This window comes from Arenibacter sp. 6A1 (assembly GCF_012272855.1).
GTDB lineage: Bacteria > Bacteroidota > Bacteroidia > Flavobacteriales > Flavobacteriaceae > Arenibacter.
In genome coordinates, this window is sequence record NZ_JAAXCQ010000008.1 from 1 (window position 1) to 57,671 (window position 57,671).

Below are 57,671 nucleotides of genomic sequence, written 5' to 3' on the forward strand. Positions count from 1 at the left end.
CGCCAGATCAGAAATACGCTGTCTTTACAATATGTCTATGAACTTTTTATTCTTTTCTTCTTCGCCCTGTCTCCCAAAGCGGCTGCAAATGTACAGCTTCTTTTTTACCTGGCAAGCTTTTTTGAAAAAATTAAATTCTTTCTTTTTGCTTAGCTGATAATGGAAACAAAACTCAATGAACATCGCGCTCTTAACGCCTTTTCCGTTTGCGCGGCACTGCCTCGCTAGCGGACGGCAAAGGTACGCCACTTTCTAAAACTGACAAGGTTTTTTACAAGGTTTTTACACCCTTACCCCCATTTTAATTTTAACCGCTTTAATATAAGTATTTTATAAAGTAATAAAAATCGAAACTCGCTCCGAAAAGTCTCACGACTTCTCGACATACATCATTTTGAACCTTGAACTAATGCACCGCAAAGTCGGAGACTTTGCGAAACATGCCATTTGCGGAACAGGCTATTCATTAGACTATGGTAAACGATAATAATGTTAAAGCTACATTACTCATTGCTACTTTAAACAATTGTTACATTGAACAACTGTTACATTTTCACATTACAAAAAGCGTTAGGGATTGCAGCGGCATCCTTTTTTAGCGGCAGCGCCGGCTAAAAAAGATACAGCGGAAAGCCCGACCCGCTAGGGGAACGCCCAAATTCCTATACCTATATATAAGGAGTGCACCTCAACGATACCTAGGGGCTGCCCGCAACAATTTTTGCCGTGCAGACCTATAATCGGTGTTCTTAACCACAGCTCCGCGCACAGCATAAAATGACGGGAAATAAGAAGGCCCCATAACGAGTATGAGGCCCAAAGGTTTTATCTGCATGGCTTCCTATTCCCTTGTATAGGAACTATGCCGTGGATGATTGTCGGTTTATTTCCATCCGCCGCCCAATGCTGCGTACAAATCTATCACAGATTGCAACTGTCTATTTTTGGCGTTCACCAGATCTAGATTGGTATTGAGCACATTTTCCTGAGCCCGCAATACTTCTAGATAATTAGCGAGACCATTGTTCAATAACTCTTGGGAATACTCGGCCGCCAAGGCGTAGGCATCGTATTCTTTCTGCTTGATCGCAATTTTTTCGCTGGCAGTATTAAAGGTAAACATTGCATCTGACACTTCTTTACTGGCCGTAAGCACTGCCTGCTTAAAGTTTAACCTTGCCTGTTCTTGCTGCACCTTGGCCACCTCGTACTGGGTACGGATCTTCCGGCCGTTTAAAATAGGTTGGGCCAAGCCGCCTACCAGGTTTGCAAAAAGGGAATTGGCACTAAAAAGCTGATCGAATTCTAGGCTTTGGAAACCACCGCCTGCCGAGAGGGTCAAGGCCGGATAGAAATTACTCCTTGCCACATTGGTAAGCTCAAAAGTCTGACGCAATTGCAGTTCTGCCGCGATAACATCGGGACGGTTCGCCAATAACTGCGCCGGTACCCCTGCCACCAGCTCGGTCGTAATCTGTTGCTCTTCTAAAGTACCACGTTCTTTATTATTAGGCGACTCCCCCAATAATATGGACAAGGAATTTTCTAGCAAAAAAGCCTGATTCTTTAAATCGACCAAAATAGCTTCGGCCGTATAAAGTTGCGCCTCTGTTTGCTTTACCCCTACCTGGGTAACCGTACCCGCCTCCATAAGAGCCTTGGTCGTTTCCAAGCTATTTCTTCTAGTGGCTACGGTTTCCTGTGTAACCGCAATCTGCTCATCTACCGTTAGCAATTGGTAATACACCGATGCTATATTGGCAATAAGCCTTGTTTTTACCACTTGGTGGGCGGCAACCGTTTGCAGATAAGAAGCCTGAAAAGCCCTTTTGTTACTGCGGATCTTTCCCCAAACATCGACCTCCCAAGCTAGGTTGCCCGTAAGTTCGTACTGGTCTTGAGAACTGCCCATAAATGCGCCCATTGGACTGTTCTTTGCCAATTCCTGATGGGTATACCTCGCATTGGCAGACAGGGTAGGGAAATACCCTGCCTTCGCCTGTTTAGCATAGGCCTCTGCAGCAACGATCTGTTGCAGGGCTACGCGAATATCGATATTATTCTCTAGGCCCCTCTCTATATATTGGGTCAGTACGGGATCTGTAAACAGCTCTCGCCAAGAAACCTCGGCCATGGACAAACTATCTTGCGACAGCTGATCGGTTCTATAGGTAGCCGTTCCCTCGGGAAGGACAGCTTCGTCCGACTGGACGTATTCCTTTGCCGAGAAGCACGATACCAAAAGTATGGGCATACTGGCAATAATGATATATTTTGTTATTCGTATCGATTTCATACGGAGATATTTATTGTTTTTTAATGGTCATACTTGGACTACGCTCAGTACAGGTATGTAATTCTATTAGGCTTCTTCAGTAATTTCTAATTCTTGATTCTTTGATTTTCTACTCACCTTTTCCTGCAGCCACTGGAATAGTATAAACAAGATAGGAATTACAAAAACCCCTAAAATAGTACCTATCAGTAGTCCACCTACAGCACCTGTACCAATTGCTCGGTTCCCTTCGGCACCTACTCCGGTTGCAAACACCAATGGCAACAAACCAAATATAAAGGCAAAGGAAGTCATCAAAATTGGTCGTAACCTGGCCTTTGCTCCTTCTACTGCGGAATCAAAAATACTATCTCCGTTTTTCCTTCGCTGAATAGCAAACTCTACGATCAGAATAGCATTCTTTGCCAAGAGTCCGATCAGCATGATCAGCGCTATCTGGAAATAAATGTTATTTTCCAATCCGGCCAATTTGGTGGTAATAAAGGCTCCAAAAATACCCAATGGCAATGAAAACAATACCGTTAATGGCAGCAAGTAACTTTCGTACTGGGCACTTAACAAGAAGTACACAAATACAATTACCAAGATTAGGATAAGGGTTGTTTGGTCGCCAGCCTTAATCTCTTCTCTGGTAAGTCCCGAATACGCGGTACTAAAATTCGCGGGGAGCTCTTGAGAAACTTCTTCTACGGCAGCAATAGCATCCCCGGTACTGAAACCAGGATTTACGGCCGCTGAAACCTTCGTAGAATTAAATAGGTTGAAACGGGTTACCGATTGCGGTCCAAATACCCTTTCTACACTTACAAACTGCGTAATAGGGGCCATTTCTCCACTTTTGGTCTTCACAAATAAACTGTTCAAATCTTTAGACTCGGACCTGCTTTCCGGTAAAGATTGTATGTACACACGGTATTGTTTCCCGAATCTTGAAAAATCTGCCGCATAAATACCACCGATATACCCTTGTAACGTATTAAATATACTGTTGATATTAACACCATAATCCTTTGCCAACGGTACGTTGATATCTAGCTTATACTGCGGATACTTGGTACTAAAGGAAGACTGTGCATATTTAAATTCTGGGCGCTGCATCAGGTTCCCAATAAACTCTTGGTTGACACGATCCAAATCGCTAAAGTTACCACCAGTTTTATCTAAGAGGTTCACTTCTATCCCGGCAGAGTTTCCAAATCCTGGAATACTCGGAGGCGAGAAAAATATAATATTAGCATCGGGAATGGTAGCAGCAATACCGAATAGTTTCGCGGTAATGGCCTGCACCGATAGGTCGTCGGTTTTACGATCGTTCCAATTGTCCAATTTAATAAACCCTAGACCGTAGTTGTTCCCTGCACCGTTAATTAAACTTATTCCGTTAATAAGCGTTACCCCATTAACCCCGGGCAAGTCTTTAACTTTGCTATAAATTTCACGGTTTACCTCGGCAGTCCTATCCACAGATGCCCCTGGAGGCAATTCCACGTTGATAAATACCAACCCTCTATCCTCATCAGGTACAAAGCCAGATGGGGTGGTGTTCGCTACCCACACAATACCTACTACAGAACCTATAAGAATTAGTCCGGTTACCCATTTGTTCTTGTACAAGAAGCCCAATGACTGCCCATAGCGTCTTATCGTTGCATCGAAACCAGCGTTAAAGGCTGTATAGAATCGCTGTAGATAGGTTTTTTTCTTTTCTTCCTCACTATGTGGCTTTAGCAAAAGTGCACATAATGCCGGACTCAAGGTAAGCGCGTTCACGGCCGATATAAGGATGGCCACGATAAGGGTGACCCCAAATTGCTCATAAAAAACTCCGGTCGGACCGGTAATAAAAGTAACCGGTACAAATACGGCAGCCATTACCAATGTAATAGAAACAATGGCTCCGGAAATTTCGCTCATGGCACCAATGGTAGCCTTTTCTATATCCTTAGCACCTTCGTCTATCTTGGCGTGTACCGCCTCAACGACCACAATGGCATCATCTACCACAATACCAATGGCCAATAACAAGGCAAAAAGCGTCAATAGGTTTATAGAATATCCAAAAAGGTTTAGGAAAAAGAAGGTTCCTATAATAGATACCGGAACCGCTATGGCCGGAATTAAGGTAGACCTAAAATCTTGCAAGAAAACGAACACTACTATAAAGACCAATATAAAGGCCTCTATTAAGGTATGGGTAACTTTTTCTACAGAGGCGTTAAGGAATTCGTTGGTATCATAAGGAATTACTACGTCTACACCTTCTGGAAAATCCTTTTTTAGAACTTCTAATTCAGCCTTTACATTTTCAATAATCTGTTGCGCATCAGATCCAGGGGTCTGGTAAATAGCCAGCGCCACACTAGGGTGCCCATCGGTATTAGCACTAGTAGCGTAGGACTGTGCATCCAATTCAATTTTTGCAACATCTTTTAGGCGTAAGTACTCCCCATCACCCAAGGCTTTTACGACAATATTGCCATATTGCTCTTCGGTACGGTAACGACCGTCGTAGGTAATTACATAGGAGAAAGCCTCCCCATCGTTTTCACCGAATGTACCGGCGGCAGCTTCCTGACTCTGTTCGTTTATGGCAGCGGTAACATCGGAAGGCGATAAACCATAGGCAGCCATTTTATTGGGCTGCAACCAAACACGCATGGCGTAGTCCTTGCTTCCAAATACATTCACATCACCTACCCCTTCTACACGCTGAAAAGCAGGCACGACATTTATTTTTAGATAATTCTGCAAGAAAATATCGTTATAATTTTCCGAAGTACTGAAAAAACTAAGGAACATTAAGGCACTGGTCTGTTGCTTTTGGGTAAGTACCCCCGTTTGTCTTACTGCCTGTGGCAATAATGGATTGGCACGGGCAACACGGTTTTGTACGTTTACCGCAGCAATATCTGGATCTACATCCTGATTAAAATATACGGTGATGGCAGCAGTTCCGTTATTGGTAGCTGTAGAGGTAAGATAGGTCATTCCCTCTACCCCATTAATTTGTTCTTCGATTGGAATAATAACACTTTCCAAAATGGTCGCCGCGGAGGCGCCAGGATAACTGGCCGTTACCTGAATGGTAGGTGGGGCAATATCCGGATATTGGGTTACTGAAAGGGAACTCAATCCCAATACTCCCAAAATCACAATTATAATTGAGATCACCGTAGATAATACGGGACGCGTGATAAAAGTTTTAAGCATCGTTTCTTACTATTAGTTTATTATTGAAACTCAGTTTTTATAAGCTGCGTTGTTCCGGCAAAGTCTATCTTTTGAGGGGTGATAGCACTTCCATTTCTAAGTTTCCCTACGCCTTTAGAAACAATAGTAGCTCCTTTTGGCACCCCTGATTCTAGCACATACAGATTGTCTACACTTGCTTTTATAGTAATAGGCTGTGCCGATACGGTGTTGTCTTCCGAAACAGTATATAAGAATGTCTTATCCTGTTGTTCAAAAGTAGCCTCCTGAGGAACCACAATGGCATTTTCGAATACCGAGGGAACTTTTATAGTACCGCTATTCCCATTGTTCAACAATCCATTAGAATTTTCAAAAAGCGCCCTGAAGGTAATCGTTCCCGTATTGGGGTTTATTTGGGAATTAATAGTTTCTATGATTCCTTTTTGGTCGTATTCCTTCCCATTGGCCAAAACCAAGCTTACTGCCGGAAAATTGGCAATTTTTTCTTCTTTGGTAGTGCCCTTTGCGTTTTGTATAAAGTTCAGATATTCCTTTTCATTCATAGAAAAAAAGGCATATACCTTACTGGTATTGGAAACTACGGTAAGTGGATTTTGGTTTGTAGGGCTCACCAATGCTCCGGTACGCATGCGTATTGTACCCACATAACCATCTACCGGACTCACAATAGTACCATACCCTATATTGGCGGCAATACTGTTATAACTGCTCTTCGCCTGTTGTAGTTTTGCCTTGGCCGTTTCTAATTGCACCTGACTGATAATGTTTTTTGCAACCAATGGCTTTAGCTTGTCTACTTCTACCTGGGCAGCATTGACATTCGCTTTTGCGGCCGCTGCCTCTTGGCTCATAGATTGGGTCTCTAATTTAAAAAGAGGCTGTCCTTTGCGAACCTTTTCTCCCTCGTCTACCAATACTTCGGTGATATAACCGGTAATTTTTGCACGGACCTCACTATTTACAATACCTTCTATATTCGATTGGTAGGAGGTAAACGATGTTACCGTTTGGGTGGGCACAGAAATCACTGGGAATGGTAAGGCTGCCCTAGCTGCCGCCATATTTTGCGTATTCTTATCGTCGCCACAGGAAAGGATAAAGAAAGCCGCGAATAATAAAGATGAATAATTAATAATTCTTTTCATAGGTAGATGTTTATTGTTTTTAGGTCGTATGTAATTCGCATATCATCATCCGCGGTTGCGAACAATTTATGATTATGCTGATTTTAAAATAAAGAGGTGCTTAAGATTGTTCTTGAAATTTTGTGATTTCTTCTATAGTAGTATTAATTTTTTCTCGCTGTTCAGTCAAATATTCTTGAAATAAGATTCCCACCGAATTCTCATTGTTAAACTTTTGGGGATTGTATGCCTTATTATAGGCATTGATCTTTTTAACCATATCCAATTCCCTCACTATAAGTTTCTCATACTGCTCCATGGCATTTCTAACATAATATTTCGATGTTCTAAAACGACGTTTCCGATCCCCCGGCTTGGTATAATACTCCACATAATTAAGTTGCACTAAAATGTTTAAGTTGTTAGACACGGAGCTTTTACTTGCCTGGGTTATCGTTATAATTTCTTCAAACAGCAACCCTTCATAACAGGAAAGAATCAACGCAGCATAGATTCTTGCAGCCAGTGGCGTCAGATCTGCCCGCTCCTCTAGGGTCACCCCCATTTCCTCGATCAGTATTCTTTTTTCCTTGTATTTATCCAGCATTACATTTGATTTTGGATGCAAATATACGATTAGTTCGCAATGATACGAACCAAGAAGGTTTAAATATTTGTTAAATGAAATTACGAGCTTCCAAAAAACCTAAATGCGTACTAATCAAGACCCTTTAGATAACGATGCCCAACGCCCTTACGAGTTGTTCAGATCAATATAATTGGCAGTAGGAACAAGGGTTCCTAAGGAAATAGGATGATTTTTCACTAGGTAACAATGTTAGTTTGGGCGTTCCCCTATCGGGTCGGGCTTTTCGCTGTATCTTTTTTAAAGGACCACAGGACCTTTAAAAAAGGATGCCGCTGCAATCCCTAACGCTGAAATCAGTGGGCAGTTGGCAGTAATCGGTAAACGGTGAACAGTGAAAGCAGTGATTGGTGAATAGCACCTCCCACGCCAAAGTGCGGGACTAACGGGCGATATGACTTATGCTAATTAAAGAACAATTACAGTTTTAAAAATATGATAGTTAATTAAACAGGTCCACGGCACACAACAAAAAAAGCAGTTGCCGTCGGCAACTGCTTTTTAAAATATGTATCACTAGAATCTTTAACCCAAGGTCTGTTCTCCACCGCCATTCACAAACAACACCTGTCCGCTTACCCAATTAGAAATGGGTGCGGCGAAGTACAATACCGCACCTGCGATATCTTCTACTTCTCCTAGGCGCTGCAATGGCGTATGGGCCAGCATCCGTTTTTCAATTTCCGGTGTCAACACGGTTTTTAGGGCCTGGGTACGAACAGCTCCCGGACCAATGGCGTTGATTCTTATTTCCGGACCAAAATCGAAGGCCAAGTTTCTGGTCATGTGGTTTACCGCGGCTTTAGAAGATGCGTAGGCACTAATAGCCGGACTCTTATTGATCGATGCCATGGAAGACATATTAATAATACTGCCATAACCAGCCTCTTTCATATGCGGGGCTACCAACTGACATAGGCGCCACATACTAAAAACATTCATTTCGAATACTTTTTTAAATTGCGACACATCTATCTGATTGGGGTTTTCCCTTCCGGCACCACCTCCGCCAACGTTATTGACCAAAATATGTATTTGACCATAAGCCGCTATGGTTTTATCAACCAAATGTACCAGCGCCTCATCTTTGGTAACGTCGCAATCTATAGCGATTGCTTTTCCACCATCGGCAACAATTTCTTGAGCCGCCTGTTGTGCCGCCTCCAAATTGTAATCGGATACCACCACTTGGGCTCCATAAGCGGCCAGTATTTTACAACTCGCCTTTCCTATACCGTTCGCACCACCGGTAACGATGGCTATTTTCCCTTTTAAGTCAAAAAATTTAGAAGTGTCCATAGATAAGGTTTTAAGGTAGTATTTAAAAAATCTAATCTTGTATCTTATGTAGGTTGTACAAATCCTCTAATGCATTTTTTTGATTGGTCTATACATATGTTAGCCCTAGAACCTGTGGCTATTCCATATAAATCGCCTCAAAAACCGCTAAAGGAGCTCTTCTTCCAACGTTCAACATCAAGGTATCGCCCTGAATAGTATAGTTATCGGCCAATTCAAATATTTGTAAAAATTCTGATTCGTTAAAATCAACATCCGGACATGCCATCATAGTCGTGATAAAATTGGAAAAACGAATACGGTTTCCTTCTTCCAAAGTAAATGTCCCCCCAAAAGAATTACAGCCGGCAAAACCAGCAACGCTATTTTCTGCTCCGTTTAGTCTAAAAAAGACCTCTTTCTCTTGATTTTCGCCCATTACAACCTCTTTCCCTTCCAAGGTCTTTAGTTTCCAATATTTTTCGGTGATGCCGTTGGTTGGAGTTGCTTTTTTAGTAAAAACAGCCAATGGTGCCCTTCTCCCTACATTTAACATGATAGTATCACCATTAAGGGTATAGTTATCTACCATTCCCAAAACATTTAGTACTTCGGCTTCGTTTACTTCAGCATCTGGACACGCCATACGGGTCGTGATCAAATTTTCAAAACGAATTCTGTTACCAGCTTCTAGGGTATAAGACCCATTTACGATATTACAACCAAAAAAACCATTTATGGTATTGTCTTTGCTATTCAGTACAAAGTGAAGTTCTTTTCCATTTTCGGTAGCCCCTACGGTAGCCCCCTCAAGAACCGTCAACACCCATTTGGTATCGGTGATTGCTTCCTTGGCGGTATCGGATACTTCTTCTTTGATTGTCTGTTTAGTAGAATTACAGCTTACGGCAGTAATGGCCAGTAATATAAAAGTAGCTAATTGTGTTTTCATATCTCTTGTTACTTTAGTTTAGAATTTTTCTTCACACAAAATTATTATTTAGTTCGTAATGTTTCGAACCAAAAAATGTAAAGTTTAGTTAAATATTCTAATAAAACACATAAGACACTAAAAATATGTCTGTTACGAATTTTCGTTTTCCTTATACTCGTCTAGTTCTACGAGGGTATTCCTTATAAGTTCTTGGTGGGCTTTTAAATATTTTTGCATAATCTTTCCAAGGGACTTCTCATGGACAAACTTTTCTGGATAATGAACTTCATTAAAGGCAATGATTTTTTCAATAAGACTAATTTCACCCCCTATAGATTCTTCGTGCTGTTTTAAAAAATTTATCTGGAAGTACTTAGACCCCTTAAAATATCTTTTTCTATCGCCAGGCTTGGTGTAGTACTCTATATGTTTTAGCTGTAAAAGCACATTTATATTTATAGAGGTAGAACTCTTACTAGCGCCAATAATCTCTCTTATTGCTTCGAAGGTTAGCCCTTCATAAGACGATAGTATCAATAAGGCATAGATTCTGGCAGCCAAGGGCGATATTCCCATTCGCTCTTCCAAAGCAAGACCTATTTCTTCTATAAGTTGTTTTTTATCGTCTGACACATTATTCATTATGGCACCTAGTTTTTTAAAAAAGTAGTAAAATTTGTTGTACAAACATACACAACTTCCCTGTTTTAAATGGATGTTTCATGTCTGAACTTATCTTAAAAATCTTTTAGAAAACAAATTCAATGCCCATGATGGCACTAAAAGCTAGGTCTCTCTTTTATTAGTCCCGCTCCCACTCGATTATACCCCCTATAATTTTTAAATTGGGAGTATATTGTTTTATTTGGTACATTGTGACTCGATTTACACTAAAAATATAACAAATCATCTATAGTATGCAAGTACGTGAAAAGTTTCTAGTAATCTCGGCACTTACCTTAGTGGTCATTACGGGTATTGCCTTCATTTGGACCCCTATTTTATGGGTCTTATTATTGGTAGGGCCTTTGGTCTTCATGGGGCTTTTTGATATTTTTCAGAAAAAACATACCATAAGACGAAACTTCCCTTTAATTGGTCGTTTTAGGTATGTATTAGAATCTATCCGTCCCGAAATCATGCAATATTTTGTAGAGACCGATACCCAAGGAAGGCCATTGAACCGTATTTTAAGGTCTTTGGTATATCGCCGGGCCAAAGGCACCACGGACACCGAGCCCTTTGGTACCCAAATGGATATCTACCATTCGGGTTACGAATGGATGGAGCACTCTATGTACGCCAAAAACAATCCCAAGGAAATTGGTAAGTTCCCGCGTTTGGTCATTGGCGGCAAAGATTGTAAGCAACCGTATTCTTCGAGTCTCCTGAATATTTCCGCGATGAGTTTCGGCTCCTTGAGCAAGAATGCTATTTTGGCGATGAACAAAGGAGCAAAAATGGGAAATTTTGCCCATAATACCGGGGAGGGCGGCATTAGCGATTACCATTTAGAGCACGGCGGGGATTTGATATGGCAGATAGGAACCGGGTATTTTGGCTGTAGAAACGATGACGGCACCTTTAACCCCACCACTTTTAGGGAAAATGCTATTCGGCCACAGGTAAAAATGATAGAAATAAAATTGTCCCAAGGAGCCAAGCCCGGACATGGGGGAATTTTGCCGGCCTCTAAAAACACCGAGGAAATTGCCAAGATCAGACATATAAAACCACATATCGCAGTGCATTCCCCACCGTCGCACTCCGCATTTTCCAACCCTATACAATTCATGTACTTTATTCACAAGCTACGGGAACTGTCCGATGGGAAACCTATTGGGTTTAAACTGTGTATAGGCCGTAAACAAGAATTCATGGATTTTTGTGAGGCTATGATCCATACGGGAATACGCCCCGATTTTATCACTGTCGACGGCGGTGAGGGCGGTACCGGTGCCGCGCCGGTAGAATTCTCCAATAGTATGGGAATGCCGTTGAGAGAAGGGCTGATTTTTGTCCACGATACCTTGGTAGGATTTGGACTTAGAAATGAAATAAAAGTTATTGTGGCCGGAAAGATCATTACCGGCTTCCATATGGCCAGGGCCATTGCCTTGGGTGCCGACGGTTGTAATAGTGCCAGAGCCATTATGTTATCGGTTGGTTGTATCCAAGCCTTAAAATGTAATACCAATGATTGCCCAGTTGGAGTGGCCACGCAAAAGAAATCACTGGTAAAAGGTCTTGTAGTAGAAGATAAAGCACCTAGAGTGAAAAATTACCACGAAGCTACCATCCACAGTTTCCTGGAGCTGGTCGCTGCTGCCGGACTCAATGGTCCACACGAGCTGACGCGTAACCATATTAGCAAAAGGGTGGGCATGTATAATGTAAAGACCTATGACGAGATTTATCCTTATATAAAAGAAGGCTCCTTGCTACATACGGCCACCATTCCAGAAAGTTATCAGCGATTCTATCAGCTTACCAGAATCATGTAATACACAAGGTAGAAACAATAAACGCTGAACAGTATCTCCCCCGCCAGATCGGGGGATTTACCCCCTAAAATGACTTTTGCCAACTAAATATTGCAACATTATAAAGGCTTCAGAAATTAGCAATGCGCTATTCTAAGGTATATACCAATGAAGGATTGGTCCTACCCGAATAACCTATCAACACTCACTTGGGAAGTGCAATGCTATATTACAAATTGCCACATTTCCATCCTTGAATCATTTTAAATCATGGTTCTCATTTCCCATTAGCCATCCACTAATGGTTACATTGATTCATTGCTACATTAAATCGCGTTAGGGACCGCGGCGGCATCCCCGCAGCGCAGCAAGGGATATAGCCAAGTGCCCGCCCGACGCAGGAGGGAACGCCCAAAAAAAAATATGCGATATCCAGCATTTAAATTTTCGTTTTAAGAAAGTATTGTTAAAAAGGGTAATCCCTTGGTTGAAGCTTTTAAAATGAAATACTTTTGTGCTTCATTTTTAAAGGCCAGCCGCCAAATAGGACTGTTTTGAAAGTAACGATTACCCGTATTCTCCCTTTTTCTTTACTAGCAGTGGTACATGCTTTGTTTATATCGGCCATTTTTATGGACAACATAAGCACCAATACTGTGCTATGTATCCTTTTCCTTGTCCTCTGTTTTACTGTTGTGGCCCACCCTAAACTTCCAATATTTCATAGAACAGCTTTTATAACCGATCTCTCTACGGTCGCATTTGTGGTCTTAGGCGGGGTTCTGACATATTCCATACAGCTTTATTGGTCTCCCGGCCCAGTTTTTGCCGCCGCTATGGTAGGGACTATCGCTTCTTTTCTTCCCTCCCTCAATAAAAAAAGCAGCCTTTTGCAGTTGGCTCCTACGGCCATTTATTGTGGCTGTTTTGTGGGCATGTCTCACAAAAGCATTGCCCCAGACTATATGTTTATTGGGGTAGCGGGAATACTATCGGGGCTTGTTCTAGTAATGACCAAGAATGTTTTTCAGGGGGTTAGCGGTAAGCTGGGCAGCATCGCTTTTGGGGGCGTAACCCTAGCCGCTTTTATAATGTATATACTGGTAGAATGGTTATAGAAAATAGTATCCTTATTCTCTCTGGCACCCTGGGCGCCGTATTGGCTTTTGCCGTCAGCAACAAGTTAAACCAAGGTCCGGTGAGGGCTTCTGCCATCCTTAGCTTAGTGGTAGCCGGATTTTTTTATGTCTTTCCCCAACTACTATCGCCACGCTTAACCCAAAACATTCCCATCCTATTCTTTGGGGGTACTTTTATTGGGATGCCATCCTCCAGAATCGTATCGGGTTACCGATTTATAGGGATTACGGGACTGGTATTTTCGCTTTTCTTCCTTCATACCAGCAATTATTTTGAGGGGTACGGTGGTGCTTTGGGCACGGCAGCCAGCATTTCGTTCCTAGTGACGTTCACTATTTACAAAATTACCCGCAAACGGAAAATTGCCTACGCCAAGGTATACCTACGACGATACTCTCCTACAAGCTACCGAAAAAAATAGTGTTTAGGCAGGCACCGATTTGGTGAGCCTATTAACCACTAGGGCAATGGCACCATCGCCGGTAACATTACAAGCCGTACCAAAACTATCCATAGCAATATACAAGGCAATCATAAGTCCTTGCATTTCTGCATCGAAACCTAACATAGACTGCAATATACCTACAGCGGCCATAATCGCTCCCCCAGGAACCCCTGGTGCTGCAATCATCGCAATGCCAAGCATAAATATAAACCCGGCAAACAAGGTAAAGGTAAACGGAATGCCCTGTAAAATCATTAATGCCATGGCACAGGCCGTAATTTTCATAATACTCCCCGAAAGGTGAATGGTAGCACATAAGGGCACCACAAATCCAGATATTTTATCGGACACCCCGTTCTTTAAGGTTTGTTCTAAGGTAACCGGTATGGTTGCTGCCGAGGACTGAGTTCCCAAAGCCGTAAAATAGGCCGGCATCATGGTGACCAACAAACGTACAGGATTCTTTTTTGTAAGCATTCCGGCGATACTGTATTGCAACAACAACAATAGGATATGCAGGGCAAAAATGACCCCTATAATGGTGACAAAGACCGATAGTACCGAAAATACCGTTCCATTATAGGCCATACTGGCAAAGATTCCCAAAATATAAAGTGGCAAAAGAGGTACGATGACCTTTTCTATTAGCTGCATGATAATGAGCTGAAAATCCTTTACCATATCCCCTAAGGTCGACTTCTCTTGATAAGACAAGCCTAAACCTATCACAAAAGCCAGTACCAAAGCCGTCATCACATCGATGGCAGGTGGAATATTGATACTAAAATAAGGCAGTAGTTCTATACCAGAATCGGCAATACTAGCGGCATTATTGGCATGGGATTCCAGGAGGGTTGGGAAAATTTCGGAGGCGGTAAAGTAGGTCATAAAGCCAGAAAAAAGCGTAGATCCGTAGGCAATAGCAGCCGTTAACAACAACAGCTTTCCGGCACCCTTCCCAAGGTCTGATATCGCGGGCATAATAAGTCCCATTATAATCAAGGGAATAGAGAAGTTTAGAAATTGGCCAAAGAACGCATTAAAGGTTGCAAATACCCTGCTCACCGATTCGGGCAACACGAGTCCAAAAATGATTCCCAATACAATGGCTAAAAAGACTTTAAATAATAGGTTCGAAAAAAGACGTTTCATTTGTAATTTATGCGATATAATATGAAAAAGGATGTTTAAAAAGTGGCTTTATCCGCTTTTCCCAGAGGGGCCGTTTCAAAGTAAAAGGCCTTTTTGCCCCCTACCCGATACCTGCCGAAACACCTAAATGTCCTCTTTTTATAAGCTAAAGCAATGATATACTTTTTAAAATCCCTTCTTACTTAGTAAGTTCGCTAAGATACATCCAATGGGATAGAAATCATTCCAAAAATTTTACTAATCTAAAATTTAACACTTCGGGGCTAGGGTTTGAAAAGGGGACAGATTGCCACACTGTACTTCGTTCCGTTCGCAATACCCATTAGGAAAAAAAAGAGCTACACTTTCGTATAGCCCTTTGTAAAGATTAATGATGTATTTGGAACGGCATATTCTTAAGAAGCTACCCCCACTTATTAATTATTTTCTAATTACTCTGAAACACTTTCACTAAGCACTTCTTCTTTTTCGCGGAACTTAGGATTGATATAGAGTTTTCCTTGCTTCAGTTTTTCCCAGTACACCTTCATGTCGGCACTTATTTCGGGCGACAGAATATACAGTCCTATAATATTGGGAAATGACATCGCTAGGATCATCATATCTGCAAAGCTCAATACTGCCCCAAGGCTCACAGATGCCCCTAGCACCACAAATACCAAATACAATACTTTATAAACCATCTCTAGTTTTTTGCTTCGACCAAATAAATAGGTCCACGAGCGCATCCCGTAATAAGACCAAGACACCATTGTAGAAAATGCGAACAACAATACCGCCACGGCCAACACCATTGGGAACCAAGAAACCACGCTACCAAAAGCATCGGAGGTGAGCTCTACCCCTCCCAGGCCATATACTTCGTGCTTCCCTGTAAAAATCAACACCAAAGCAGTCATAGAACACACCAACATAGTATCTATAAAAGGCTCCACCAAGGAGGTAAATCCATCAGCGATGGGATTGTTGGTCTTTGAGGCACTATGGGCAATGGCTGCGGAACCAACCCCGGCTTCACTAGAAAAGGCAGCCCGTTGCAACCCTATGATCAGTACTCCTATGAATCCACCTTTTAAGGCTTGGGCAGAAAAGGCCCCATCTATAATAGAGCGAACCGCCCATCCAATATTTTCTATATTAGTCCCTATGACCACCAAACAGCCCAACACATATAGGATTGCCATAAACGGAACGACTTTCTCCGTTACCTTGGCAATACTTTTAATTCCACCAATGATGACCATCCCTACTAGGAAGGCAAACCCCACTCCAAACCAAAAACCGTGTTCTTGTAAAAAAGGAAGCTGTTCGGATACTATTTTAAATGCCTGGTTAGATTGCAGCATATTGCCCCCACCAAAAGAAGCACCGATTCCCAAAATAGCAAAAAGGGCTGCAAGAAATTTTCCTAGCTTCTTATAGTTTCGTTTTTCCAATCCATAGCGCAAATAATTCATCGGTCCGCCAAAAATCCGCCCCTCATCATCGATAAAACGATATTTTACGCCCAAGGTACATTCTGCAAATTTTAGGGACATGGCAAAGAAACCGGCGGTAAACATCCAAAATGTTGCCCCTGCACCTCCTAAGGAGATCGCTACGGCCACCCCTGCAATATTTCCTAGGCCTACTGTGGCCGATGTAGCGGTTGCCATCGCTTGAAAATGGGTGATGGTACCGGGAGCGTTGGGGTCGTCATATTTCCCTTTTGCCAGATCTATAGAGTGTAGAAACCCTCTTATATTGATAAATTTTAGTCGGAATGTAAAGAATATACTTCCTAGAATTAACCAAATGACGATAAAGGGAATCGTTGTGGTTTTTATATCTCCATTCGGATAATACAATGGCTGCGGCGTCTCATATTGAATGTCCGCTATCTTAATAGCACTCATGGAAAGTCCATCTCTAGTGTCAGCGATAAGAGTCCCTTCCTTTACTAGCTGCCCTACAACTCCATTTGCGGTTGCATAAACAACTATTTCCTTAGCATCATCACCCCTTAGAAGAGCAACTTCCTGTCCTTTTTCAACAGTCGCCCCTTCGGACACCAACCATTTTTCTAAGGTAAAATTTTCATTGGTAGCTTCCTCCAAAGGAACTACTACGGTACTTTTATCACTATATACCACCGGGTCATAAACTCCTATAGCCGCAAAGGGATCCCAAAATAAAATAGCGCCCAAATAATCTACTGCCGGCTGCACATTGCTATTAAATATCTCCGTGATGGATTTTGCCGGAATAGTAAATGTTTTAGAAAAGGTATTCCCGTCCGCATCGGTAACACTAACAGCATGTTCCATACCTTCTATTAACCCTGCAGCGGTGTTTTCGTCCAATGCTGTTTGGGGATCACTCCATTTGTACTTATAAGGTGCTTTGCCCCCTGTAACTTTTACCTCCGCTATTCCGTTGTTTATTTCCTTGGATGGATTGGAAAGTGCTATATCAACCATCATTTGGCTGACTGAGCTAACACGTTCCTGTGCTATAACAATGGTAGTTAATAAAGAGATTAGTAAAGTGGGGAAAAGTCTTGTTTTTAACATCAAATATCTTTTTCTTTTTCGTTTAAAATTTAAAAATCCCCAATTTAACGATAAGAATAAGGCTTCCCAAGGGATTGGGCATATTTCTCTAGGAGTTACCCAGGAAAAAATGGGTTAAAAGCAGGGTATTTAGTAGTGATTTTCTAGTGTAGGGCCCCTTCACTGCGTTTTGTGTGCTATGACTCTTTCTACTGTCATTCCCAAGAAGGAACGACGCGGCAATCTGCTCCTTTCGTGTCCTAATTCAACAGATTGCCGCGCTTCACTGCGTTGCGCTCGCAATGACCCTTAGGCAAAAAAAAAAGAGCTACACTTTCGTGTAGCTCTTTGTAAAGCTGCTCCCCCTCTTGGGCTCCCTTCGACTACGCTCAGGGTAAACTTCTCGCCCAAGATTTTCAAAATGAAAAAAGCCACTCAAATGAGTGGCTTTTCGTCGCTATGCTCCCCCTCTTGGGCTCGAACCAAGGACCCTCTGATTAACAGTCAGATGCTCTAACCAACTGAGCTAAGGAGGAGTGTTATATTTGCCTTAGCGGCTGCAAATATAATAGGAATTTTAAAACTACCAATCGAATCCAAAATAATTTTACGCCTTATTTTTGTTAAAGTTTTTTAAAGTGAATTTAGTCAAGATAGTAAGGGATCAAGCAAGCTGTATAATTCTTGTTCCAATTAAACAGCTTGCCGCGCTCCACTCTGTTCCGATCGCAATGACGGTCCATTCTCGAACAGATTGCCGCGCACCACTGCGTTCTGCTTGCAATGACTATTGGGCAAAAAAAAAGAGCTACACTTTCGTGTAGCTCTTTGTAAAGCTGCTCCCCCTCTTGGGCTCGAACCAAGGACCCTCTGATTAACAGTCAGATGCTCTAACCAACTGAGCTAAGGAGGAGTGTTATTATATTGCCTTAGCGGGTGCAAAGATAGAAGCTTTTTTAGATTCCCCAAACAAAAACCGAAACTTTTTTAAAAAATATCGGTTTTTGTTTCCAGGCCTAAATAAATCGCTTCACAATATTCCAGATATCGTTCCCAAACACTACTGCCATTAGCCCCATAAGGATCACAAAACCAATAATTTGTCCTGTTTCCAATACTTTTTCACTTGGTTTACGACCCGAAATCATCTCGTATAACAAAAACATCACGTGTCCACCATCCAAGGCCGGAATCGGCAGAATATTTAAAAATGCCAACCATACCGAGAACATCGCCATAAAATTCCAGAAGAACAACCAGTTCCAAGTTTCTGGCATCAGCTCTACAATTCCGATAGGTCCTTTTACCTGCTTATAAGCGCCTGTTTTGGTATTAAAGATTACCTTAAACTGTCGTATCTGATCTGTCAGTACTTGTATGGTTCTGTTATAACCTGCAGGGATGGCCGCAAAAAAGCCGTACTCATCGGTAACCCATAGGTCTTCTGTATCTGATAATACCCCGATAACGCCCTCTTCTGGCACCTGTAATTGCAATTCCTTAATGCCACCATCGCGTTTTACCTGAAGCGCCAAGGATTTATTAGGCGATGCCTTGATGATTTTGGTAAACTGGTCCCAATAGATCACTTCCTCGCCATTGACCGCTAAAATCTCATCTCCCACCAATATTCCGGCCTTTTTGGCTGCCATAGTATCTACTACCGAAGCTATTTTAGCCTTGGACCTGTACCCTAGGAAATTCTTGCCCAAAGTAGAAAAGACCGTTTCTTTCCCCTCATCCGATAATGGAAAGGTTAATTGTTCTCCATCTCTATTTACCGTAATCTTGTCTCCAAGGATGATATCTAACTTGGCATCGGTAAATTTTTTGGTCTTTTTATCATCGACCGCCAAAATCTGATCTCCGGTCTTCAGTCCCAATTGCTCACCAATAGAATCTACTACGATTCCATATTTTAAGTTGTCAGACGGAATATAGCTGTCCCCATTGCTAAACAATAACACCGTATAAATTCCCCATGCCAACAAAAAGTTTACAATAACTCCACCGGTCATTATAATTAAACGTTGCCAAGCTGGCTTAGAACGGAACTCCCATGGTTGGGGCTCTTGTTTCATCTGTTCGGTATCCATGCTCTCGTCTATCATTCCCGAGATCTTGACATAACCGCCCAAAGGCAACCACCCGATACCGTATTCGGTATCGCCTATTTTCTTTTTGAAAAGTGAAAACTTTACATCGAAAAACAAATAGAACTTCTCTACTTTGGTTTTAAAATATTTTGCTGGAAGAAAATGGCCCAATTCGTGAAGAATGACCAAAATGGATATGATGAGTACAAACTGTACTATCTGAATTGCTACTGTCATTAAATCTCTGTTTAATTTTATAAAACAAACAAAAGTACATTTTTAGAAAGTCTTAAAAAAAGAAACTATGAAGGCGTACTAATTTTTAAGAAACAATTAGCAGCAAAACACCCCCCTTTTCCTTGAAATGTCGTACCGTGTAGTCTACCTTTGTAAAAAAAAACATGCTTTCTTATTTCAGTAAATTAAAATCTAGGGGGATAGCCCTTTTTATTGTTTCTTCCATCATCGTTTTTTTGTTCTATCACGCCCTGCAGCCCCAGAAAATACTACCGATCTACCAACCTGCCATGGTAAACTTTGAGTTGGTAGACACTACCATGCAGCACATTAAGAAATACCATACCGTAGCCGATTTTTCCTTTGTGAACCAAAACGGAAAAGAGATTACCCAGGCAGATTATGAGGGCAAGATATATATAGCCGATTTTTTCTTTACCACCTGCCCTACCATTTGCCCTATTATGACCAAAAATATGGCCGACATCCAACAAAAGATCTTAAATGATGAGGAGGTGATGTTGCTTTCACATACGGTTACCCCGGATATCGATTCTGTACCCCAATTAAAAGAATATGCCCTGGAACAAGGCGTCTTGGACCACAAATGGAACTTGGTCACGGGCGATAAGAAAGAACTCTACGAAATGGCAAGAAAATCGTATATGGCGGTTAAAACCGATGGCGATGGCGGTCCCTACGATATGATCCATACCGAGAACTTTATCCTGGTCGACAAGGAAAGAAGAATCAGAGGTTTTTATGACGGGACAAAATCCGAGGATATAGAAAAATTATTGGAAGACTTGGAAATCCTAAAATCGTCTTACCAGAAAAAATAAAATAGCAATACATTCCCCATAAATGGAGAAATTTTAAGAATTCTTTAATTTATTTTCCCCCTTTAATGGCGCTTTTTGTTTATTTTTGCTCTTAATTAAAATCAATCTAAATAAAAATTGATTACAACCGTAGCACATTTAAAACGAGGGCAAAGGGGAATCATCAAAGAATTTGCCGAAGGAATACTTCCCATAAAACTATTGGAAATGGGATGTTTGCCCGGCAATGAAATAGAATTGGTTCAGGTAGCCCCTTTAAAGGACCCCATTTATATTAATGTCAATGGATCGCACATCGCCATTAGGCGTGCCATGGCAGAATTAATAGAGTTAGAAATCATTGAAGATTCTCCCTTACTATGAGTAAACAGATCAAGGTTGCATTAATAGGCAACCCCAACACTGGTAAAACCTCCGTTTTTAATCAACTTACTGGCTTAAAACAAAAGGTGGGCAACTACCCGGGCATCACCGTAGAGAAAAAAGAAGGTGTTTGCAAACTGCCAAGGGGCGTAAAGGCCCATATCCTGGATTTACCCGGGACTTATAGCCTTAATACGACCTCTTTGGACGAAAGTGTGGCGGTAGAATTATTGCTGAACAAGAACGACAAGGACTATCCGGATGTTGCCGTCGTAATTAGCGATGTAGAGAACCTAAAGCGTAACCTGTTACTGTTTACCCAAATAAAGGATCTTAAAATCCCTACCATCCTAGTCATCAATATGGCCGATAGGATGAGCCGTACCGGGATTTCCCTGGATATAGACCTCCTAGAAGAAAAACTAGATACTAAAATTGCCTTGGTCAGTACCAGAAAAGGTACGGGTATAGACCGTATAAAGGAACTAATAGCCGATTATAAAAACCTTTCTGTAGGGCCGGTGATCGATACTACCGTTATTGCTCCCGCCTATTTTGACAAACTAAAGGACACCTTCCCCAAGGAAGATTTATATAAGTTGTGGCTGGTCATCACCCAGGACGTCAACTTTATGCCCATAGAGAAGACCCCTATCAAGATACCGTCCGATTTTGCTACCAAATCCAAGCCAGAATTAAAGCGCTTACAGCAAAAGGAAACCATCCTACGATATCAATTTATAAACGGCATCTTAAAACAGGCCTATAAGGTCGATATTAATGCCGCCAAAGGCCTACGGGCCAGTTTGGACAAGATTTTGACCCATAAGGTTTTTGGGTACTTGATCTTTTTTGTGATTTTGCTCACTATTTTCCAAGCGATCTACGATTGGAGCAGCTACCCAATGGATTTCATAGACGAGCTTTTTGCCTCTTCCAGTGAATGGGTAAAAGATACGTTACCGCCTGGGGTCTTCACCGACCTAGTCGCCGAGGGTATCCTCGCCGGTATTGGGGGAGTCGTTATTTTTATCCCTCAAATTGCCTTTTTATTCCTTTTTATAGCCCTCTTGGAAGAGTCGGGCTATATGAGTAGAGTGGTATTCTTAATGGACCGTTTAATGCGTCCCTTTGGATTGAGCGGTAAGAGTGTGGTACCGTTAATTTCCGGTACCGCCTGTGCTATCCCGGCCATTATGGCCACCAGAACCATTGAAAACTGGAAGGAACGCCTTATCACCATATTGGTCACTCCCTTTACCACCTGTTCTGCCCGTTTGCCGGTGTACCTGATTATTATTGCCCTGGTCATTCCCGAAGGCCGATTCTTGGGACTCAGCTATCAGGCATTGACCCTTATGTTCCTGTACCTTATTGGGTTTGGGGCGGCGATTGTTTCGGCCATGATCCTCAATAAAATCATGAAAATAAAAGGGAAGTCCTTTTTTGTGATGGAAATGCCCAATTACAAACTCCCCCTACTAAAAAATGTGGTCTATACCGTTTGGGAAAAGACTAAAAGTTTTGTCCTAGGGGCTGGTAAAATAATCTTGGCTTTTTCTATTATCCTATGGTTCTTGGGCTCTAACGGCTATGCAGACGACTTTGAAAATGCCGAGACCATTGTAGCGAACAGGATTGAAAAAGAAGGCTTTACCGATTATAACAACAATAATATAACCGAAAACCTTACGGCATATAAAGCAGCCTTACAAGACAGCATACAACAAAAAACTTATACTATTACTGCCCAGGCCCTTCAAGATTCCCTAGCGTTAAAGCAAGAAATCTTGTTCCAAAAGGCCAAAAACCAGGAAATAGCAGGCCATAAATTAGAGAATTCCTATATGGGATATATGGGCAAGGCCATAGAACCTATTGTACGCCCCTTGGGATACGATTGGAAAATTGGTATTGCCGTACTGACTTCCTTTGCCGCAAGAGAGGTGTTTGTAGGTACCCTGGCCACTATTTACAGTGTGGGTAGCGACGAGGAAGAAACCATTAAAAACAGAATGGGCGCCGAAATAGATTCGGTTACCAAAAAGCCATTGTTTAACCTGGCTTCCGGTATTTCCCTATTGCTGTTCTACGCCTTTGCCATGCAGTGTATGAGTACCTTAGCCATTGTAAAACGCGAAACGGGCACCTGGAAATGGCCAGCCGCCCAACTAGTATTTATGAGTCTTTTTGCGTATATTATAGCATTAATAGCGTATCAACTATTAAAGTAATGATGAACATAATTCAACATATTCTAGTCTATATTACCTTGGCCCTGGCTGTAGGATATATCACCAAGAAATTCTTCTTGCCCAAGTCTTTATTTGCCGGCAAAAGAAAGAACAATAAAAAGAATTGTGGCGACGGCGGTTGCGGTTGTTCCTAGTATCAGTAGTAGGAACAAACCCACCCTGCCCATTTTCTTGGCCTATAGACAGCTCTGCCAATTGTGGTGAATAATACCCCTTTTTTTAAGTTGGGCGTTCCCCTAGCGGGTCGCTCTTTCCGCTATATCTTTTTTAAAGGCCCCTTGGCCCTCTAAAAAAGGATGCCGCTGCAATAGCTAACGCGGGATTCTGTGAAAAGAGAGAAGAGAGAAAAGAAAAAAGAGGATCACACCTCAAATACACCGAGTTGCATTTGCCGTGGGTGGCCAGCCAAGCGATGTCTATGCCATTATTCTACAAATAGAAAGATTTTTTAATACTATATCTTACTCTAACTACAGTGTTAAAAAATGTTTGTTACCATATTGGTAACTATTTAGTATCTTTGAGTGAAAGAATTGTGATGCGAGAGTAATCGCTAAACGAATTTTACGAGATTTTTGGGTAAAACATGCTGATTGCGAACAGCAACTAAAATCATGGTTCAGAGAAACCGAAAAATCTAATTGGAATAACATTAATGAATTAAAAAGTGAGTATCCAAGCGCAAGTATTCTAAAAGACAATCGAATAGTTTATAACATAAAAGGCAATAATTATCGTTTGATTGTAAAATTCAACTTTGAATACCAAATATGTTGGATACGTTTTATTGGTACTCACGCGGAATACGATAAAATAGATTCAAACAACATCTAATCATGAACATAAAACCTATTAGAAACGAAGAAGACTATCAGAACGCTCTCGACCGCCTTGAGATAATTTTTGATGCTAAAAAAGGATCTGAACATGGCGATGAATTAGAAATCCTTTCCATTCTGATTGACCGCTACGAAAACGAACAGTTTCCCATGGCCATGCCTGACCCTATTGAGGCCATTAAATTCCGAATGGAACAATTAGGCATGAAACAAAAAGACCTGGTAGCCGTTGTAGGATATAAAAGTAGAGTCAGTGAAATTCTAAGTAAAAAACGCAAACTGACTTTGGATATCATTAGAAAACTGAACACAAGCCTACATATTCCGACTGAAGTTTTAGTTCAAGAGTATTAAAAATAAGTAACAGCTACTCTGTAGTCATTATACATCCTACCTTATTTCTTTCTTGGCAGATTGAGTCATTGCCAAATTGTTTATTGTAGATGCGTTAGGGATCGCAGCGGCATCCCCGCAGCGGAGCAAGGGATATAGCGAAGAGCCCGACCCCTTAGGGAAACGCCCAAAACTTTTACAGTAAACAGCAACGAATTAACAATGTCTAAAAACGGCCAACCTTCCTCAGGAAAGTACGCCTTCCTAGACTATGTTTTGGATAAAGGAATATAGCAACAGCCCCCAACCGATCACTAATAAGAGTCCGCCCAATGGCGTAATAGGGCCTAAAAACCGCATTTTTTTTCCTTTGGCAGCACTTAAACAAAGTCCGTAAATGCTGAAGGAAAACAAGAACACTCCTAGGATAAAACAATAGACCATGCTGCGTTCTAAAGAGGTTTCCAAATTGAAATTAAACCCTAAAACCAATAACACTATGGCGTGGTACATTTGATATTTTACACCGGTTTCAAAACTTTTTAACTGCTCTTCGCTCATGATCTTTTTTAAAGCATGCGCCCCAAAGGCACCAAAAATTACTGCCAATAAACCATAAAGTGCGCCGATAAACTGTGCCAAAAGAACCATATATTTTTTTAGGGATAAATATAAGGAAAGGAAGCAGGCTAATTAAACCAAACTTTTATATTCATATCCCCGTGCACCTCAAAGGCACAATCTTTAAAGCCAGGGGGACCAAAAGTTTTCATTTTAGCCATGGAAAAACCTATGGCTTCCTTGGGAATCCCCAACCAATTGGTGTCTAGGGTATCATTGCTATTTTCGTCGTGGAAAACCGCTACCGCATATTCCCCATTGGGCAAATCGTCTATCACCACTTTGGTTATTTTTTCCTTGGCAACCGTACTGTCTGTCTTAAAAACCTTGTCGAATTTTAAAAATCCGTTCGCCTCATTATATACGGCAACACTGATCTTGCCTTTGTCCGAGGATACCCCCTGCACCTCTACCGAGAGCTTGTATTGAGACATCGCCACCAAGGGCAAGAATAGAAAAAGAAGCAATAATTGTTTCATGGCTTTATAGTAACTATTTGATTTGCAAATATAAAGCCAAAATAAACCCGATTTACTCCTTGGCCAAATTAATTTTTTGCGCTAAAAAATCGTAGGTTGCTTTTGTTTCCGTACTGTCCGAAAAATTAAGGAACAGCTGTAACGAATCTTGGTACACCACCCTTATTTTGGGCTGGGAAAGCTTGTCTACATATACATACACCTTCTTCTCCCCTATGCTGTCCTTAAACACTCCCTTTTCTGTTTCCTTGACCGAAAATCCGTTGATGCGTTCCAAGGAGGGGATCTTTTTAACCATGCTTATACTATCCAATTCTGCAAAGGGAATTTCCAAAAAATAAATCCCGGACAAGATCTGAAAGGAGTCTTTCTCTATCTTGGTCCAGTTTTTAACATGTGCCGTATAGGCTATGGCAACCACCAATAGGGTTACCACAATAAGGATATTGAGCAACCAGGGTCTTGTTTTAGTTGGTTTCATATGTAATATCTATTGTTTTTTTTTAGCGGTCATACTTCGGCTGCGCTCAGTACAGCTATGTACTTCGCATATCGTCATTCGTATTTGCGACCGGTTTTCGGTATTGCTCATTTAACACTACTCTTGGGTAGGCGTCTTATATTTTTCGAACCAGGCTAAAATGTTCGCCACTTTGGTAATCAGATTACTTGGTCTACTGGCGATTCCGTGGCTTGCTTCTGGAATTTCGATCAGTATGGTTTCTATTTTTCGCAGCTTTAAAGCATGGTACAATTGCTTGGCTTCACTAGGAGGAGTCCTTAAGTCGTCCATTCCGACCATCACCATGGTAGGGGTCTCTATATTCCCTACCAAGGACAGTGGCGAAAATTTCCAATAGTCCTCAAAGTTTTCCCAAGGTTGCCCCGGTAATCTAGAATGGGCATAGCCAAAATAATTATCGGCCACCAAGGTTTTGCTAATCCAGTTGATCACGGGCTTTATCACCGCTGCGGCCTCAAACCTGTTATTTTTTCCTATCATCCATGTAGACATAATACCCCCTGCACTACCGCCGGTAACGAACAACTGCTCTTCGTGGGCGATCCCCATGGCTATACAATGGTCTACCCCATCCATCACATCGTTATAATCTTCTCCTGGGTAATTATGGTACAAAAGATTCCCAAATTCCTCTCCATAACTAGTACTTCCTCTAGGGTTTGGATAAAAAACAACATACCCAGCGGCGGCGAAAAGCTGCATCTCTGCCGAAAATCGGTCCCCATAATTCAAAATAGGTCCCCCGTGGTTCTCTACCATAAAAGGATACTTTTTGGTAGGGTCATAATTCGGTGGATACACGACCCAGCCTTGTAATTTTCGCTGATCTACCGAGGAGGTGTACCATACTTCTTTGACCTCTCCCAAGGTTCTAAATCCTAGTAGGGCCCCGTTAAGATCGGTGATCTTTGTAGGCCGTTTGTCCTTTGGAGCTATAACGGCCAATTCTGAGGGATATTGTGGCCTTGTTTGGGTAAAGGCAATGCTTCCCTTATCGGACACGCTAAAAGAGCCGCTGGCATAGGGGCGCCCTAAGGTGGTCCCCCCCATATTATCGGCAAGTTTCTGTACCTTCCCTGTCAAGGAAATATAGCCTATTTTACTGTTTCCATATTCGTCATACGAAAAGTAGAGCCCTTTGCTATCGGCGGCCCAAATAATATTGCTGATATCCCTATCCAGTGCTTCGGAAAGCACTCTTTTGTTGTTTCCATCAACATCCATCAGCTGTAAGCGGGTCAGTTGATAGGCTTGTACCTTATCTTCATAGCCCAAATATGCAATATACTTTCCGTTAGGCGATACCGAAGGATTTTTGTCGGGTCCCGGCCTATCGGTCAGCTGTTTTATGGTCTGGCTAAATACATTCACGGAATAGAGTTCGCTATTTCTAAAATCGTACTCCCAATCTTCATGTCTATTGGCCGTAAAAAAGATCTCCTGTCCGTCTACGGACCAAGACAAGGATCCCCTATGGTGATAATCGCCACTGGTAAGTTGACGTACTGCACCCCCGTCGGCGGGAATCACAAAAACATGGTCGAAACCAGGGTTTATATATCCTCGTCCATCGCCTTCGTGATACACTCTATCGGTAATTCTCGGTGCCGCTGCCCATTTTGCCCCCTTTGGTTTTTTGGGCATTTTTGCCGCTACAGGAGCCTCCTTTTCTACATTCATGGTAAAGGCCAAGGCAGTGCCTTGAGGCGACCATGTTAGGGAAGCCGGACTAAAAGGGAGCTGGGAAATCTTGGCCAGCTTGCCAGAAGTTACCCAATAAATATATATTTCGGCCCCTTCCTTGGTAGCACTGATAAACGCCAACCGGTCGCCCTTAGGGGACCAAACCGCCTGGGATTCGCTCACCTCGCGAGCGGTAATCTTTTGATGTTGGGAGCCGTCGGGTTTTATCATCCATAAATTACCCACTGCCTTATCCTCCATAATATCAAATCCCATCCTGCGATATACGATCCAATCGCCTTGGGGAGATATCTGAGGGTCCGATACGTATTCTAAATCAAATACATCTAAATAAGAAAATACCTTTTCCTGCGTCTGGGCAAGGCTTAACAAGGGAATTAAAAGAAATAACAAAAATCTACATGACATGCCAATAAATTTATAAGGTGATGAAGATCCTAAAAGATCAACCCAAAAATAATGGCTAATTCCTTCTAAAAAAAAACTATTATCCCCTAAACAAAAAGAATCGCTCTTTCATGTCTTCAATGGCGGCACTTTTGTTGGTAATAATATAATTAATAGCCTCGGTAGTAAAGATTCTTCCTTTCTCGGTCAGGGAAATGATATGGTCGTCAATGGTAATCATATTATTCTTCAAGGCCAGGTCTACTACGGATGTGGCCCGAACCTTATGCCAGTTGATATGCTCGTTTAGGTGATTGATGTGTCGTTCCGATTTTTCCTGATGATTTTGCAAGTGAAGCAAAAACGTCAGTAAATGCACTTCTATTTTTTGTCGTTTTTGACGATGCAATACAGAGATCAACCCGCTATTGGGAGCGAAGAGGTAGATTATTAAAAACAGCATTCCCAATACCGTGGTTATAGACCCTGCGATAGAGGCATCTAACCAATGTGCCATCCAATACCCCGCAAGTGCCGCGATGACCCCAAAAATACAGGCCAATACCAGCATTTTTTTAAGGTCCTTTATCAGCAAATACGCCATGGCAGGGGGTGCAATCATTAAGGCTACCACCAGTATGGCCCCTACGGCATCAAAGGCCCCTACCGTGGTCACAGAGGCGATGCTCATAAGACCATAATGCATTAAAACCGGCGAAAACCCAAGGGTAGCCGCCAATTGCTTGTCAAAAGTACTGATCTTAAGCTCCTTGAAAAAGGAAATCAATAGCCCTAAGGTAATGAGCAAAATGGTCCCGATGACCCAAAGCGATTTAGGCCCTACATCGGTTCCGCCAATCAACAACCGGTCAAAAGGAGCAAAGGCCAACTCCCCCAACAAAACGGCGTCGACATCTAAATGTACATCCCCGGCATTCTTAGCGATTAGGATCACCCCAATACTAAAGAGAGCCGGAAAAACTAGCCCAATGGCGGTATCTTCCTTCACCAATCCCGTTTTCTGAATGTATTCTACCATCACCACGGTGATGATACCACTAAGGGCTGCCAATAATATCAACCAAGGGGAGTTTAAATCCTCGGTCAGAAAAAAACCGATTACGATTCCGGGAAGGATAGAATGACTAATGGCATCACTGATCATGGCCATTTTACGGAGTACCAAAAAGGCCCCGGGAATAGCACAGGCAATAGCGACGATACAGGCTATAAGTTGTATTTCTATTTGGGCGCTAGTCATTTAACAAATTGTCTTGTTGGTTATATAAATTGATGGCCTTTTCATACCCTTTTGGTGTTAAGGACCACATAGGCCCATCGACCGTAATGTACTCCCTATCGGCAAGGCTTTTAAGGGAGTTCTTGGTATAGCCTTGAAAATTATTTAAGATCTTAACCGCATGGGGATGGGAAATATCCTGATGGGTTTTGGCGATCTCGTACATAAAATGCAATGTTTTATGCAGTTGAAGGTCATTTCGATTTTTCCATTGCCTGATTTGTTTAAACAACAGGCCTCTACCTGGGGAAAAAATAAAGGAGACCACCACAAAAAAAGCAGCGATCAACACAATCACCGGACCTGTAGACAGGTTGTTGGAAGTGGCACTTATCGCAGTTCCGAAGATCCCGGACAAGGCCCCAAATACCGCTGCCAAGAAAATCATGACGGCTAAATTATTGGTCCATTGCCGTGCAGCGGCCGCCGGCGCCAATAACATGGCACTCATAAGCACTACCCCTACTGTTTGTAATCCTATGACGATGGACAAAACGATTAATGCGGTCATGACCACATCTAAAAAACGGGTATTGAACCCTAGGGATTTTGTGTAATCGGCATCAAAATGCTGCAGTTTAAATTCTTTCCAAAAGACCACCAATACTACGAGGGCAATAAGCATTACCCCGCCCATTAACCATACGTCGCTTTCTACCAAGGTTGCGGCCTGCCCAAAAAGATATTTGTCCAATCCGGCCTGTTGGGCATTGGGCATTTTTTGAACAAAAGTGAGCAACAACATTCCAAACCCAAAAAACAAGGAAAGGATAAGCCCTAAGGCAGTATCGGATTTTAAATGGGTTTTTGTTATGATTCCCTTGATCCAAAAAGTCCCTATCAGTCCGCTTATCAAGGCCCCTACCAATAAGGTGTTGCTATTTTTTGCCCCGGTAATTAGAAAGGCAATGACAATCCCCGGTAAGGCGGCATGGGAAATAGCATCTCCTAGCAGACTTTGTTTTCTAAGCACGGCAAAACTCCCCAACATACCGCAAACAATCCCGAGAATAGCAGTCCCCAGGGTAATGGTACGCAGGGTATAGTCGGTAAATACTAAGGAAAAATATTCTTGTACAGACATACGCTATTATTGTAAAACGCTCACCTTATAGTTAATACCATAGGTCTTGGTAAGGTTGTCGTCGTTAAAGATATCCTTTACAGAGCCCGTGGCTATTTTTTTGACATTCAAGAAAGTCACCCAATCAAAATATTCAGGGACGGTTTGCAGATCGTGGTGCACCACCACGACCGTTTTCCCTTCTTTACGCAATTCCTTCAGAATATTGATGATCGCTTTTTCGGTGGTGGCATCGACCCCTTGGAAGGGTTCGTCCATAATATAGATACTCGCTTGTTGCACTAAGGCCCTTGCTAAAAATATCCGTTGTTGTTGTCCCCCGCTGAGCTGACTGATCTGACGGCTCCTAAATTCGAGCATCCCTACTTTTTCCAAGGCCTCCAAGGCCTCTTTCTTCTGTTTCCGCCCCGGTCTTTTAATCCACCCCAAACTGCCGTAGGTTCCCATCATCACTACATCTAGTGCGGTGGTAGGAAAATCCCAGTCGACACTTCCTTTTTGAGGAACATAGGCCACCTCTTTGTATTGTTTTTTATAAGGCTTTCCAAAAATTTCCACGGAACCGGCAATAGGCTTAATAATATCGAGCATTGCCTTTATCAGCGTAGATTTTCCGGCCCCATTAGGCCCAACAATAGCCATAAGCACTCCTTCTGGAACAGAAAGGTCAATATCCCATAATACAGGCTTAAAGTTGTAGGCTACAGTAAGGTCGTCTACTTTTATAGCTATTTTTTCCTTCATTTTAAATGCTGTATTACACTATTATTTTAAGGCGCTAACGATGGTATTGACGTTGTACTTAAACATCCCTATATACGTACCTTCTATAGTTCCCCTTGTCCCCAAAGCATCGGAATACAAACTGCCCCCAATAGTTACTTGGTGCCCTTTAGAAGCTACCGATGCCTGCAAGGCTTCGATGGTCCTTCTTGGTACCGAGGTCTCTATAAATATAGATTTCACCTTATTTTCAATAATAAACTCGGACAGTTGCTGTACATCTTGTACCCCTGCCTCTGTAGCCGTAGAGATCCCTTGAAGCCCCAATACCTGAAAGCCATAGGCCTCCCCAAAATAATTGAAGGCGTCATGGGCGGTCACCAAAATGCGCTTTTCTGCTGGCAGCGTGCCAATGATATCCTTAATTTCCTTTTCCAGTACCTCGAGCTCTTCTAGGTAACGAGCACTGTTTTCAGCAAACAAGGCTGCATTTTTAGGATCGGCTTCCTGCAATTTCTGAGCCGTATATTGGGTTATTTCTTTCCAGAAATCGATATTAAACCAAATATGCGGATCGTAGTTAGAGGCGAAATATTCCGAGGCCAACAAACCCTTTTTATCCAACACATCAGTTACCGCCACCGTTTTCTTGTGCTGTTTTTCCATTTTTTCGAAAATCTCTACCAATTTCCCCTCTAAATGGAGTCCGCTATAAAAAACCATATCGGCCGTAAACAACTTATTGACGTCGCCTTCGCTTGCCTTGTACAAGTGAGGATCGACCCCACTGCCCATAAGACCTTGAATTTCTATGGCATCGCCACCTATTTGCTGCAACAGATCGGTGAGCATGGAGGTGGTGGTAACCACCTTAAGTTTTCCGTTCGAATCTTTTTTTGGACTGTCCTTACACCCCATCATCATTCCAAACAAGAGTAGTACTCCTATAATTACTTTTCCCTTTCCCATAGCTAATAGCCCTTGTCGATTCGTCATTTCTTTATGCTGTATGTGCTTCCCCATTATTGTTCGTTAATTTTAATATAGAGGTTCGATGCAATCTGATGCGATATCTGCATGTTGTTTTGGTTGATGCTAATGTTTAAAGACCCATCAAACTCTTCTATTTCCAATACTTCTATTTGATGCCCCAAAGCAATATGATTTCGGTCCAAGAATTTTAAAAAACTTGCCGAAGAATCCTTTACGCCAACACAGACCCCTTTGGTGCCTATTTCCACTTCACTCAACAACTTCCTATCGCGTTCCTTAAAATCGCCGTTCTTGTCCGGAATGGGGTCGCCGTGCGGATCAAACTTGGGATAATCTAACAACTTATCTAGCCTATCTATTAGCTTATCGCTCTTTATATGCTCTAATTGCTCGGCTATATCGTGAATTTCATCCCAGGAAAAATCTAATTTCTCCACTAAAAACACCTCCCAAAGCCTGTGTTTTCTAACAATCCCCAAGGCGGTTTGCGTTCCCAAATCTGTTAAGGATACCCCTTGGTACCTCTTGTAGTTTACCAAGTCTTTTTCCGACAACTTCTTAATCATATCCGTTACCGAAGAAGGTTTGGTCTCCATTAGTTCGGCTATCGCATTGGTAGACACAGCTTCCATTCCTTGCCTCCCTAAATGGAATATTGTCTTAATATAATTTTCCTCTGACCGTGTCATTAAATTATTGTTTACACAAAAATACATTTTTAAATCTAAAAACAAATTTTTAGCTTTGCCTAAATTATTATTTACACTAATGAAGAAGATAAGTTTTTTAATCCTAATTCTATTGCCTGTCACCTTATTGGCACAAACAAGCACTATTGAAGGACGGGTAAAAGCCGACGGAGAGCCCTTGGCATGGGCAAGCATACAGTTAGAAGGAACCACTTTAGGGACTACCACGGACGAGGACGGGTATTATACCTTAAAAGCTCCAAAGGGTTCCTACACCCTTTTCTGTAAAAGTATTGGATACACTACGGGAGAAAAGAAAATTCAACTGCAGACTGCCAAATTAAAGGTTGACTTTAATTTAAAAGAAGACGTCATGGGCTTGGAACAGGTCGTCGTTACCGGTACCAGAACGGATAAAAGACGGACAGATTCCCCAGTAATCGTAAACCTCATCAACAGTCAAACCCTAGACAATGTGGTGGCGACCAACCTTTCGGAGGGCCTTCGTTTTCAGCCGGGATTACGTGTAGAGACCGATTGCCAGACCTGTAATTACACCCAATTGCGAATGAACGGCCTGCAGGGTGGTTATTCCCAAATCTTAATCAACGGCCGCCCTATCTTCAGTCCACTTACCGGACTCTACGGTATGGAACAGATACCTTCTAATATGATAGACCGTATAGAAGTGGTCCGTGGCGGGGTATCGGCACTCTATGGCTCTAGTGCCATTGGGGGTACGGTAAACGTTATCACAAAAATCCCAAAAAACAATAATTACAACCTTACCTATACCTACCAGAGCATAGACGGGGCTACCAACGATCATATTATAGATGGAAATGCCACGGTGGTTAACGAAAAACGAAATGCAGGAGCTACCTTCTTTGTCAACAAACGAGACCGAGGTACCTACGATGCCAATGGCGACAATTTTTCGGAATTGCCCCAATTAAAAACCAACTCCTTTGGTACCAACCTTTTTTACCTTCCGGCAGAAAATCAAAAATTAGAAGCCAGTATCAGCAGTATTAACGAATACCGCTATGGTGGTGAAATAGTAGACAAGCCAGCCCATATGGCCCAACAATCCGAAGAAAGAACCCATAATGTACTTATGGGAAGCTTGGATTATCAGATAAATTTTAACGAAGAAAAAAGCTCCTTGATCTTTTATTACGGCGGACAACATACCGATCGCGATCATTATACCGGGATTATTCCGGATGATGAAGAGGAACGCCAAGACTTTTTCGTCTCTCCTCCGTATGGTACCTCTGCGGTTACCACCCATCAGGGAGGCATACAGTACAATCATAAGGTAAACACGTTTTTAGGCGGAAAAACCGTCCTTACGGTGGGTGCCGAATATGTATATGACGATGTGTTGGATATTATAGAGGCTTATAACTATAACATAGACCAGACCACAAAAAACTTCGGTGGCTTTTTTCAAAATGATTGGGATATAACACCAGACTTAAACTTTCTTAGTGGGTTTAGGGTAGACAAACATAATTTGCTAGAGAAGGCTATTGTTAGCCCAAGACTTTCCCTGCTCTACAAATGGAACAAGGAAACCCAGTTTAGACTAGGATGGGGAACCGGATTCCGCGCCCCACAGGCTTTTGATACCGATTTGCACATTGCTTTTTCCGGTGGCGGGATATCTAGGATTTCCCTGGCCGATGACCTATGGGAAGAACGCTCTAACAGCTTTACGGCTTCTATTAATTACGATAAGGCTACGGAACATTTTATTGCAGGTTTTACCTTGGAAGGATTCTATACCAATCTAAAGGATGCTTTTTATTTATTTCCTTTGGGTGAAGACCAGTTTGGCGAGCAATTTGAAAAAAGAAACGGTAGCGGCGCTACTGTGAAGGGTATTACCTTGGAAACAAGGGCCAATTTTGACTATGTGCTACAAATAGATGCCGGAGTAACCGTACAGTCGAGCCTTTTTAAAGATGCTGTTCTTAATATAGACGGCTTGGCCCCAAAAAGGGAGTTTTTAAGGACGCCAGATACCTACGGGTATGCGACCCTCACCTATACGCCTACCAAAAAGATTAACATAAGTACCAATTTGGTATATACTGGCACTATGGATATCGCTCATTTTGGAGGAGAAGGCACTGGCCAATTGGTAGATGAGTATGTTAGCTCGCCCTCCTTTACAGAATTAAGCCTCAGAGCGGGCTACACTTTCGAATTTCCCAATACAAGTACTGCGGTGGAATTATTTACTGGGGTAAAGAACCTTACCAATGCTTATCAGCAAGATTTTGATCTGAACAAAAACAGGGATAGCAATTATATATATGGACCAGGATTACCAAGAACCATATTTGCCGGAATTCGCATAAAATCTTTTTAAACATGTACAAAAAAGCAACATGTCTATTATTTATTATGACCAGCCTACTGTTCTTCAGTACGGCTGGTCTTGCTCAAACGCAAGGACAGATAAATTGGCTAAGCTTTGCACAATTGGAAGATTCCCTTAGGGTGGCACCCAAAAAAGTATTCATCGATTTTTATGCAGACTGGTGCGGCCCTTGCCTAAAAATGCAAGAAGTAGCCTTTAAGGACCCAGAAGTAATTCGAATTATAAACTCCGATTTCTATGCCGTACAAATGAATGTAGAAACAAGGGACACCATTTATTTTGGTCAACAAATTTTTGTCAATAAAAGATGGAAAAAACGCAATCCAATACACGAAATCCCGTTATTAATGGCCAGTAGGAAAGATGCTCCTTTTACCCTGCCTGCCCTAGTATTCCTCGATGAGAATTTTAAGGCGACGGCCCGGTATTTTCAATATTTAGACCCCCAACAACTACTTGCTATTTTACAAAAATAGTACAGTCCCACTTCCAGACAATCTTATGGAACTATTGGGGAGCACCAAGATTATAATTTGTATTTTTGAAGGGATCACAGCGGTTTAGGACAAACATATCTCCTGAGATTGCAAGAGTACATTATACAGATTATATTTTCATGACCACATACGATTATATTATTGTTGGCGCTGGCGCAGCCGGATTAATGCTTGCCGATGCCCTGGGAAAAGACCCTTTTTTTTCCAATACCACTATTTTAATCCTAGAAAAAGACAGTAAACAGCACAATGATCGCACTTGGTGTTTTTGGGAACCGGGTGAAGGTAGCTTTACCCCTATCCTTCACAAAAGCTGGAACCAGCTCTTTTTTGCCGGCAAGGCCTATTCTGAAAACATGGCCACAGCGCCTTACACATATAAAATGGTCCGAGGCAGGGACTTTTATATTTCCTATTTGGAGCGTTTAAAAAAGTATCCCAATATTTCCTTTGCCAACAGAACGGTTACAGGCATAAAAGATAAAACCACCGAAGTGGAGGTCGCTACCGATAAAGAGACTTTTACGGCCAAAAAGGTATTTAACAGTGCATTTGATTATCACAAGTTATTGCAGCAAGACCAATACCCTGTTCTACAACAACACTTTTTAGGATGGTTTGTAAAAACCGTAAAACCCACCTTTCATCCAGACCGAGCTACCTTTATGGATTTTTCCATTCCACAAAATGGGAATACCAGGTTTATGTACGTATTACCAAGCTCGGAAACGGAAGCCCTCATAGAATACACCCTTTTCTCTAAAAAAGTGTTGTCGCAAAGCGAATATGAAGATGCCCTAACAACCTATCTTAAAGAAAACCTGGGGTGCGATGACTATGAAATAACAGCCGTTGAAAAAGGGAATATTCCAATGAGCTGTTTTGACTATAATACTTTTAACAGCCAAAATGTATTGCATATAGGAATTGCCGGAGGCTGGGCAAAAGCCAGTTCTGGTTATACTTTTATGCCTTCCTTTAAAAAATCGAAGCAATTGGTGCAGTTTCTAAAAACGGAAAAGCCCTTACATACCTTCCTTAAAAAAGATCGCTTCTGGTTCTACGACTTGCTGTTATTAGATATTTTGGACCATGACAATAGTCAGGGCCGTTTAATTTTTGAGCAGCTTTTTAAAAACCAAACTCCCAAAAAAATCTTTAAATTCCTGGATGAGGAAACAACCCTATGGGAAGACCTACAAATTATTGCTGCCTGCCCTAAATTACTATTTATTAAAGCGCTGTTGCGCAGGTTGCTGTAACCTCTTTTTACACCTCTCGTTGCATAAGGGAGGTTCCAAAGGCCCTTAGCAGTTGTTTTTTATCCTCGCTCACGTTCAGTAATTCTAAAGTTTTAAACGCTTTTTCGGTATAGTCCTCTATTTCCTGAAGGGTACGGGTAACGGCATTGGTGTCTACAAACAATTCCTTCACCGTGGCTATTTTATGGGCCGCATCTTGTGGCTTTATAGAAAATAGGTGCTCTAGTTCCCTTTTTTGTTCAGGACTCCCCATTTCCAAGGCTTTTAAATACAAGAAGGTCTTTTTATTTTCAATAATATCACCTCCTACCTGTTTCCCAAAGGTCTTTGGATCACCAAAGGCATCTAAATAGTCGTCTTGTAATTGAAAGGCGATTCCAAGGTTTTTCCCAAAATCGTAAATAAGGTCCTGACTATCTTCCCTAGTTTCGGCAATAATAGCCCCCATTTTCATGGCCGCAGCCACCAATACGGCTGTTTTATAGGCAATCATCCTAAGGTATTCGGGGATACTTACATCGTCTCTTTCCTCAAAATCTACATCGTATTGTTGTCCTTCACATACCTGCATAGCAGTTTGGCTAAACAAATGCATCAATTCTTTGAAGGCTTGTGGCGGATAACTCTCAAAAAGTTGGTAACTATAAATAAGCATGGCATCACCAGACAATATTCCGGTATTCACATCCCACTTCTTATGTACAGTTTCCTTTCCCCTTCGCAAAGGAGCCTCATCCATGATATCGTCATGTACCAACGAAAAATTATGAAAAACTTCAATGGCCAAGGCAGCATCAAAGGCTTTTTTGTAATCGGCGCCAAAAATTTCGGCCGACATAAGGGTTAGCACAGGACGCAAACGTTTCCCGCCCAATCCAAGAATATAGGTGATGGGTTCGTATAAGTTTTTTGGTTCCTTGGTCGCTATCTTAGTTTCCATATAGGAAAGAAAATCTTCGCGGTACTGTTCGATGCTGTGCATAAAGCCAATTTTTTTTCAAAAATACACTAAATCAAATCACTTCCAATTCTAAAGTAAAATCCTTTCCCTTGCTCCCCAATTATCATTCCTTTCACCAAAACTAAAATACTCTGGAAACTTTTATTGTTTTTTTAGTTTCCTTCGTATCTTTGCAGCCTGTTATGAAAGAAATAATTTTAGATAAGGCCACAGAGATGTTTTTGAACCTAGGGTTTAAAAGTGTTACCATGGACGATTTGGCCCAGGAATTGGGAATTTCCAAAAAAACCATTTATACCCACTTTAATAATAAAACCAAACTGATAGAGGCCTGTACTATGCAGGTATACGGCGCCATAACCCAAGGGATAGACACTATATGTGCTTTGAACAAGGATCCTATTTCTGAACTGTACGAGATTAAAAAGTTTGTGATGATCCACCTGAAAAACGAACAGTCTTCGCCCCAGTACCAGCTACAGAAATACTACCCAAAAATTTATGACACTATTCGGCAAAAGCAATTTGAACACGTACAGGATTGTGTCGTCGAAAATATGGAAAGAGGAATTGCAGAGGGGATCTATCGAAAAAATTTAGACGTAAATTTTGCTTCTAGGATATATTTTTCCGGGATTACCAGCATTAAGGATCACTCCATTTTCCCCACCGACCTTTTTCTTATAACCGATTTAATGGACAATTTTTTGGAATACCATCTTCGCGGTATCATCAATAAGGAAGGCCGTAAAATTTTAAATAATTTAATAGACGCTAACATCGATTAATAAACACTACATGCTTCATTTAGACAATCAACAATTAAAACACATGAGGAATAGCATATTTGCCTTTGTGGCGCTTTTCACCGTCCTTCTTGGTAATTCTCAGGAACAACCCCATAGTTTCACCTTAGAGGAAGCTATAAGTTTTGCCTTGGAAAACAATTATCAGACCATTAATGCAGATAGGGATTTATTGGATGCCAAAAAGCAAAAATGGGAAACTATAGCCACAGGGCTCCCTCAGATAAACGGAGATATCGGCTATCAAAACCAGCTGAAACAACAAGTTTCCTTGATTCCTGCCGAGTTTGGCGGGGGAACGCCAGGAACTTTTATTCCGGTCGTCTTTGGACAACCACAAACGGCCAATGCCAAAGTTACCCTAAAGCAACAAATTTTTGACGGCTCTTATATCGTTGGGATACAGGCTGCAAGGACCTTTATTAATTACAGCAAAAACAATAAGGAAAAAACAGACCTTGAGGTCCGTAAGGCAGTAGTAGAAGCCTATGGCAATGTGTTATTGGCACAAGAGAGCATTAGCATATTAGAAAAAAACAAGGTCAACTTGGAAAAGAACCTCTTGGAGTCACAAAAACTATTCGAGAACGGTTTGGGAGATGAAGAAAGTGCTGAGCAGTTGCAAATCACCCTCTCTTCGGTAGACAATCAACTTAAAAACTCCATCCGTCTAGAGGGCATTACCCAGCAGATGTTAAATTTAATCATGGGGATCGATATTGAAGCGCCAACACAACTGAAAGATAACCTCAACGATTTGGCACAGAACCAGATCCGTTTAGATTTATTGGATTCCGATTTTGTGATCGATAACAATGTCGATTTTAAAATAATCACTAATCTAAACGAACAAAGGGCTTTAGAGCTAAAACTGCAAAAAAGCATGGCCTTGCCAAAACTTAACGCTTTTATCAATTATGGCAGCACCTCCTATAGCGATAGCTTCAACTTTTTCAGCAATGATGCCGAATGGTTCGATGCCTCCGTATTTGGGGTAGATTTAACGATTCCTATATTTAGTTCTCTAGGAAGATCGGCCAAAACACAACGTGCCAAAATTGCTTTGGATAAGGCAAAAACACAGCTGAAAGAAACAGCACAAAACTTAAGGCTAGAACACCAAAGTGCCAAAAGCAACTATTTGTTCGCTATTGAAGAATACCAAACCGCCAAGGAGAACTTAGGTTTGGCAGAACGCATCGAACATAAAAATCAGATAAAATTTACAGAAGGACTTGCCTCTAGTTTTGAACTACGACAGGCCCAAACCCAACTCTATACGGCCCAACAAGAATATTTACAATCCATGGTAAATGTCATCAATCAGAAAACAGCCTTGGAAACCGTATTGAATAAAAAATAAGATTGAAACACAATCAAAAACTAACACTATCTATCTCTAATACTCATACAATGAAAAAAATAGTATCCTTATTCGTTACTGGAATTTTACTTTCCTCTTGCGGAGATACCCCATCATCATCCATAGAAAACTTAATTTCCGAAGGAAACCTTGAGGCCATTCGCCAAAAGAAAACCGAAATTTCGGCACAACAGAAAGAATTAAACAAAGAAATAAGACAATTAGATTCTGTCATTGCTCTACTCGACCAGAACAATAATTTTCCCTTGGTTACTACTGTAGTGTCCAAAACGGAAAAATTTAATCACTATCTAGATCTACTAGGCGATGTAAAAACAAAGCAGAACGTATTGATCTATCCAGAATCCCAAGGCCTATTACAAAAGGTATATGTCACAAAAGGACAACAGGTAACTAAGGGCCAACTATTGGCTACCATAGACGATGGTGGTCTAAGCAGCCAATTGGCACAGTTAAAAACCCAGGCAGCCCTGGCACAAACAACTTTTGAGCGTCAAAAGCGTTTATGGGAACAAAAAATAGGATCCGAAATTCAGTACTTGCAGGCCAAAGCCAATTATGAAGGAACCAATAACAACGTAAAACAATTGGAAAGCCAATTGAGCAAATCTAATATAAGAGCTCCTTTTTCGGGTATTATAGATGATGTAATCAAGGATCAAGGTACGGTTGTCGCTCCTGGTCCCGGTTCCGAAATATTTAGGATTATCAATCTTTCCGAAATGTATATAGAGGTAGAAGTTCCCGAAAACTATATCAATACGGTCACCAAAGGGAAAGAAGCCATCGTTTATTTCCCCATCTTGGGCGATAGTGTTGTGACCAGTATCCGTGAAACCGGAAACTACATCAACCCTAGCAATCGTTCCTTTGCCATAGAAATTCCGGTTCCCAACAAAAATGGGATGATAAAACCCAACCTCAACGCCAAGGTGAGCATTAACGACTATACCAATGAGAATGCCATATTACTGCCACAAGGTATCATCTCAGAAAATGCCATGGGCGAACAATATGCTTATGTGGCACTTTCTCCCAATGCAGACGGTGAAGCTAGGGCCCAGAAGACCGTTATTGCTACCGGAAAAACCCAAGGGGCTTATATAGAAGTGCTTTCTGGCATTGACGCTGGCATGCACGTGATCAAAGAGGGAGCAAGAAGTGTAAAAGACGGACAAATCGTAAAAATATTAAACTAAGGGTCCATGAGCAATCAAAATAAAAAAACTGAAAAAGAGTTTAAACTATCCTCTTGGGCCATAGACAACCCTTCGGTCATCTATGTGATGATAGGGCTATTTCTATGGATTGGCTTTAACTCCTATTTTTCGATGCCCAGGGAAGATTTCCCTGAAATAAAGGAAACCAAGATATATATTAGTACCGTTTACCCCGGGAACACCGCCGAAGACATAGAGCGGTTGATTACAGACCCCTTGGAAGAAAAGCTTAAAAATTTAAGCAACCTGGTAGAGATCACCTCTAATTCTCAAGAAGACTATTCCCTTATTACCATAGAGTTTGATGAGGAAATCACCGTAGATGCTGCCAAACAAAAGGTAAAAGACGAGGTCGATAGCGAAAAGGCCACGGAAGATTGGCCTATTTTTAATAATGCCAAGGTAGATCCCAATGTTTTTGATTTAAACCTTTCCGAGCAGTTCCCTATCATGAACGTTAACTTTACGGGAGACTATCCGGTAGAAAAACTGAAGGAATTTGCCGAATACCTGCAGGATGAGATTGAAGACCTTCCAGAAATAAAACAGGTAGATATTAGAGGAGCGCAGGAAAAAGAAGTGGAAATTGCCGTAGATGTCTATAAAATGATGGCTGCAAAGGTTAGTTTCGACGATGTTCTTGGTGCCATTCGCAATGGAAACGTAACCATGTCCGCAGGAAATTTACAGACCAGTGGGCAACGACGTACCATTCGTATTTTGGGAGAAATAGACACTCCGGAAGAACTTTATCACTTTGTGGTAAAGGCCGAAAACGGGAATGCGGTTTATTTAAAGGATATTGCTTCGGTACGTTTTTCGGAAAAAGAAAAAACCACCTTCGCACGTGAATTCGGCGAAAGCGTGGTGATGCTCGATGTTAAAAAACGAGCCGGTAAGAACATGATCGAAGCGGCCGATAAAATCAAAAGCATCGTAAAAGAAGCCCAGAAAAATTACTACCCCGCAGACCTTCATATTTCCATTGCCAACGATTCATCGAATAGAACCCTGAACCAAGTAGACGACTTGGTGAACAATATTATTTTCGGGATTATTCTGGTGGTCACCGTATTGATGTTCTTTTTAGGTTTTCGAAACGCTTTGTTCGTAGGTTTTGCCATTCCTATGTCCATGTTTATGTCCTTCATGATCTTATCCCTATTAGGCTATACCTTAAATACCATGATTTTATTTGGTATGATCATGGGCTTGGGAATGTTGGTAGATAACGGTATCGTAGTAGTAGAAAATGTGTACCGATTAATGGATGAAGGTATGTCGCGGACCCAAGCGGCAAAAAAAGGGATAGGAGAGATTGCCTTCCCGATTATTATTTCGACGGCAACAACCGTAGCGGCCTTTGTTCCTTTAGGGCTTTGGCCAGGGATATTTGGACAGTTTATGATCTATTTCCCAATTACCTTATCCGTTGTTCTAGGATCGTCCCTATTTGTGGCCATCTTTATGAACTCCATGTTGGTTTCTTCTTTTATGGATACCGGGGAAAAGGACCTTTCTCCAAAGCAACTGATCAGACTTAGTATTATTCTAGGGGGTATTGGAATACTTATCCTAATTTTCGGTGGAGCCATGCGCGGATTGGGATCGGTAATGATTTTTACCGCTGCCATGTTCTGGATCTACAAGTATTTCCTTAAAAGATGGGCGATCACTTTTCAAAGAACCACCATGGTACGCTTCGAAAACTGGTATGAAAAAAGGCTGATGCACGCCTTAAAAGGCAGTAATGTATATTGGTATTTTGGAGTGACCGTTCTATTATTAATAGGTGCTTTTATGCTGTTCGGACTCTCTATTGGGTCTCAAAGAACCAAAATTGAGTTCTTCCCCGATACCATCCCCAATGAGATCTATGTATATATAGAATATCCTCAAGGGACTTCCATTGAAAAAACCAATGAACTCACCATGGCCATTGAGAAAAGGATCTATGGGGTGATCAATGACAAAAAATATACCTCGCCCGACGGATCCGTCAATTATTTGGTAGAATCTGCCGTTTCCCAGGTTGGGGAAGGTGCCGGAAACCCACAGACCGATGGTGGATCGGCCGCAGAAATGCCCCACCGTGGCAAGCTGACCGTTTCTATGAGGGAATTTAAATACCGAAATGGACTGGATACGGAAGAATTGCGTACCCATATCCAAGAATCCCTAAAAGGTATATACCCAGGGGTCGCTATTTCGGTAGAAAAAGATGCCGCAGGACCCCCAGCAGGATACGCCATTAATATAGAACTGCAAGGGAAAGATTATGACCAATTGATCAATACCGCAGAAGATATGCGGAACTTTATCAATACCAAGAACATTCCTGGCATTGAAGAGTTGAAAATTGATGTCAACAAGGGAAAACCAGCCATGCAGGTAGTGGTCGATAGGGAAAAAGCAGGAGAATTAGGCGTTTCCGTAGGCCAAGTGGGCAACCAATTAAGACGTTCCCTCTTTGGGGAAAAAGCAGGGGTCTTTAAAAAAGATGGCGATGATTACAATATCAATGTCCGCTTTGAAGAAGCGCTGCGATACGATAAAAATGCTTTGTTCAACCAAAATATCATCTTCAGGGATCAGTCGACAGGTACCATCAAGGAAATTCCTGTTTCGGCCGTGGCCCAACAAAGAAACACTTCCTCCTTTAGTGCCATAAAACACCGAGACAATAAGCGTGTGGTAACAGTATACTCTGGCCTAAAACCAGGGTTTACAGATGCCGCTGCCATCGTAGCGGAAATCCAGAAGGAAATGGAAAACTATACAGGCCTGCCCAAGGAAGTGACCATAGACTTCACAGGACAGATTGAAGAGCAAAACAAGCAGATGACCTTCTTGGTAGGCGCCTTCTTCTCTGGACTTGGACTCATTATGCTGATCTTAATATTTCAATTCGGAGGGATTTCTAAACCTACTATTATTATGATCGCTATTTTCCTAAGTTTTATCGGTGTCTTCGGAGGACTAATTATTACGGGGAAACCCTTTGTTATTATGATGACCATGATGGGTATTATTTCATTAGCGGGAATTGTGGTGAACAATGGGGTGGTATTGTTAGATTATACCCAAATCCTCATAGATAGAAGCAAACAAGCCTTGGGACTAGGCGAAAAGGATCTGTTGACAAAAGCAGATGCCACCGCCGCGATCATTAAAGGAGGAAAAGCTAGGTTAAGACCAGTGATATTAACGGCAATTACTACCGTGCTGGGATTAATACCGCTCGCCATCGGACTCAACATCGATTTCTTTGGCCTATTCTCTTCCTTTGATCCTAATATTTATGTTGGGGGAGACAATGTTATTTTCTGGGGACCTTTGGCATGGACGGTGATCTACGGCCTTATGGTGGCTACCTTCCTAACCTTAATCATCGTTCCGGTATTATTTAGTATCGTGTACCGCTTTAAAATAAGGTTTAAAGGAACAAATGCCGACCAACAAACAAATGAGCAAGATTCCGTCACGGTTAGTCCTGCTAGTATAGTAGATTAATCACTCTATTGATATGTACTAAAAAAGAGATGGCCCAAATCTGGACCATCTCTTTTTTTATTATAGCTTTTGAAGGATTCTAAGAAATATTTTCCTTTAAAAAACCCACAATCATTGTCTGTAATTAGTTGTACACTACAGGGTTTTTATCCCATTCGGTAATACTGCTTATAGCATTCGCATTAAAATCGACTTCCCTAAGTACTTTTTGATCCCAAAAGAACCATTTCCCCGTTTTTGTTCCCTTTTCATATTTTCCGGCGGCCAACTTCTCTCCCTTCTCGTTGTACATATTCCATTCCCCATGCAGCTTGCTATTTAAAAAATGTCCTACTTGGGCAATTTGGCCGTTTTCATGGAAATAAGTAGCCTTGACCAGCTTTCCTTCTTTTTCAAAAACAGGTTTAACTTCTTGAGCATTGATGGCTATCGAAAATATAAATGCGAAAATTAATGTTATTGCTTTCATAGAATTATAGTTTTTAGGTGGTGTATTATTGTTTTACCTAAATATACATATAATTTACATAGATTCAATGTTAAGTTTACATTAGCTTAACATTGGAAAGGGTTCGTTCTTTGTATAAGGGTCAAAAAAAATCGCCTAAAATTTCTTTTAGACGATTTTTAAAATAGTTACGCACTTCTTAAAACTTAAGGGTTATCCCAGCGTTTATAATCGTTCCTGCATACCCAAACTGATTCACTTCCCAAGGATATCTGAATCGTCCTCCAAGGTCGGTTACAACATCGCCTTTTGGGTCCAATTCATCGGGATACACATTTAATAAATTGTTAATGGCAATGTTTGCCGATATTTTTTGAGAGAAATCATATCCCAAGATCAGATCGGTAATTACCTTTCCTGCAAACACCTGATCTTTTTGTGGGTCCGACCCATGATCCCAGGACACCTCCCCAAAATAAGTATTGTTCAAGATAAAATTCCACTTTTCAATTGCATAGTCTAGCCCTAAAAGCACTTTCGATTTTGGACGGACCTTCGTAATCCTAGCTTGTTCCTTACGGTTAAACATCTGATACCCGTTGGAAGCGAGTATAGCGGGTGTTTTTATTTCTCCTTCTATCTTTGTATTGTTAAAATTCGCCGCTATATTAACTCCTAAATTGCCATTTCCCATAGCAATATTTGAATAACTGGCCACTACATCAACCCCTGTGGTATTAGTATTTACAGCATTTATAAAGAATTTTAAACTTGTAATGTCATTGGCCAACAAAATTTCTTCCACAGGATTATTGGTGGTATCATCGCCGTCAAAACCGATTTCATTGGTAAACAATACCCTGTCATCTATTTTTACATTATAAAAATCTACCGCAAACGATAGGTTTTCAATGGGTTTATAGGTAAATCCGGCCGTAATATTTTTGGAAGTTTCGGCGGTTAGTTGTGGTACCCCTAAACCATCCCTGATAATGGGATCTACATTATTAAAGGTTCCCTGATTAGAAATAGTACCTCCGGATACCAAGGTTTGTATGTTGCTCAAATAAATTTGATGCAAGGCAGGAGCTCTAAATCCTGTACTATAGGAAGCCCTAATAGCACCTTGGTTGTCGCCCAATAAATATCTTCCGTTGACTTTCCAGGAAGTGTTATCTCCAAAATCGCTAAAATCTTCATACCTCACAGCACCTCCGAGTAGTATTCTATCGGTAGGCTCCCATTCCAATTCTCCATAAAGTCCAAAATTTTCTCGGGTCGCTTCTACGGCATTACTCGGCTGTAATCCAGGGAATGATTGGGTACCTGCTCCAAAATAAGATGCAGGTTCCCCGGCCATAGCAGTAAAACGTTCGCCTCTAATCTCGGCACCAAAGGCAATACTTACGGTTCCCAAATCTTTGGAGAAATCTAAATTTGCCAAGGTATTGCTAAAGGTATAGGCACCTACGTCAAAGGTGGTTGGACTATTGGCGCCTAAATCGACATTAATAGAGTTGCTAACATCGTAATCTACGGCATTACGGCCATAAGTACCACTAAGATCGACATCCATGGTGAACAATTTCCATTTTACACCCACCGTTGCATTATTATCCCTGACATCTGTTTCAAAAGTAGGCTGAAACCCTTGGTAAGTAGTTCCTGGTGCGTGCAATAAATTAAATGGATCCGGAATCCAATAGGGTGTTCTGTACAAGGCAAAACTTGTACCCTGTCTATAGGTTAAGCCTCCAAAAGTATAAAATTCGCCATTTCCATTTTTAAAAGGTACCCCGGCATTAAAAAACATATCTATCTTTTTTAGTTCTGGCTGTCCAACATTCATCCCTAAATCTGGGTTGGCCGCCAACCAAGTGCCCCAATCAGGATCATTGGCCGGAACACCGAATAAGGTATCCTCCCCGGGGGTACCGGCCCTATTGGTTTTCTCTTGTTTATAATATCCTAGGGTTAGGTTTAAGTATCCGCCATCTTCTCCTAGGTTGATGCTACTATTGACATCGGCAGCAAAATTAAATCCATCCCCTTCCGTGGTAATGCCAGAACTGGCCCCTACCGTGGTGTATTCTACATTTCTTTTTAAGACCATATTGATCACCCCGGCAATGGCATCGGAACCGTATTGTGCAGAAGCACCATCCCGTAAAACCTCTATCCTTTCTATGGCCGCAGAAGGCACACTCTTTAAATCTACCCCTACTTCTCCCTTTCCGGGCGTATCATTAATATATACCAAGGAACTTAGGTTTTTACGCTTGCCATTCACCAAAACCAATGTTCTACTGGGCCCCAAGCCCCTAAGATCGGCTGGGTCAAAATGTGCCGTTCCATCAGACACCGCCTGGGTAGAAGAGTTAAATGATGGCACCTTATAGGTCAACATTTTATCTACCGTAGGCTGACCCGTATTCTTAAGTTCGGCAACCCCTATATTGTCAATTGGTACGGGCGAACCGATAACCGTTCTAGGTTTAGATCGGTTCCCTAGTATAATCACCTCTTGTAGCATAAGCCCTTCGTCCAACGTTACATTGACCGTTCCAGCAGAGGAGACCAAAATTTCAATGCTTTTAAAGCCAATCGATGAAAACACCAAAGTAACCGGTAAACTACTCACACTAAGTTCGTAATTTCCATCAAAATCTGTGGTTGTTCCGGTAGTTGTACCCTTAACCACCACGTTTACTCCAGGGAGTAGGTCTCCGTTTCCCGAATCGCTAACTTTTCCCTGTATAACATTTTGTCCCAACACTAGCACGGGAGCCAGCATTAACAACAGCAAAATGTGTTTTTTAAAAATGTGTCCCATATTCTATAATTTAGTTGATATTCCTACTAATTTAACAAATTTTTAGGAATTAATTCATAATCATCTATAAATCAGCAAAATATTATTTTGATATTTTTTATTTCTGAATCGATTATAATTTTTCAGCTTCCCGTATTACTTCTTACATTTGTCCTTTCATTATAAGAACAAAACATGTATAGAAGTCATAATTGTGGTGAACTGAACCTTTCAGACATCAATAAGGAGGTAACCCTATCGGGTTGGGTAGCAAAAGTAAGGGACAAGGGATTTGTCATTTGGGCAGATTTACGCGACCGTTATGGAATTACCCAATTAATTTTTGATGAGGAGCGTACCCCTAAAGAAATTATGGAAACCGCAAAAGGCCTAGGCCGCGAGTTTGTTGTTCAGATTACAGGAACGGTAATAGAACGTACTTCCAAAAACCCAAATATCCCGACGGGAGAGATAGAGGTGTTGGTAACTGCTATAAAAATTCTAAACCAATCCTTGGTACCTCCTTTTACAATTGAGGACCAGACCGATGGAGGTGAAGATATTCGTATGAAATATCGCTACCTGGACATCCGTAGGAATCCGGTAAAAGAGAACCTGATTTTTAGACATAAGGTTGCCATCGAAGTCAGGAAATATCTTTCCGATGAAGGCTTTATTGAAGTAGAAACCCCATACCTTATTAAATCTACTCCAGAAGGAGCTAGAGATTTTGTGGTTCCAAGCAGAATGAACGAGGGACAATTTTATGCCCTTCCCCAATCTCCACAAACCTTTAAACAGTTGTTGATGGTAGGGGGTATGGACAAATATTTCCAGATCGTAAAATGTTTCAGGGACGAAGACCTTAGAGCCGACCGTCAGCCAGAATTTACACAAATAGACTGTGAGATGGCCTTTGTGGAGCAAGAAGATATTTTAAATGTCTTCGAAGGCCTTACCAGACACCTGTTACAAGAAATAAAAGGTGTAACCGTAGACTCATTCCCAAGGATGACCTACGACGATGCCATGAAAAAATACGGGAACGACAAACCGGACATTCGTTTTGGAATGGAATTCGGTGAATTAAATGCTGTTGCCCAACACAAAGAGTTTGGGGTATTTAACGATGCCGAACTAGTTGTCGGAATTGCTGTACCGGGTGCCGCAACCTATACTAGAAAAGAAATCGATGCCCTTATCGATTGGGTTCGTAGACCACAGATAGGTGCCAAAGGAATGGTATATGTAAAATACAATGCCGACGGCTCCTTAAAATCTTCGGTAGATAAATTCTACGATAGTAACGACCTTGCCGAATGGGCAAAAATTACCGGTGCAAAACCAGGCGACCTTATTTGTGTGCTTTCTGGGGATGCCAACAAAACAAGAACCCAACTGAGTGCCCTTCGTATGGAACTCGCCACGCGACTAGGATTGCGAAAAAACAACGAGTTCGCCCCGCTATGGGTCATCGATTTCCCATTATTGGAACTCGATGAAGAAACTGGCCATTACCACGCCATGCACCACCCGTTTACCTCTCCAAAACCTGGCCAATTAGAACTGTTGGATACAGATCCGGGAGCAGTGAAAGCAAATGCCTATGATTTGGTATTGAACGGTAATGAAATTGGAGGCGGGTCTATCCGTATCCACGATACCGATATGCAAGCCACGATGTTTAAACATTTAGGCTTTAGTCCGGAAGAAGCCAAAGCACAATTTGGATTTTTAATGGAGGCCTTTAAGTACGGTGCACCTCCACATGGCGGACTTGCCTTTGGTCTAGACAGATTGGTCGCTATCTTAGGAGGTCAGGAAACCATCCGAGATTTTATTGCCTTTCCAAAAAACAACAGCGGTAGGGATGTGATGATCGATGCCCCTTCCCCTATTGATGAGGAACAACTAAAAGAACTAAAACTAAATATTTCTTTATAACTTTAAAATCCCGTTCTTATACGGGATTTTTTTTTCAACCTATGGCAACACTAAAAAAATCTTGGTTGACCAATTTTTTGGTATGGCGTGCAAAGCACATCTCCCAAAAACACTTTATCTATATACTGAGTATCTTGGTAGGCTTCACCTCTGGAGTAGGGGCGGTAGTCCTAAAAAACCTCACCCATTTTTTTCAGCATTTATTAGAAGGGAATTTGGTTCGCCATTACCATAATGCCTTTTATTTTGTTTTTCCCATCATAGGGTTCACCCTGGTCTATCTTATTATAAAGTATGTCCTGAGAAACAAGGTCAGCCACGGTATCCCCTCTACCCTTTTTGCTATTTCGAAGCGAAAGGGAGTTATGAAAAATTATCAAATGCTAGGCTCTATATTAACAGCCCCCATCACCATAGGTTTTGGTGGGTCTGTGGGGCTAGAGGGCCCTACCGTAGCCACCGGGGCAGCCATTAGTTCCAACATTTCGAGGGTACTCCATATGAACCAGAGCACCAGAAACCTATTGATAGGCTGCGCAGCCGCAGGGGCCATGTCGTCTATCTTTAAAGCCCCCATAGCTGCAATTATTTTTGCTATAGAGGTCTTTAGCCTAGACTTGACCATAGCGTCCATGATCCCGCTATTGCTGGCATCTATCTCGGCTATCATTACGTCCTATTTTTTCTTTGGCAACGATATATTGCTGCCCTTCAAAATCATAGACGAATTTAAAATTAGCGATGTTCCCTACTTTATAATTTTAGGACTGTTTGCCGGGTTGACCTCCATATATTTTACTGAAGTCTACGATCGTATCCAAAAGCTCTTTGACCGCATAAAATCGCCCATAAAACGCCTCCTCATCGGGGGAACAGGGATCGGGATACTGATTTATCTTATTCCGCCCCTATACGGAGAAGGCTTCGATGTTATCAATAACCTTATCCTAGGGCAACCAGAAAAAGCCCTTGAAACCAATATTTTTCACTTAGACCTCAGCAATGCATGGGTCGTTATAGCCTTATTAATCGGTCTCATATTCTTTAAAATCATTGCTAGCGCCCTTACCTTTGGGGCGGGTGGCGTTGGCGGTATTTTTGCCCCTACCCTATTTATGGGCAGTATCATGGGCAACTGCATTGCCAAAATTATCAACCAAATCGGTATATTCCCCCAACAAATTTCCGAAAGTAATTTTACCTTGGTAGGCATGGCCGGTTTAATGGCAGGGGTGCTCCACGCTCCCTTGACCGCAATTTTCCTGATCGCAGAAGTCACCGGAGGGTACGAACTTTTTATTCCCCTAATGATTACCGCTACCATCTCTTACGCCATTACCAAATACGTACATCCACACTCCGTTTACAATATGGAATTGGGTAGAAAAGGGGAATTGATTACCCACGATAAAGATCATGCCATTTTAACCCTTATGGATATTGAAAAGGTGGTAGAGACCAATTTCATTCCTATTTATCCAGAAATGAACCTTGGCGATATTGTCCACCAAGCCGTGGTTAAGTCTAATCGGAATATTTTTCCGGTAATCGATGAAAAAAACGGCTCCCTGTTAGGGGTTATTCTATTAGACGACATAAGACCCATTATGTTCGACCAATCTATGTACCAAGAAGTAATAGCCAGTGATATAATGCAGACCCCACCCGCGATTATTGCGTGGGAAAAGGATAAGATGACCGATATTATGGACAAATTTCAAGATAGTGGCGCATGGAACCTTCCCGTAGTTAAGGACGGCAAATACTCCGGATTCATTTCTAAATCAAAACTATTGACCTCTTACCGAAGAAAATTAATTAATTTTACACGATAATGTTCATTCCATACCAATGAAGTATCTTATTATTCTAATTTTTGTAGGCTCCCTGGCCTCCATTACTTACGGATTCACCATCAACGAAGAAAACCTGGTCCTAGCAAACAAGTGTATTGGCTTTGGCACCGTAGGTATCTTTTTGGTTGCCATGCCGCTTTTTTTAATTAAAGTCAGTAAGGGTAAAAACATGAAGGACTATATGCTGAACGAGGAAAACATTAAAAAAATGCAGGCAAATGAAAAGAAGAAGCCTAAAAATCAATAAGTTTTACCCCATTTAAAATTAATTCCGCTTGGTTTTGCATTAAAATAAACATAGCTTAGTAAGCTAATCAGTTATTATTTTAATCTTAATGGAATGACAGGAACAGTAAAATTTTTCAATGAAACCAAAGGTTTTGGATTCATTACAAACGACGACACAGGACAAGACATTTTTGTTCACGCCACGGCACTGAACGGAACCGAGCTTAACGAAGGTGACAAAGTAGAATATCAGGAAGAAGAAGGGCGCAAGGGCATCGTTGCCGCACAAGTGCAGGTAATAGGCTAATATATTTTATTTTGAAAAAATTGCAAAGCCCTTAGTTCGCTAAGGGTTTTTTTATGGATTTTATCGAGGGTACAAGCCATTCATCTCGAAACTTATAAAATAGGATTTGTCGTTGTCGACACCTACAAATTCCGAAAGTGTTTAGCAAAATAGTTTGGGCGTTCCCTCCTTCGTCGGGCGGGCGCTTGGCTATATCCCTTGCGCTGCTGCGGGGATGCCGCCGCGCTCCCTAACGCAAAAAAGAACTTTAATTTAAATTTCTTTTTTCAATAAAAAATCGCTTCAAAAGCTGCGCCGTCTCCTTTTCCATCACCCCTTGCACCACCTTTGTCTTAGGGTGTATTTTAGTTCCCATCGTAGAAAAACCTCTTTCGGTATCCTTGGCACCATAGACAATTTTAGAAATTTGACTCCAATAAAGGGCCCCCGCACACATTTGACAAGGCTCTAAAGTGACGTAAAGAGTACAATTATGTAAATATTTCCCTCCTAAAAAGTTGGCCGCAGCCGTAATAGCCTGCATTTCTGCATGGGCAGTAACATCGTTTAATTGTTCGGTAAGGTTGTGCGCTCGGGCAATAATCCTGTCCTCTACCACAATCACTGCCCCTACCGGAACCTCTCCCTTTTCAAAGGCAATTTCGGCTTCTTGCAAGGCTTTCTTCATAAAATAGGCGTCATCAAACGGTGTTATCATCCTAAAAAGTTTAGATACAATAGTAAACAATAATGGCCTATGAGCAAAAAAAAAAATGGGTTCTCCTGTCCTCACCTTTAACAAATATTACTAAAAACCGTTAAGGATACCTTAAGGAATTCTAAATTGAATCCGTAAATACCGTAGTTTTGTGCTTTAATTTTTTTTCATGCCTAAAGGTCTCCTTCAACATATACATAGTCCTCTTGAGCTTCGTCAATTAAAACTTGCCGAACTCCATCAACTCGCCCAAGAGTTAAGGGAGTTTATTATCGATATCGTGGCTACTAAAGAAGGTCACTTAGGCGCTAGTTTAGGAGTCGTAGAACTGACTATAGCCCTACACTATGTCTTTCATACTCCCAATGACAAACTTATTTGGGATGTGGGCCACCAAGCCTATGGACATAAAATTTTGACAGGTCGCAAGGATATTTTCCATACCAACAGACAAAAAGGGGGTATTAGCGGATTTCCTAACCGCAGCGAAAGTCCCTATGACGATTTCGGAACCGGACATAGCTCTACTTCTATTTCTGCTATTTTAGGAATGGCCTTGGCATCTGCATTAAAGGGAGAAAAAGAACGCCAACATATTGCCGTCATCGGGGATGCCTCTATTGCTAGTGGTATGGCCTTCGAAGGCCTTAACCATGCAGGGGTAACAACAGCCAATGTATTAATAGTCCTTAACGATAATGCCATTGGCATTGATCCAAGTGTGGGAGCGTTAAAAAAATATTTGACGAACGTAAAAAAAGGAACGGCACGTCAAGAAAATATATTCGAAGCCCTAAATTTTAACTATTCAGGACCTATAGACGGACATGATTTACAAGGGCTTATACGGGAACTAGAAAGATTAAAAACCATCCAAGGCCCAAAGTTCTTACATATTATTACCACCAAGGGCAAGGGATTGAAAAAGGCCGAGGAAAATCAGGTCGTATATCACGCCCCAGGGAAATTCGATAAACTAACCGGCGATCTTTTGCCAAAATCAAGTCGAGTTGAACCGCCCAAATACCAGGACGTTTTTGGTCTATCGCTCGTAGAACTCGCTAAGGAAAATCAACGAATCGTGGGTATTACCCCTGCTATGCCTACCGGTAGTTCGTTAAAGTTTATGATGGAACAAATTCCAGAAAGGGCCTTTGATGTTGGCATAGCCGAACAACACGCCGTTACCATGGCCGCCGGGATGGCAGCTGAAGGTTTAGTGCCCTTTTGCAATATCTATTCCACCTTTTTACAAAGAGCCTACGATCAAATAATCCACGATGTGGCCTTGCAAAACCTACCGGTGATTTTTTGTTTAGACCGTGCCGGCCTAGTAGGTCAGGATGGGGCCACCCATCACGGACTATACGATATTGCTTATCTAAGATGTATTCCCAATCTCATTATTTTTGCGCCAATGAACGAAGTAGAACTGCGCAATATTATGTATACGGCCCAATTGGGATTACAGCACCCAATTGCTATCAGATACCCCAGAGGAAGGGGAGTAACCATCGATTGGAAACAGAAATTTAAAGAAATTCCTATAGGAATTTCACAAGAATTAAAAAAAGGTACGGAAATTGCTGTACTTTCCATCGGCCATATTGGTAATATGGTCTCCCAATTACTGGAAGATCGAAAAGATGCTAGTAAAATTGGTCATTATAATATGCGGTTTATAAAACCTTTGGATGCCAATATGCTGACAAGTATCCTGGACACCTATTCCCATATTATAACCATTGAAGACGGTTGTAAAGCTGGCGGATTCGGTAGTGCCGTCCTAGAGTTTTCCAATGAAATTGGGATAAGAAAACCAATAAAAATCTTTGGAATAGAAGATTTATTTATAGAACACGGTACCGTTGAAGAGCTTCAATCGCTTACTGAAATTGATATGTTGAGCCTTAATAATTACATTAATACTATTTTGAACACAGATTAACATGCGTAGTAAAATAACTTTCATTGCCTTTTTAATACTTTGTTTTAACCATCTTAATGCACAGGACACAATTCCGCCTGCTCCGGTAACAGATTCTCTTAGGCCAACACCTATTATAGACTCGCTAAAACCTGCTCCGGTGATAGATTCTCTTAGGCCAACCCCTATTGTAGACTCGCTAAGACTTGCTCGGGAGATTGATTCTATAAGGCCTTTTCAGTATTTAGATTCCATGCAGATCGATAGCATGCGCGTTGTTGATACCATTGTCATTAGGACCTTTCAGGATAAGATTAAAAATATCCCAAGAGGCGCCAACCTTACCAATCCGGTTATTTCTTTTAAAAGAACAAAACCTTTAGACGAACAGTACAAGCGCTTTAGGATCCCGTCTTTTTGGGAAAAAGAAAATAAATTAGGAATAAACCTAAGTGAAGTAGCCTTCATCAATTGGAATGCAGGGGGTAACAACTCCGTTTCGGCCTTGGCCAATATCAAATTTGTCCGAAATTATAAATTTAGATATATAAAATGGGATAATGACCTGGAACTCAGATACGGAATAAACTCCCAAGAAAATGAAAAGCTGCGCAAGACAGACGATGCGATCCGTATATCATCGACCTTTGCATATCGAAGAGACACCATCAGTAACTGGTACTACTCGGTAAGGGCGAATTTTAACACACAATTTTCAAAAGGTTTTAAATACCCCAATAGAAAAACTCCTATTTCCAGGTTTATGGCCCCAGGTTATGGATTTATTGGAGCCGGAACCTCATTTATTCCCGAAGGCAAAAAACTAAACCTATATATTTCTCCTTTTACACAAAAAGCAACCTTTATTTTAGATCAGGATTTGGCCGACAAAGGTGCCTTTGGAGCAAAAAGAGCACAATATGATGCCGATGGCAATAAAATAACCGACGGTGAAAATGTGCTCATGGAATTTGGGTTTCTCGTTACCAATACTTGGGAATCTAAAATCTATGAGAATGCAAAGTTAAGGAGCAGGGCCAGTTTATATTCCGACTACCTGAAAAGCTTTGGAAATATTGATATTGATTGGGAGCTGAACCTTGAACTTAAAGTGAATAAATATGTGAGCACAAATTTAGGGACCCATATCTTATATGATGATGATATTTTGTTCGATCCTGTAAAGGCCGAAGACGGTACCATTATCAACGAAGGAGTCCCTAAAATTCAGTTTAAACAGCTCTTTGCAGTAGGTATCTCCTATAATTTCTAAATAGAACTAGAGTGTTTTTCCCATAATTTTATTGTGAATATGTACTGCAGCACTATCCGATAAGCTAGCTACATAGCAACAAGTATTTAATAAAATATTATATACAGAGGTATCGCTCTGCCTGTAAAATTCGGGCAGGGTAGATATCATCAGATGGTCGTAATTAGAACTGTTTCCCTCCCGGTCCCTAATCAAGGCGGTAGTATACACCTCTAGAATATCGGATATCACCTTATAACCGGCTATTTCCTTTTCGATCACTTCTTGCGAATCGTATATCTTTCGTACACTGAGGTCAATGATGTCGTTTATTTGAGCCTTAAATTTGCTCTTTTCTAATAAGGACACCGTAAATTCTCCCTTTAATATTTCTGCTTCATGGGCCACAAAAACATCGATAGCATCCGTAATTAAGGTATTAATGGCCAAGGCCCTTAAATAGCTTATCCTATCTTCCCGATACACCAACTCGTGGTATTTCTGAATATTAATGGAGTCTTTCACCAATTTTATAAGATATTCCAAGGCGTAGTCCTCTGAAATAAGTCCTAGGTTAATACCATCCTCAAAATCTATGATGGTATAACAAATATCGTCTGCTGCTTCTACCAAAAAGGTCAAGGGGTGTCTGCAATAGCCGATATCCTTGCCACTTCTAGTCTGTATAAGTCCCAATTCCTTGGCTATTTCTTCAAAAGAAGCCACATCAGACTGAAAGAAGCCAAACTTTTTATCGGCAATGTGTTTGGTAGGTTTTATAGGCAGGGATTCTTTGGGATACTTCATAAAAGCCCCCAAGGTGGCATAACTAAGCCTTAGTCCGCCCGCTACCCCGGTGCGCGATTCCGACAATAGTTTAAAACCATTGGCATTTCCCTCAAAATCGGCGATGTCCTGAAATTCTTTTTCCGATAATACCGCCGCATATTGTTGCCCCTTCCCCGTCTTAAAATATTCCCCTATTGCTTTTTCGCCGCTATGCCCAAAGGGTGGGTTCCCAATATCGTGTGCCAAAGCCGCCGCAGCAACGATTGCACCAAAATCGTTAAATTGATATCCGTGTATCTCCCGTAAATAAGGATGCTTCTCTAATATTTTCCGGCCCGCGATCCGACCAAGACTTCTCCCAACGACAGAAACTTCTAAACTATGGGTTAAACGGGTGTGTACAAAATCTGTTTTCGAAAGCGGTATCACCTGTGTCTTATCTTGTAAACTTCTAAAAGCCGAGGAAAATATGACCCGGTCATAATCGACCTCAAAGCCCAAACGGGTTTCGTCCTGTTCCTTTCTAATCCTTTTATGTTTGTCTCCAAATCGTTTTAACGATAGTAGTTGCTCCCAATTCATAACTGCTTATTAATACATGCAATATACACGATTAACACTTTTCTACATAATTTAAACAAGGTCTTGAAACTCCCTTCTTATTGA

Annotated in this window: 46 protein-coding genes and 2 tRNA genes; 22 read left to right on the top strand and 26 right to left on the bottom strand. The window is 41.5% G+C overall.

Annotated elements, in window-relative coordinates:
- Positions 1-883: 883 nt before the first annotated feature.
- From HCG49_RS08710 to HCG49_RS08740, 7 genes are all read right to left on the bottom strand, one after another.
- Positions 884-2,296: an efflux transporter outer membrane subunit gene (locus tag HCG49_RS08710; RefSeq protein WP_168469150.1), complete on the bottom strand. Its 1,413-nt coding sequence runs from the start codon at positions 2,294-2,296 to the stop codon at positions 884-886.
- 66 nt (positions 2,297-2,362) lie between these two features.
- A complete protein-coding gene (locus HCG49_RS08715) occupies positions 2,363-5,506 on the bottom strand; it encodes an efflux RND transporter permease subunit (protein ID WP_168469151.1) in 3,144 nt (1,047 codons plus the stop codon).
- Positions 5,507-5,526: 20 nt separating this feature from the next.
- Positions 5,527-6,654 (bottom strand): efflux RND transporter periplasmic adaptor subunit, encoded by a 1,128-nt coding sequence (locus HCG49_RS08720; RefSeq protein ID WP_168469152.1) that lies wholly within the window; start codon positions 6,652-6,654, stop codon positions 5,527-5,529.
- A gap of 100 nt (positions 6,655-6,754) precedes the next feature.
- A complete protein-coding gene (locus HCG49_RS08725; RefSeq protein ID WP_168469153.1) occupies positions 6,755-7,240 on the bottom strand; it encodes a GbsR/MarR family transcriptional regulator in 486 nt (161 codons plus the stop codon).
- Positions 7,241-7,804: 564 nt separating this feature from the next.
- The gene (locus tag HCG49_RS08730; protein WP_168469154.1) at positions 7,805-8,578 is read right to left on the bottom strand and encodes a glucose 1-dehydrogenase; all 774 of its coding nucleotides are present in this window, start codon (positions 8,576-8,578) and stop codon (positions 7,805-7,807) included.
- Between the two features lie 118 nt (positions 8,579-8,696).
- Positions 8,697-9,509 (bottom strand): META domain-containing protein, encoded by an 813-nt coding sequence (locus tag HCG49_RS08735; protein ID WP_168469155.1) that lies wholly within the window; start codon positions 9,507-9,509, stop codon positions 8,697-8,699.
- Between the two features lie 132 nt (positions 9,510-9,641).
- Complete coding sequence (locus tag HCG49_RS08740) at positions 9,642-10,133, bottom strand: GbsR/MarR family transcriptional regulator (protein WP_168469156.1); 492 nt, start codon at positions 10,131-10,133, stop codon at positions 9,642-9,644.
- Between the two features lie 275 nt (positions 10,134-10,408).
- Between HCG49_RS08740 and HCG49_RS08745 the strand changes: the two genes are divergently transcribed.
- From HCG49_RS08745 to HCG49_RS08755, 3 genes are all read left to right on the top strand, one after another.
- Entirely contained in the window at positions 10,409-11,995 is a 1,587-nt protein-coding gene (locus tag HCG49_RS08745; protein WP_168469157.1) for an FMN-binding glutamate synthase family protein, read from the top strand.
- A gap of 533 nt (positions 11,996-12,528) precedes the next feature.
- Positions 12,529-13,092, top strand: a complete 564-nt coding sequence (locus HCG49_RS08750) for a hypothetical protein (protein WP_168469158.1) — start codon at positions 12,529-12,531, stop codon at positions 13,090-13,092.
- A complete protein-coding gene (locus HCG49_RS08755; protein ID WP_168469159.1) occupies positions 13,083-13,535 on the top strand; it encodes a hypothetical protein in 453 nt (150 codons plus the stop codon). Before HCG49_RS08750 ends, HCG49_RS08755 begins: the two co-directional genes overlap by 10 nt.
- Before the next feature lie 3 nt (positions 13,536-13,538).
- On the opposite strand, the gene HCG49_RS08760 is transcribed toward HCG49_RS08755, so the two are convergent.
- The 5 genes from HCG49_RS08760 to rseP form a co-directional block, all read right to left on the bottom strand.
- Complete coding sequence (locus HCG49_RS08760) at positions 13,539-14,711, bottom strand: dicarboxylate/amino acid:cation symporter (protein ID WP_168469160.1); 1,173 nt, start codon at positions 14,709-14,711, stop codon at positions 13,539-13,541.
- Positions 14,712-15,142: 431 nt separating this feature from the next.
- Positions 15,143-17,263, bottom strand: a complete 2,121-nt coding sequence (locus HCG49_RS08765; RefSeq protein WP_168469161.1) for an amino acid carrier protein — start codon at positions 17,261-17,263, stop codon at positions 15,143-15,145.
- A gap of 441 nt (positions 17,264-17,704) precedes the next feature.
- A tRNA-Asn gene (locus HCG49_RS08770) sits at positions 17,705-17,778 on the bottom strand.
- Positions 17,779-18,081: 303 nt separating this feature from the next.
- A tRNA-Asn gene (locus tag HCG49_RS08775) sits at positions 18,082-18,155 on the bottom strand.
- A gap of 103 nt (positions 18,156-18,258) precedes the next feature.
- Positions 18,259-19,575, bottom strand: coding sequence for an RIP metalloprotease RseP (gene rseP, locus HCG49_RS08780; protein WP_168469162.1), 1,317 nt, complete (start codon positions 19,573-19,575; stop codon positions 18,259-18,261).
- 164 nt (positions 19,576-19,739) lie between these two features.
- Here rseP and HCG49_RS08785 point away from each other — a divergent pair, with 164 nt between their 5' ends.
- The 6 genes from HCG49_RS08785 to HCG49_RS08810 all read left to right on the top strand — a co-directional run bounded on the left by HCG49_RS08785 (position 19,740) and on the right by HCG49_RS08810 (position 24,228).
- Entirely contained in the window at positions 19,740-20,417 is a 678-nt protein-coding gene (locus HCG49_RS08785) for an SCO family protein (protein WP_168469163.1), read from the top strand.
- 117 nt (positions 20,418-20,534) lie between these two features.
- On the top strand, positions 20,535-20,780 hold the full coding sequence (locus HCG49_RS08790; RefSeq protein ID WP_168469164.1) for a ferrous iron transport protein A: 246 nt from the start codon (positions 20,535-20,537) through the stop codon (positions 20,778-20,780).
- A complete protein-coding gene (feoB, locus tag HCG49_RS08795) occupies positions 20,777-23,014 on the top strand; it encodes a ferrous iron transport protein B (protein ID WP_168469165.1) in 2,238 nt (745 codons plus the stop codon). The genes HCG49_RS08790 and feoB overlap by 4 nt, the downstream gene beginning before the upstream one ends.
- Positions 23,014-23,169, top strand: coding sequence for a hypothetical protein (locus tag HCG49_RS08800; RefSeq protein WP_168469149.1), 156 nt, complete (start codon positions 23,014-23,016; stop codon positions 23,167-23,169). The genes feoB and HCG49_RS08800 overlap by 1 nt, the downstream gene beginning before the upstream one ends.
- Before the next feature lie 415 nt (positions 23,170-23,584).
- Positions 23,585-23,869 (top strand): type II toxin-antitoxin system HigB family toxin, encoded by a 285-nt coding sequence (locus HCG49_RS08805; protein WP_168469359.1) that lies wholly within the window; start codon positions 23,585-23,587, stop codon positions 23,867-23,869.
- A gap of 2 nt (positions 23,870-23,871) precedes the next feature.
- Positions 23,872-24,228: a type II toxin-antitoxin system HigA family antitoxin gene (locus HCG49_RS08810; protein WP_168469166.1), complete on the top strand. Its 357-nt coding sequence runs from the start codon at positions 23,872-23,874 to the stop codon at positions 24,226-24,228.
- A gap of 243 nt (positions 24,229-24,471) precedes the next feature.
- On the opposite strand, the gene HCG49_RS08815 is transcribed toward HCG49_RS08810, so the two are convergent.
- The 9 genes from HCG49_RS08815 to HCG49_RS08855 form a co-directional block, all read right to left on the bottom strand.
- Complete coding sequence (locus tag HCG49_RS08815; protein WP_168469167.1) at positions 24,472-24,858, bottom strand: DUF423 domain-containing protein; 387 nt, start codon at positions 24,856-24,858, stop codon at positions 24,472-24,474.
- A 38-nt stretch (positions 24,859-24,896) separates the two neighbouring features.
- Positions 24,897-25,307, bottom strand: a complete 411-nt coding sequence (locus HCG49_RS08820; protein ID WP_168469168.1) for a DUF2141 domain-containing protein — start codon at positions 25,305-25,307, stop codon at positions 24,897-24,899.
- 52 nt (positions 25,308-25,359) lie between these two features.
- Positions 25,360-25,788, bottom strand: coding sequence for a hypothetical protein (locus HCG49_RS08825; protein WP_168469169.1), 429 nt, complete (start codon positions 25,786-25,788; stop codon positions 25,360-25,362).
- 117 nt (positions 25,789-25,905) lie between these two features.
- Complete coding sequence (locus HCG49_RS08830) at positions 25,906-27,942, bottom strand: prolyl oligopeptidase family serine peptidase (RefSeq protein WP_168469170.1); 2,037 nt, start codon at positions 27,940-27,942, stop codon at positions 25,906-25,908.
- Between the two features lie 79 nt (positions 27,943-28,021).
- Positions 28,022-29,182, bottom strand: a complete 1,161-nt coding sequence (locus tag HCG49_RS08835; protein ID WP_168469171.1) for a metal ABC transporter permease — start codon at positions 29,180-29,182, stop codon at positions 28,022-28,024.
- Entirely contained in the window at positions 29,175-30,305 is a 1,131-nt protein-coding gene (locus HCG49_RS08840; protein WP_168469172.1) for a metal ABC transporter permease, read from the bottom strand. Before HCG49_RS08840 ends, HCG49_RS08835 begins: the two co-directional genes overlap by 8 nt.
- 6 nt (positions 30,306-30,311) lie before the next feature.
- Positions 30,312-31,049 (bottom strand): metal ABC transporter ATP-binding protein, encoded by a 738-nt coding sequence (locus HCG49_RS08845; protein ID WP_168469173.1) that lies wholly within the window; start codon positions 31,047-31,049, stop codon positions 30,312-30,314.
- 21 nt (positions 31,050-31,070) lie between these two features.
- The gene (locus tag HCG49_RS08850; RefSeq protein WP_168469360.1) at positions 31,071-31,997 is read right to left on the bottom strand and encodes a metal ABC transporter solute-binding protein, Zn/Mn family; all 927 of its coding nucleotides are present in this window, start codon (positions 31,995-31,997) and stop codon (positions 31,071-31,073) included.
- Positions 31,998-32,050: 53 nt separating this feature from the next.
- The gene (locus HCG49_RS08855) at positions 32,051-32,710 is read right to left on the bottom strand and encodes a metal-dependent transcriptional regulator (protein WP_168469174.1); all 660 of its coding nucleotides are present in this window, start codon (positions 32,708-32,710) and stop codon (positions 32,051-32,053) included.
- A 79-nt stretch (positions 32,711-32,789) separates the two neighbouring features.
- On the opposite strand from HCG49_RS08855, the gene HCG49_RS08860 reads away from it, so the two are divergent.
- The 3 genes from HCG49_RS08860 to HCG49_RS08870 all read left to right on the top strand — a co-directional run bounded on the left by HCG49_RS08860 (position 32,790) and on the right by HCG49_RS08870 (position 36,861).
- Positions 32,790-35,090: a TonB-dependent receptor domain-containing protein gene (locus HCG49_RS08860; RefSeq protein ID WP_168469175.1), complete on the top strand. Its 2,301-nt coding sequence runs from the start codon at positions 32,790-32,792 to the stop codon at positions 35,088-35,090.
- 2 nt (positions 35,091-35,092) lie between these two features.
- A complete protein-coding gene (locus tag HCG49_RS08865) occupies positions 35,093-35,578 on the top strand; it encodes a thioredoxin family protein (protein WP_168469176.1) in 486 nt (161 codons plus the stop codon).
- 140 nt (positions 35,579-35,718) lie between these two features.
- The gene (locus HCG49_RS08870; RefSeq protein WP_168469177.1) at positions 35,719-36,861 is read left to right on the top strand and encodes a lycopene cyclase family protein; all 1,143 of its coding nucleotides are present in this window, start codon (positions 35,719-35,721) and stop codon (positions 36,859-36,861) included.
- A gap of 7 nt (positions 36,862-36,868) precedes the next feature.
- Here HCG49_RS08870 and HCG49_RS08875 read toward each other — a convergent pair whose 3' ends face one another.
- Positions 36,869-37,843: a polyprenyl synthetase family protein gene (locus HCG49_RS08875; protein WP_168469178.1), complete on the bottom strand. Its 975-nt coding sequence runs from the start codon at positions 37,841-37,843 to the stop codon at positions 36,869-36,871.
- Between the two features lie 161 nt (positions 37,844-38,004).
- Here HCG49_RS08875 and HCG49_RS08880 point away from each other — a divergent pair, with 161 nt between their 5' ends.
- The 4 genes from HCG49_RS08880 to HCG49_RS08895 are packed head-to-tail and all read left to right on the top strand — an operon-like array spanning position 38,005 to position 44,745.
- Positions 38,005-38,610 carry a TetR/AcrR family transcriptional regulator gene (locus tag HCG49_RS08880; protein ID WP_168469179.1) on the top strand — a complete coding sequence of 202 codons (606 nt, stop codon included), beginning with the start codon at positions 38,005-38,007 and terminating at the stop codon, positions 38,608-38,610.
- Positions 38,611-38,653: 43 nt separating this feature from the next.
- Entirely contained in the window at positions 38,654-39,991 is a 1,338-nt protein-coding gene (locus HCG49_RS08885) for a TolC family protein (protein ID WP_168469180.1), read from the top strand.
- A 50-nt stretch (positions 39,992-40,041) separates the two neighbouring features.
- Positions 40,042-41,211, top strand: a complete 1,170-nt coding sequence (locus HCG49_RS08890; protein WP_168469181.1) for an efflux RND transporter periplasmic adaptor subunit — start codon at positions 40,042-40,044, stop codon at positions 41,209-41,211.
- Between the two features lie 6 nt (positions 41,212-41,217).
- Entirely contained in the window at positions 41,218-44,745 is a 3,528-nt protein-coding gene (locus HCG49_RS08895; protein ID WP_168469182.1) for an efflux RND transporter permease subunit, read from the top strand.
- A gap of 124 nt (positions 44,746-44,869) precedes the next feature.
- Here HCG49_RS08895 and HCG49_RS08900 read toward each other — a convergent pair whose 3' ends face one another.
- Both HCG49_RS08900 and HCG49_RS08905 read right to left on the bottom strand, forming a co-directional pair.
- Complete coding sequence (locus tag HCG49_RS08900; protein ID WP_168469183.1) at positions 44,870-45,214, bottom strand: toxin-antitoxin system YwqK family antitoxin; 345 nt, start codon at positions 45,212-45,214, stop codon at positions 44,870-44,872.
- 178 nt (positions 45,215-45,392) lie between these two features.
- Positions 45,393-48,026, bottom strand: coding sequence for a TonB-dependent receptor (locus HCG49_RS08905; protein ID WP_168469184.1), 2,634 nt, complete (start codon positions 48,024-48,026; stop codon positions 45,393-45,395).
- A gap of 174 nt (positions 48,027-48,200) precedes the next feature.
- Here HCG49_RS08905 and aspS point away from each other — a divergent pair, with 174 nt between their 5' ends.
- From aspS to HCG49_RS08925, 4 genes are all read left to right on the top strand, one after another.
- Positions 48,201-49,949, top strand: a complete 1,749-nt coding sequence (aspS, locus tag HCG49_RS08910) for an aspartate--tRNA ligase (RefSeq protein WP_168469185.1) — start codon at positions 48,201-48,203, stop codon at positions 49,947-49,949.
- A 41-nt stretch (positions 49,950-49,990) separates the two neighbouring features.
- Positions 49,991-51,784 (top strand): chloride channel protein, encoded by a 1,794-nt coding sequence (locus tag HCG49_RS08915; protein WP_168469186.1) that lies wholly within the window; start codon positions 49,991-49,993, stop codon positions 51,782-51,784.
- 16 nt (positions 51,785-51,800) lie between these two features.
- Positions 51,801-52,052 carry a hypothetical protein gene (locus tag HCG49_RS08920; protein WP_168469187.1) on the top strand — a complete coding sequence of 84 codons (252 nt, stop codon included), beginning with the start codon at positions 51,801-51,803 and terminating at the stop codon, positions 52,050-52,052.
- A gap of 93 nt (positions 52,053-52,145) precedes the next feature.
- The gene (locus tag HCG49_RS08925) at positions 52,146-52,340 is read left to right on the top strand and encodes a cold-shock protein (RefSeq protein WP_072762788.1); all 195 of its coding nucleotides are present in this window, start codon (positions 52,146-52,148) and stop codon (positions 52,338-52,340) included.
- A 247-nt stretch (positions 52,341-52,587) separates the two neighbouring features.
- Here the strand turns inward: HCG49_RS08925 and HCG49_RS08930 are convergent, their stop codons facing one another.
- A complete protein-coding gene (locus HCG49_RS08930) occupies positions 52,588-53,037 on the bottom strand; it encodes a nucleoside deaminase (protein WP_168469188.1) in 450 nt (149 codons plus the stop codon).
- Positions 53,038-53,206: 169 nt separating this feature from the next.
- Between HCG49_RS08930 and HCG49_RS08935 the strand changes: the two genes are divergently transcribed.
- Positions 53,207-54,985 carry a 1-deoxy-D-xylulose-5-phosphate synthase gene (locus HCG49_RS08935; protein WP_168469189.1) on the top strand — a complete coding sequence of 593 codons (1,779 nt, stop codon included), beginning with the start codon at positions 53,207-53,209 and terminating at the stop codon, positions 54,983-54,985.
- Position 54,986: 1 nt separating this feature from the next.
- Complete coding sequence (locus HCG49_RS08940; RefSeq protein WP_240938665.1) at positions 54,987-56,237, top strand: DUF3078 domain-containing protein; 1,251 nt, start codon at positions 54,987-54,989, stop codon at positions 56,235-56,237.
- A gap of 6 nt (positions 56,238-56,243) precedes the next feature.
- On the opposite strand, the gene dgt is transcribed toward HCG49_RS08940, so the two are convergent.
- Entirely contained in the window at positions 56,244-57,587 is a 1,344-nt protein-coding gene (dgt, locus tag HCG49_RS08945) for a dGTP triphosphohydrolase (RefSeq protein ID WP_168469190.1), read from the bottom strand.
- Between the last annotated feature and the right edge of the window lie 84 nt (positions 57,588-57,671).

Coding starts and splice junctions, on each gene's coding strand:
- HCG49_RS08710 (WP_168469150.1), bottom strand. CDS start 2,296: ATGAAATCGATACGAATAACAAAATATATCATTATTGCCAGTATGCCC.
- HCG49_RS08715 (WP_168469151.1), bottom strand. CDS start 5,506: ATGCTTAAAACTTTTATCACGCGTCCCGTATTATCTACGGTGATCTCA.
- HCG49_RS08720 (WP_168469152.1), bottom strand. CDS start 6,654: ATGAAAAGAATTATTAATTATTCATCTTTATTATTCGCGGCTTTCTTT.
- HCG49_RS08725 (WP_168469153.1), bottom strand. CDS start 7,240: ATGCTGGATAAATACAAGGAAAAAAGAATACTGATCGAGGAAATGGGG.
- HCG49_RS08730 (WP_168469154.1), bottom strand. CDS start 8,578: ATGGACACTTCTAAATTTTTTGACTTAAAAGGGAAAATAGCCATCGTT.
- HCG49_RS08735 (WP_168469155.1), bottom strand. CDS start 9,509: ATGAAAACACAATTAGCTACTTTTATATTACTGGCCATTACTGCCGTA.
- HCG49_RS08740 (WP_168469156.1), bottom strand. CDS start 10,133: ATGAATAATGTGTCAGACGATAAAAAACAACTTATAGAAGAAATAGGT.
- HCG49_RS08745 (WP_168469157.1), top strand. CDS start 10,409: ATGCAAGTACGTGAAAAGTTTCTAGTAATCTCGGCACTTACCTTAGTG.
- HCG49_RS08755 (WP_168469159.1), top strand. CDS start 13,083: ATGGTTATAGAAAATAGTATCCTTATTCTCTCTGGCACCCTGGGCGCC.
- HCG49_RS08760 (WP_168469160.1), bottom strand. CDS start 14,711: ATGAAACGTCTTTTTTCGAACCTATTATTTAAAGTCTTTTTAGCCATT.
- HCG49_RS08765 (WP_168469161.1), bottom strand. CDS start 17,263: ATGTTAAAAACAAGACTTTTCCCCACTTTACTAATCTCTTTATTAACT.
- rseP (WP_168469162.1), bottom strand. CDS start 19,575: ATGACAGTAGCAATTCAGATAGTACAGTTTGTACTCATCATATCCATT.
- HCG49_RS08785 (WP_168469163.1), top strand. CDS start 19,740: ATGCTTTCTTATTTCAGTAAATTAAAATCTAGGGGGATAGCCCTTTTT.
- feoB (WP_168469165.1), top strand. CDS start 20,777: ATGAGTAAACAGATCAAGGTTGCATTAATAGGCAACCCCAACACTGGT.
- HCG49_RS08800 (WP_168469149.1), top strand. CDS start 23,014: ATGATGAACATAATTCAACATATTCTAGTCTATATTACCTTGGCCCTG.
- HCG49_RS08810 (WP_168469166.1), top strand. CDS start 23,872: ATGAACATAAAACCTATTAGAAACGAAGAAGACTATCAGAACGCTCTC.
- HCG49_RS08815 (WP_168469167.1), bottom strand. CDS start 24,858: ATGGTTCTTTTGGCACAGTTTATCGGCGCACTTTATGGTTTATTGGCA.
- HCG49_RS08820 (WP_168469168.1), bottom strand. CDS start 25,307: ATGAAACAATTATTGCTTCTTTTTCTATTCTTGCCCTTGGTGGCGATG.
- HCG49_RS08825 (WP_168469169.1), bottom strand. CDS start 25,788: ATGAAACCAACTAAAACAAGACCCTGGTTGCTCAATATCCTTATTGTG.
- HCG49_RS08830 (WP_168469170.1), bottom strand. CDS start 27,942: ATGTCATGTAGATTTTTGTTATTTCTTTTAATTCCCTTGTTAAGCCTT.
- HCG49_RS08835 (WP_168469171.1), bottom strand. CDS start 29,182: ATGACTAGCGCCCAAATAGAAATACAACTTATAGCCTGTATCGTCGCT.
- HCG49_RS08840 (WP_168469172.1), bottom strand. CDS start 30,305: ATGTCTGTACAAGAATATTTTTCCTTAGTATTTACCGACTATACCCTG.
- HCG49_RS08845 (WP_168469173.1), bottom strand. CDS start 31,049: ATGAAGGAAAAAATAGCTATAAAAGTAGACGACCTTACTGTAGCCTAC.
- HCG49_RS08850 (WP_168469360.1), bottom strand. CDS start 31,997: ATGGGAAAGGGAAAAGTAATTATAGGAGTACTACTCTTGTTTGGAATG.
- HCG49_RS08855 (WP_168469174.1), bottom strand. CDS start 32,710: ATGACACGGTCAGAGGAAAATTATATTAAGACAATATTCCATTTAGGG.
- HCG49_RS08860 (WP_168469175.1), top strand. CDS start 32,790: ATGAAGAAGATAAGTTTTTTAATCCTAATTCTATTGCCTGTCACCTTA.
- HCG49_RS08865 (WP_168469176.1), top strand. CDS start 35,093: ATGTACAAAAAAGCAACATGTCTATTATTTATTATGACCAGCCTACTG.
- HCG49_RS08870 (WP_168469177.1), top strand. CDS start 35,719: ATGACCACATACGATTATATTATTGTTGGCGCTGGCGCAGCCGGATTA.
- HCG49_RS08875 (WP_168469178.1), bottom strand. CDS start 37,843: ATGCACAGCATCGAACAGTACCGCGAAGATTTTCTTTCCTATATGGAA.
- HCG49_RS08880 (WP_168469179.1), top strand. CDS start 38,005: ATGAAAGAAATAATTTTAGATAAGGCCACAGAGATGTTTTTGAACCTA.
- HCG49_RS08885 (WP_168469180.1), top strand. CDS start 38,654: ATGAGGAATAGCATATTTGCCTTTGTGGCGCTTTTCACCGTCCTTCTT.
- HCG49_RS08890 (WP_168469181.1), top strand. CDS start 40,042: ATGAAAAAAATAGTATCCTTATTCGTTACTGGAATTTTACTTTCCTCT.
- HCG49_RS08895 (WP_168469182.1), top strand. CDS start 41,218: ATGAGCAATCAAAATAAAAAAACTGAAAAAGAGTTTAAACTATCCTCT.
- HCG49_RS08900 (WP_168469183.1), bottom strand. CDS start 45,214: ATGAAAGCAATAACATTAATTTTCGCATTTATATTTTCGATAGCCATC.
- HCG49_RS08905 (WP_168469184.1), bottom strand. CDS start 48,026: ATGGGACACATTTTTAAAAAACACATTTTGCTGTTGTTAATGCTGGCT.
- aspS (WP_168469185.1), top strand. CDS start 48,201: ATGTATAGAAGTCATAATTGTGGTGAACTGAACCTTTCAGACATCAAT.
- HCG49_RS08915 (WP_168469186.1), top strand. CDS start 49,991: ATGGCAACACTAAAAAAATCTTGGTTGACCAATTTTTTGGTATGGCGT.
- HCG49_RS08920 (WP_168469187.1), top strand. CDS start 51,801: ATGAAGTATCTTATTATTCTAATTTTTGTAGGCTCCCTGGCCTCCATT.
- HCG49_RS08925 (WP_072762788.1), top strand. CDS start 52,146: ATGACAGGAACAGTAAAATTTTTCAATGAAACCAAAGGTTTTGGATTC.
- HCG49_RS08930 (WP_168469188.1), bottom strand. CDS start 53,037: ATGATAACACCGTTTGATGACGCCTATTTTATGAAGAAAGCCTTGCAA.
- HCG49_RS08935 (WP_168469189.1), top strand. CDS start 53,207: ATGCCTAAAGGTCTCCTTCAACATATACATAGTCCTCTTGAGCTTCGT.
- HCG49_RS08940 (WP_240938665.1), top strand. CDS start 54,987: ATGCGTAGTAAAATAACTTTCATTGCCTTTTTAATACTTTGTTTTAAC.
- dgt (WP_168469190.1), bottom strand. CDS start 57,587: ATGAATTGGGAGCAACTACTATCGTTAAAACGATTTGGAGACAAACAT.